This window comes from Halotalea alkalilenta DSM 17697 (assembly GCF_000621205.1).
Taxonomy (GTDB): domain Bacteria; phylum Pseudomonadota; class Gammaproteobacteria; order Pseudomonadales; family Halomonadaceae; genus Halotalea; species Halotalea alkalilenta.
On record NZ_KK211232.1, the window covers coordinates 112,280 to 169,402 of the forward strand.

General features: G+C 65.7%; 51 protein-coding genes and 6 tRNA genes (2 of these 57 only partly in view). 24 read left to right on the plus strand and 33 right to left on the minus strand.

The window, feature by feature from the left end:
• A protein-coding gene (locus Q376_RS0118145) for a TlyA family RNA methyltransferase (protein ID WP_052365508.1) crosses the window boundary here: on the plus strand, positions 1-450 show its 3' portion. Its footprint begins 354 nt before the window's first position; the window shows 450 of its 804 coding nt (coding positions 355-804); the start codon falls outside the window, past its left edge; it ends in the stop codon at positions 448-450.
• Here the strand turns inward: Q376_RS0118145 and mscK are convergent.
• Complete coding sequence (mscK, locus tag Q376_RS23420; RefSeq protein WP_052365521.1) at positions 438-3,785, minus strand: mechanosensitive channel MscK; 3,348 nt, start codon at positions 3,783-3,785, stop codon at positions 438-440. The two genes, Q376_RS0118145 and mscK, sit on opposite strands and share 13 nt — an antisense overlap.
• A 135-nt stretch (positions 3,786-3,920) precedes the next feature.
• A complete protein-coding gene (locus Q376_RS23425) occupies positions 3,921-4,784 on the minus strand; it encodes a cation diffusion facilitator family transporter (RefSeq protein ID WP_052365509.1) in 864 nt (287 codons plus the stop codon).
• Between the two features lie 39 nt (positions 4,785-4,823).
• Here Q376_RS23425 and Q376_RS25445 point away from each other — a divergent pair, with 39 nt between their 5' ends.
• From Q376_RS25445 to Q376_RS0118185, 6 genes are all read left to right on the plus strand, one after another.
• The gene (locus Q376_RS25445; protein WP_043448677.1) at positions 4,824-5,021 is read left to right on the plus strand and encodes a hypothetical protein; all 198 of its coding nucleotides are present in this window, start codon (positions 4,824-4,826) and stop codon (positions 5,019-5,021) included.
• An 86-nt stretch (positions 5,022-5,107) separates the two neighbouring features.
• Positions 5,108-5,584 (plus strand): Cd(II)/Pb(II)-responsive transcriptional regulator, encoded by a 477-nt coding sequence (gene cadR, locus Q376_RS0118165; protein ID WP_281173375.1) that lies wholly within the window; start codon positions 5,108-5,110, stop codon positions 5,582-5,584.
• Positions 5,585-5,764: 180 nt separating this feature from the next.
• The gene (locus tag Q376_RS25450; protein WP_052365510.1) at positions 5,765-7,591 is read left to right on the plus strand and encodes a phospholipase A; all 1,827 of its coding nucleotides are present in this window, start codon (positions 5,765-5,767) and stop codon (positions 7,589-7,591) included.
• Positions 7,592-7,722: 131 nt separating this feature from the next.
• A complete protein-coding gene (locus tag Q376_RS0118175; protein WP_043448680.1) occupies positions 7,723-8,085 on the plus strand; it encodes an ElaB/YgaM/YqjD family protein in 363 nt (120 codons plus the stop codon).
• A complete protein-coding gene (locus Q376_RS0118180) occupies positions 8,085-8,522 on the plus strand; it encodes a phage holin family protein (RefSeq protein ID WP_027351507.1) in 438 nt (145 codons plus the stop codon). The genes Q376_RS0118175 and Q376_RS0118180 overlap by 1 nt, the downstream gene beginning before the upstream one ends.
• Positions 8,519-8,809 carry a YqjK family protein gene (locus tag Q376_RS0118185; RefSeq protein WP_027351508.1) on the plus strand — a complete coding sequence of 97 codons (291 nt, stop codon included), beginning with the start codon at positions 8,519-8,521 and terminating at the stop codon, positions 8,807-8,809. Before Q376_RS0118180 ends, Q376_RS0118185 begins: the two co-directional genes overlap by 4 nt.
• A gap of 92 nt (positions 8,810-8,901) precedes the next feature.
• Here the strand turns inward: Q376_RS0118185 and Q376_RS0118190 are convergent, their stop codons facing one another.
• The 3 genes from Q376_RS0118190 to Q376_RS0118200 form a co-directional block, all read right to left on the minus strand.
• Complete coding sequence (locus tag Q376_RS0118190; RefSeq protein ID WP_027351509.1) at positions 8,902-10,110, minus strand: BaiN/RdsA family NAD(P)/FAD-dependent oxidoreductase; 1,209 nt, start codon at positions 10,108-10,110, stop codon at positions 8,902-8,904.
• Positions 10,111-10,196: 86 nt separating this feature from the next.
• Positions 10,197-11,168, minus strand: coding sequence for a phosphogluconate dehydrogenase (NAD(+)-dependent, decarboxylating) (gnd, locus tag Q376_RS0118195; RefSeq protein WP_027351510.1), 972 nt, complete (start codon positions 11,166-11,168; stop codon positions 10,197-10,199).
• 190 nt (positions 11,169-11,358) lie between these two features.
• A complete protein-coding gene (locus tag Q376_RS0118200; RefSeq protein ID WP_027351511.1) occupies positions 11,359-11,919 on the minus strand; it encodes a TMEM165/GDT1 family protein in 561 nt (186 codons plus the stop codon).
• 450 nt (positions 11,920-12,369) lie between these two features.
• Here Q376_RS0118200 and cysE point away from each other — a divergent pair, with 450 nt between their 5' ends.
• Positions 12,370-13,161, plus strand: a complete 792-nt coding sequence (gene cysE, locus Q376_RS0118205) for a serine O-acetyltransferase (RefSeq protein ID WP_211266715.1) — start codon at positions 12,370-12,372, stop codon at positions 13,159-13,161.
• A gap of 2 nt (positions 13,162-13,163) precedes the next feature.
• Here the strand turns inward: cysE and Q376_RS0118210 are convergent, their stop codons facing one another.
• Entirely contained in the window at positions 13,164-13,706 is a 543-nt protein-coding gene (locus Q376_RS0118210; protein WP_211266716.1) for a GNAT family N-acetyltransferase, read from the minus strand.
• 107 nt (positions 13,707-13,813) lie between these two features.
• Between Q376_RS0118210 and Q376_RS0118215 the strand changes: the two genes are divergently transcribed.
• A complete protein-coding gene (locus tag Q376_RS0118215; protein WP_027351514.1) occupies positions 13,814-14,704 on the plus strand; it encodes a LysR family transcriptional regulator in 891 nt (296 codons plus the stop codon).
• Positions 14,705-14,790: 86 nt separating this feature from the next.
• Here the strand turns inward: Q376_RS0118215 and Q376_RS0118220 are convergent.
• The 5 genes from Q376_RS0118220 to Q376_RS0118235 form a co-directional block, all read right to left on the minus strand.
• A tRNA-Ser gene (locus tag Q376_RS0118220) sits at positions 14,791-14,878 on the minus strand.
• A 74-nt stretch (positions 14,879-14,952) separates the two neighbouring features.
• Entirely contained in the window at positions 14,953-15,153 is a 201-nt protein-coding gene (locus Q376_RS25610) for an ATP-binding protein (RefSeq protein WP_342665988.1), read from the minus strand.
• Positions 15,068-16,312 (minus strand): sensor histidine kinase, encoded by a 1,245-nt coding sequence (locus Q376_RS23440; protein ID WP_211266717.1) that lies wholly within the window; start codon positions 16,310-16,312, stop codon positions 15,068-15,070. Before Q376_RS23440 ends, Q376_RS25610 begins: the two co-directional genes overlap by 86 nt.
• Positions 16,305-16,967, minus strand: a complete 663-nt coding sequence (locus Q376_RS0118230) for a response regulator transcription factor (RefSeq protein WP_027351515.1) — start codon at positions 16,965-16,967, stop codon at positions 16,305-16,307. The genes Q376_RS23440 and Q376_RS0118230 overlap by 8 nt, the downstream gene beginning before the upstream one ends.
• 39 nt (positions 16,968-17,006) lie before the next feature.
• Positions 17,007-17,327, minus strand: coding sequence for a PepSY domain-containing protein (locus Q376_RS0118235; protein ID WP_052365511.1), 321 nt, complete (start codon positions 17,325-17,327; stop codon positions 17,007-17,009).
• 182 nt (positions 17,328-17,509) lie between these two features.
• Between Q376_RS0118235 and Q376_RS0118240 the strand changes: the two genes are divergently transcribed.
• Entirely contained in the window at positions 17,510-17,983 is a 474-nt protein-coding gene (locus Q376_RS0118240) for a PepSY domain-containing protein (protein WP_027351517.1), read from the plus strand.
• Positions 17,984-18,040: 57 nt separating this feature from the next.
• On the opposite strand, the gene Q376_RS0118245 is transcribed toward Q376_RS0118240, so the two are convergent.
• The 6 genes from Q376_RS0118245 to Q376_RS23450 form a co-directional block, all read right to left on the minus strand.
• A complete protein-coding gene (locus tag Q376_RS0118245) occupies positions 18,041-18,598 on the minus strand; it encodes a nitroreductase family protein (RefSeq protein ID WP_027351518.1) in 558 nt (185 codons plus the stop codon).
• Positions 18,599-18,640: 42 nt separating this feature from the next.
• Complete coding sequence (gene queF / locus Q376_RS23445; RefSeq protein WP_052365512.1) at positions 18,641-19,495, minus strand: NADPH-dependent 7-cyano-7-deazaguanine reductase QueF; 855 nt, start codon at positions 19,493-19,495, stop codon at positions 18,641-18,643.
• Entirely contained in the window at positions 19,495-20,268 is a 774-nt protein-coding gene (locus Q376_RS0118255) for an ABC transporter permease (RefSeq protein ID WP_027351519.1), read from the minus strand. The genes queF and Q376_RS0118255 overlap by 1 nt, the downstream gene beginning before the upstream one ends.
• Entirely contained in the window at positions 20,269-21,213 is a 945-nt protein-coding gene (locus tag Q376_RS0118260; protein ID WP_027351520.1) for an ABC transporter ATP-binding protein, read from the minus strand.
• Positions 21,214-21,446: 233 nt separating this feature from the next.
• A tRNA-Glu gene (locus Q376_RS0118265) sits at positions 21,447-21,522 on the minus strand.
• 67 nt (positions 21,523-21,589) lie between these two features.
• The gene (locus tag Q376_RS23450) at positions 21,590-22,561 is read right to left on the minus strand and encodes a DMT family transporter (RefSeq protein ID WP_081803645.1); all 972 of its coding nucleotides are present in this window, start codon (positions 22,559-22,561) and stop codon (positions 21,590-21,592) included.
• Between the two features lie 163 nt (positions 22,562-22,724).
• On the opposite strand from Q376_RS23450, the gene Q376_RS0118275 reads away from it, so the two are divergent.
• From Q376_RS0118275 to Q376_RS23455, 3 genes are read left to right on the plus strand one after another with little or no spacing between them, the layout of a single operon-like run.
• A complete protein-coding gene (locus Q376_RS0118275; protein ID WP_027351521.1) occupies positions 22,725-23,162 on the plus strand; it encodes an Lrp/AsnC family transcriptional regulator in 438 nt (145 codons plus the stop codon).
• A gap of 21 nt (positions 23,163-23,183) precedes the next feature.
• Entirely contained in the window at positions 23,184-24,302 is a 1,119-nt protein-coding gene (locus Q376_RS0118280) for a metallophosphoesterase family protein (protein ID WP_027351522.1), read from the plus strand.
• Positions 24,299-26,965, plus strand: a complete 2,667-nt coding sequence (locus Q376_RS23455) for an AAA family ATPase (protein ID WP_052365513.1) — start codon at positions 24,299-24,301, stop codon at positions 26,963-26,965. Before Q376_RS0118280 ends, Q376_RS23455 begins: the two co-directional genes overlap by 4 nt.
• A 14-nt stretch (positions 26,966-26,979) precedes the next feature.
• Here Q376_RS23455 and Q376_RS0118290 read toward each other — a convergent pair whose 3' ends face one another.
• Genes Q376_RS0118290 through imuA form a run of 3 tightly spaced genes read right to left on the minus strand, consistent with a single transcriptional unit; the run spans position 26,980 to position 32,079 of the window.
• Positions 26,980-30,081: an error-prone DNA polymerase gene (locus tag Q376_RS0118290; protein ID WP_027351523.1), complete on the minus strand. Its 3,102-nt coding sequence runs from the start codon at positions 30,079-30,081 to the stop codon at positions 26,980-26,982.
• On the minus strand, positions 30,057-31,469 hold the full coding sequence (locus Q376_RS0118295) for a Y-family DNA polymerase (protein WP_027351524.1): 1,413 nt from the start codon (positions 31,467-31,469) through the stop codon (positions 30,057-30,059). Before Q376_RS0118295 ends, Q376_RS0118290 begins: the two co-directional genes overlap by 25 nt.
• 7 nt (positions 31,470-31,476) lie before the next feature.
• The gene (imuA, locus tag Q376_RS0118300) at positions 31,477-32,079 is read right to left on the minus strand and encodes a translesion DNA synthesis-associated protein ImuA (RefSeq protein WP_043448686.1); all 603 of its coding nucleotides are present in this window, start codon (positions 32,077-32,079) and stop codon (positions 31,477-31,479) included.
• Between the two features lie 316 nt (positions 32,080-32,395).
• Between imuA and Q376_RS0118305 the strand changes: the two genes are divergently transcribed.
• The gene (locus tag Q376_RS0118305; protein WP_027351526.1) at positions 32,396-32,740 is read left to right on the plus strand and encodes a hypothetical protein; all 345 of its coding nucleotides are present in this window, start codon (positions 32,396-32,398) and stop codon (positions 32,738-32,740) included.
• Positions 32,741-33,060: 320 nt separating this feature from the next.
• Complete coding sequence (gene blh / locus Q376_RS0118310) at positions 33,061-34,356, plus strand: bifunctional sulfur transferase/dioxygenase Blh (RefSeq protein ID WP_027351527.1); 1,296 nt, start codon at positions 33,061-33,063, stop codon at positions 34,354-34,356.
• A gap of 321 nt (positions 34,357-34,677) precedes the next feature.
• Here blh and Q376_RS24530 read toward each other — a convergent pair whose 3' ends face one another.
• Positions 34,678-34,776 (minus strand): type II toxin-antitoxin system YhaV family toxin, encoded by a 99-nt coding sequence (locus Q376_RS24530; protein ID WP_425402443.1) that lies wholly within the window; start codon positions 34,774-34,776, stop codon positions 34,678-34,680.
• A 163-nt stretch (positions 34,777-34,939) separates the two neighbouring features.
• Between Q376_RS24530 and Q376_RS0118315 the strand changes: the two genes are divergently transcribed.
• Together Q376_RS0118315 and Q376_RS23460 are read left to right on the plus strand one after the other, a co-directional pair.
• Positions 34,940-35,698, plus strand: coding sequence for a type IV toxin-antitoxin system AbiEi family antitoxin domain-containing protein (locus tag Q376_RS0118315; RefSeq protein WP_027351528.1), 759 nt, complete (start codon positions 34,940-34,942; stop codon positions 35,696-35,698).
• Positions 35,691-36,191, plus strand: coding sequence for a nucleotidyl transferase AbiEii/AbiGii toxin family protein (locus Q376_RS23460; protein ID WP_425402442.1), 501 nt, complete (start codon positions 35,691-35,693; stop codon positions 36,189-36,191). Before Q376_RS0118315 ends, Q376_RS23460 begins: the two co-directional genes overlap by 8 nt.
• 547 nt (positions 36,192-36,738) lie before the next feature.
• Here the strand turns inward: Q376_RS23460 and Q376_RS0118325 are convergent.
• The 4 genes from Q376_RS0118325 to Q376_RS0118340 form a co-directional block, all read right to left on the minus strand.
• A tRNA-Gly gene (locus Q376_RS0118325) sits at positions 36,739-36,814 on the minus strand.
• A 28-nt stretch (positions 36,815-36,842) separates the two neighbouring features.
• Positions 36,843-36,918 (minus strand) — tRNA-Glu (locus Q376_RS0118330).
• Positions 36,919-36,921: 3 nt separating this feature from the next.
• Positions 36,922-36,997, minus strand: a tRNA-Gly gene (locus Q376_RS0118335).
• Positions 36,998-37,031: 34 nt separating this feature from the next.
• Positions 37,032-37,107 (minus strand) — tRNA-Glu (locus Q376_RS0118340).
• A 345-nt stretch (positions 37,108-37,452) separates the two neighbouring features.
• On the opposite strand from Q376_RS0118340, the gene msrB reads away from it, so the two are divergent.
• Positions 37,453-37,860, plus strand: a complete 408-nt coding sequence (gene msrB, locus Q376_RS0118345; RefSeq protein ID WP_027351529.1) for a peptide-methionine (R)-S-oxide reductase MsrB — start codon at positions 37,453-37,455, stop codon at positions 37,858-37,860.
• A gap of 1 nt (position 37,861) precedes the next feature.
• Here msrB and Q376_RS23465 read toward each other — a convergent pair whose 3' ends face one another.
• Positions 37,862-39,142 (minus strand): acyltransferase family protein, encoded by a 1,281-nt coding sequence (locus Q376_RS23465; RefSeq protein WP_169739045.1) that lies wholly within the window; start codon positions 39,140-39,142, stop codon positions 37,862-37,864.
• 273 nt (positions 39,143-39,415) lie between these two features.
• Between Q376_RS23465 and ylqF the strand changes: the two genes are divergently transcribed.
• Positions 39,416-40,357, plus strand: a complete 942-nt coding sequence (ylqF, locus tag Q376_RS0118355; RefSeq protein WP_027351530.1) for a ribosome biogenesis GTPase YlqF — start codon at positions 39,416-39,418, stop codon at positions 40,355-40,357.
• 36 nt (positions 40,358-40,393) lie between these two features.
• On the opposite strand, the gene Q376_RS0118360 is transcribed toward ylqF, so the two are convergent.
• Positions 40,394-41,566 carry an anhydro-N-acetylmuramic acid kinase gene (locus tag Q376_RS0118360; protein ID WP_027351531.1) on the minus strand — a complete coding sequence of 391 codons (1,173 nt, stop codon included), beginning with the start codon at positions 41,564-41,566 and terminating at the stop codon, positions 40,394-40,396.
• A 179-nt stretch (positions 41,567-41,745) separates the two neighbouring features.
• Between Q376_RS0118360 and Q376_RS0118365 the strand changes: the two genes are divergently transcribed.
• Both Q376_RS0118365 and htpX read left to right on the plus strand, forming a co-directional pair.
• Positions 41,746-42,960, plus strand: coding sequence for a pyridoxal phosphate-dependent aminotransferase (locus tag Q376_RS0118365; protein WP_027351532.1), 1,215 nt, complete (start codon positions 41,746-41,748; stop codon positions 42,958-42,960).
• Between the two features lie 176 nt (positions 42,961-43,136).
• Positions 43,137-44,045 (plus strand): protease HtpX, encoded by a 909-nt coding sequence (gene htpX, locus Q376_RS0118370; RefSeq protein WP_027351533.1) that lies wholly within the window; start codon positions 43,137-43,139, stop codon positions 44,043-44,045.
• A 490-nt stretch (positions 44,046-44,535) separates the two neighbouring features.
• On the opposite strand, the gene Q376_RS0118380 is transcribed toward htpX, so the two are convergent.
• A complete protein-coding gene (locus tag Q376_RS0118380; RefSeq protein ID WP_027351534.1) occupies positions 44,536-45,909 on the minus strand; it encodes an FG-GAP repeat domain-containing protein in 1,374 nt (457 codons plus the stop codon).
• A gap of 168 nt (positions 45,910-46,077) precedes the next feature.
• On the opposite strand from Q376_RS0118380, the gene Q376_RS23470 reads away from it, so the two are divergent.
• On the plus strand, positions 46,078-46,989 hold the full coding sequence (locus tag Q376_RS23470) for a LysR family transcriptional regulator (RefSeq protein ID WP_211266719.1): 912 nt from the start codon (positions 46,078-46,080) through the stop codon (positions 46,987-46,989).
• Between the two features lie 82 nt (positions 46,990-47,071).
• Positions 47,072-47,353 carry a hypothetical protein gene (locus Q376_RS0118390; protein WP_027351535.1) on the plus strand — a complete coding sequence of 94 codons (282 nt, stop codon included), beginning with the start codon at positions 47,072-47,074 and terminating at the stop codon, positions 47,351-47,353.
• Positions 47,354-47,389: 36 nt separating this feature from the next.
• Here the strand turns inward: Q376_RS0118390 and rlmKL are convergent, their stop codons facing one another.
• Complete coding sequence (gene rlmKL, locus Q376_RS0118395; RefSeq protein WP_027351536.1) at positions 47,390-49,567, minus strand: bifunctional 23S rRNA (guanine(2069)-N(7))-methyltransferase RlmK/23S rRNA (guanine(2445)-N(2))-methyltransferase RlmL; 2,178 nt, start codon at positions 49,565-49,567, stop codon at positions 47,390-47,392.
• 371 nt (positions 49,568-49,938) lie between these two features.
• Here rlmKL and rmf point away from each other — a divergent pair, with 371 nt between their 5' ends.
• On the plus strand, positions 49,939-50,148 hold the full coding sequence (rmf, locus tag Q376_RS24535) for a ribosome modulation factor (RefSeq protein WP_081803651.1): 210 nt from the start codon (positions 49,939-49,941) through the stop codon (positions 50,146-50,148).
• Positions 50,149-50,397: 249 nt separating this feature from the next.
• On the opposite strand, the gene Q376_RS0118400 is transcribed toward rmf, so the two are convergent.
• The 4 genes from Q376_RS0118400 to Q376_RS0118415 all read right to left on the minus strand — a co-directional run.
• Positions 50,398-51,396 carry a quinone-dependent dihydroorotate dehydrogenase gene (locus Q376_RS0118400; RefSeq protein ID WP_027351537.1) on the minus strand — a complete coding sequence of 333 codons (999 nt, stop codon included), beginning with the start codon at positions 51,394-51,396 and terminating at the stop codon, positions 50,398-50,400.
• 67 nt (positions 51,397-51,463) lie between these two features.
• On the minus strand, positions 51,464-52,354 hold the full coding sequence (locus Q376_RS0118405) for an MOSC domain-containing protein (protein ID WP_043448692.1): 891 nt from the start codon (positions 52,352-52,354) through the stop codon (positions 51,464-51,466).
• 14 nt (positions 52,355-52,368) lie between these two features.
• On the minus strand, positions 52,369-53,484 hold the full coding sequence (gene trmA, locus Q376_RS0118410) for a tRNA (uridine(54)-C5)-methyltransferase TrmA (protein ID WP_027351539.1): 1,116 nt from the start codon (positions 53,482-53,484) through the stop codon (positions 52,369-52,371).
• Between the two features lie 137 nt (positions 53,485-53,621).
• Positions 53,622-57,123, minus strand: the 3' portion of a protein-coding gene (locus Q376_RS0118415) for an NAD-glutamate dehydrogenase (RefSeq protein WP_027351540.1). It continues 1,346 nt past the right edge of the window; 3,502 of the gene's 4,848 nt are visible here — the last part of the coding sequence; the start codon falls outside the window, past its right edge — the gene reads right to left on this strand; its stop codon occupies positions 53,622-53,624.

The following is a 57,123-nucleotide window of genomic DNA, read 5'->3' on the forward strand; positions in this document are numbered from 1 at the left end:
GTGATCGGCATCGAAGTCGGCCACGGCCAGCTCGACGAGACCCTGCGCCAGGACGCCCGGGTGGTCTGTCTCGAAGGCGTCAATGCCCGGGCACTGCCCGACGCACGGCTGCGCGAGCTCGCCCCCGAGGGCCTGGATGGCGCGATGATCGACGTCTCGTTCATCTCCCAGACGCTGATCCTGCCCGAGCTCGCCCGGCTGCTGCCGCCGAACGCCGGGCTCTACAGCCTGGTCAAGCCGCAGTTCGAGCTCTCCCCGGACGAGATCGATGGCCGTGGCCTGGTCCGCCACCCCCGCCACTACGCCGAGGTCGAGAGGCGGCTGCGCAAAGCGGCGGCCGATGCGGGCTTCGAAGTCCTGCACTGGGAGAAGAGCGTGATCCTCGGCGGCGACGGCAACCAGGAGTTCATGATGCTGGCGCGACGCCTCGGCCACGCTCAGGAGGGCTGAGCGCCTCCGGGCGAATCACCCTCGATACCGAGCCCCTTCAGCTTGCGCCCCTTGTCTCCATCACGCTCGCGATGGAGCCACACATCCATCTGCTGGAACGCCACACGCACGCCCTCACGCTTGAACGCCGCATCCACCGCCCGGTTGATCTGGTCGGTGACCCTCAGCCGGTCGCCGATATCGCTGACGAACACCCTCACCTCGAAGGTGAACGAACTATTGCCGTAGGCCATGCAGAATACCAGCGGCTCGGGGTCATCGAGCACCAGCGGATTGTCCCTGGCGATCTGCATCAGCATCTGGTGGACACGGTCGAGATCGGAGCCATGGGCGACGCCATAGGTCAGCACCACCCGGGTGATGTTGTCGGAAAGCGACCAGTTGATCAGCCGATCGGTGATAAAGGTCTTGTTCGGCACGATGATCTCCTTGCGGTCGAAGTCGATCACCGTGGTGGCACGCATCCGGATCCGACTCACCGTGCCATGCAGGTCGTTCAGCGTAATGGTGTCACCGATCCGGATCGGTCGTTCGAAGAGGATGATCAGACCGGAGATGAAGTTGGCGAAGATCTCCTGCAGACCGAACCCCAGCCCGACGCCAAGTGCCGCCACCAGCCACTGAAGCTTCGACCACGAGAGGCCGAGCGTGCCCAGCGCCACCACGATGCCGCAGCCGAGGATGATGTAGGAGAGCAGTGAGGAGATCGCATAGGCGCTTCCGGTCTTGAGCTCCAGCTTGGACAGCACCATCACTTCGAGCAACCCTGGCAGGTTACGCGCCATGGTGGTCATCAGCGCGATGGTGATCACCGCGATGAACAGGCTCGCCAGCGAAACGTGGGCAACGCTTTGGACTCCACCCTCGTTCTGCTCGACCTGCCAGACGTCGATGTTGTTGAGATAGGACAGCACCCCGAGCAGGTCGTGCCAGACCAGGTAGAGGAACGCGATGAAGACCAGGAACAGCACCATCTTCGACAGACGCAGCGACTGCTTGTTGACCTGGTCCATATCCAGCGGCGGCTCTTCCAATACCTCGCCGACCGCCTCCCCGCCCTGGGCCTGGATCAGCGCGCGCCGCCGCTCGACCGAGCGTCGATAGGCGAGCCGCCGCGCGGCGACCGCAAGCCCGCGCACCACCGTCGCCTCGACCAGCACCCAGAAACCGAAGACGTAGAGCGAGGTGATGAAGCGCGTGGTCAGGCGTACCGCCGTGTACTCGTAGCCATAGAGCACGAGGCCGCCGAGCACCAGCGGCACCAGCGCCATGGCAAGACCGAGGCCAAGACGTAACAGCTTGACCCCGAGATAGGGCACATGAGCGAGGATCAGCTTGAATAGCAGCACGCTCATCATCAGGTAGCCGAACAGCACGATCAGCAGCCCGACCGGCTGGTCGACCAGGTTGCTGTCGAAATGCTGGATCAGATAGATCACCAGCACCACCGGGACACTGGCCACTCCGAGCTGGCTGATCAATCGCCGCAGCCGGGCGACATAGGCCGCCGGCCAGTGGAAGTGGCGCATCGCCACGCCGTCGTCGATCAGGATCCGCCGGGCCCAGGCGAAGTATCCCCAGGCGAAGGCGGCGGTGAGCAGCGCACCGCCCAGTACCAGGCCTGAAGCGCTACCCGACAGCCGAAGCCCGGCGCCGGCCGAGGCGAGCAGCAGCGGCCCACGGATCGCCAGCACCAGGTTGAGCAATAGCGCGAGCGGCGTATGGCGCTGGGAGTCGCGCTTGATCCGCCCCACCTCGTCGTGCAGCTCGCGCAGCTGCTGGCGAATTCGCGTGCGGTAGAAACTCAGCGCCACCACCAGCGCGAGCATCGGCAGTATGCTGACGATCCACAGCGACGGCACGATGAACAGCGCCCGGAGCACCTGCCACCAGGCTGGATCAGCGACTTCGTGATACAGCGCCGAGGGCAGCTGCTTGAGCCAGTTGAGCCCGAGCGGCTGGCCGCTGGCGATCCAGAACAGCTGCTCGTCGATCGTCGCGCGTACCGAGGTGCCGATCTCGCTGAGCTGCTGCTGGTTGAGCTGGATGTCGATCGAAAGCGTCAGCAGGTTGCCATACTCCCGATCGAGCTGTTCGAGCAGTTCGCGCTGGGATTCGTAGAGCGAAAGCAAAGTATGCCGCACCGTCTCCCGGGTGGCGGGATCGAGGCTCGGAATCAGCGCATCGAGCCGGCCATCGACATAGCGCTCGACATCGCCAAGCGTTTCCCTGGCCTCGGCGAGATCGAACTGCCTGAGCCGCAGATCGGCGATTTCATCATTCAGCGCCGGGCGCTGCACCATCACCGGCAGCGACTCGCGCTGCTGGCGCAGGATGCGAGACAGCAGCACGCTGCCGCGCACGGCCTCGACCTGGTCATTGAGGTTCGATTGCACCTGCTGCACCGCATCGAGCTGGCTGCGCGTCTCGATCCCGTCGCGGATCAGCTCGTTGACCCGCTCGGTGATGTAAATCAGCGATTCGGACAGTTCACTGTTGCGCGCGGTGACCTCGCGCACCAGCGGGTTGTCGAGCTCGCTGGGCGAGGCGCCCTCGCGGGCCTCCTCGATCGCCCGCTGGGACTTTTCGCGCCGTTTCTGGGTAACCACGTTCTGGAGCAGCGCCAGCTCCGCCTGACGCGCCGCCACCTGCCGAGCGAGCAGCTCGCGATGGGCCTGGGCGAGATCGCGCAGCAGGGTGTTGTTGATCAGCTCGCGCCGGTTCAGCTCGACCTCGGCTTCGAGCGCCGCCACTTCGATCTCCAACTGCCGGCGCTCGATGTCGCCAAGCTGATCGCCTTCGTTGCGCAGCCGGGTACGCAGCTGCTGGATACGCCCCTGGGCCGAGCCGATCGACGCCTGGGCCCGCTCGGGCAGAGTCTGCGCCGCGGTGATCCGACGAGTGGCGTCGCCCTGCGCATCCTGCTCCTGCTTGAGTTCGTCGAGTGAGTCGATCAGGCGCTGTTCGAGCTGTTCGAGCGAGGCGCGCTCCAGCTGCGCCTGGGAGGGCAAGGCGCCGTCCTGGTCGAGCGCGCGCAGCGCCTGACGATAGCTGCTGAGCCTGCGCGGCGCGTCATCGATCTCACGGTCGAGCGCCTGCAGCTGGCGCCTGGCGACCTCGGCGCGGTCGAGCCCGGCCAGGCTCTCGCGCAGAAGCTGGATGTCGTTGGCGACCGACGGATCACTCGAGCCCGAGCTCTCCAACTGCTCGAGCTGCTGGGCGACGGACTCCCGGCTCGGCAGGTCCTGAGCCGGAGCCGGGAGCGCCACCGACAGCAGCGTGAGTAGGACGCAGACGACCAGGCGTGCTCGGATGACGGCGGGATTGAGGCGCATGTGCTGACGCTTCCGAAAGTCGATGTACTGGCTCATCACTGGCACTGCGCACCACCTGGACGGTTAGGATCGGTGGGCTGAGCGCCGCTGCGCGCAGTTTACACAGTCATCGACGTTTTGACCGCTCACGGCGTCTCAACGATGCCCTCCGAGCGTGGCATGGCAATCGCCGCTGGTCATGCAGTGCTCGCCCTCGACCTGCAGGGTGGCATGGCCGATGGAGAAGCGCTCGGCGAGCAAAGCGTACGCCTCGGCGAGCACCACATCGCGGTCGATCGACTGGTCGACCACCAGATGCGCGCTCAGCATCCTCTGCTGGCTCGAGAGTCCCCACATGTGCAGGTCATGGACTTCGTCCACCCCCTCGACCTGCTCGAGCGCCGTGCGTACCTCGCCCGACACCACGCCTTCCGGCGTGCCCTCGAGCAGCAGGTGGGTCGAGCGGCGCAGCACGCCCCAGGCCGCACGCAGGATCAGCACGCAGGCGAGCACCGAGAGGATCGGGTCGGCCACGGTCCAGCCGGTGAACATGATGATCACCGCAGCGAGAATCGCCGCCACCGAGCCGAGCAAATCGCCGAGCACGTGGAGCGAGGCGCCGCGCAGGTTGAGATTACCGTGGTCACCGCGATGCAGGACCAATAGCGAGAAGGCGTTGATCCCGAGACCGGCCACCGCCACCGCCAGCATCGGTCCGGCCATCACTTCGACCGGCGAGAACATCCTCTGCGCCGCCTCGTACAGGATCCAGCCGGCGATCACGAACAGGGTCAAACCGTTGACGAAGGCGGCGAGCACCTGGAAACGCTGGTAGCCAAAGCTGTGCCTGGCATCGGGCGCCCGCCTGCCGAGGCGGAAGGCCGCCAGCGCAAGCCCCAGCGAAAAGGCGTCGCTGAGCATGTGGAAGCCATCGGAAATCAGCGCCAGCGAGTTGGCGAAGAAACCGGTGGCGATCTCCACCACCATGAACGTGGCCGTCGCCACCAGCACGACGAGCACCCTCTTCTCGCTGTCGGCGTCGACCTTAGGTACGTGGTCATGGTCATGGTCATGGTCATGGTCATGGTCATGGTCATGGTCATGGTCATGGTCATGGTCATGGTCATGGTCATGGTCATGGTCATCATGAGAGTGATCGTGATCACCATGGGAGTGGTCGTGGCGATGCCCCTCCGGCTCCCGCGACGATCCATTCGGGCGGCGCTGGGCGCCTTGACGACATTCGTGAGACACTAGGTTTCCTCCAAATCCGCTCGATGGAGCGCATCCTGCACTCCTCGTCGATGGGATTGGACAGCCTATAACCGCTACAGGGTCAAGTCATGGACGATCGAAACGAGTCCGCGGCGAGACTGCGCATCGGCGCGCTGGCCAAGCGCGCCGGCTGCGCAGTGGAGACTATCCGCTTCTACGAACGCGAAGACCTGCTGCCGCCTCCCGCGCGCAGCGAAAGCAACTATCGCCTCTACAGCGCCTCTCACGAAGAGCGGCTGCGCTTCATCCGGCGCTGCCGCTCGCTCGACATGACCCTCGGCGAGATCCGCGCTCTGCTCGTGCTGCGCGACGCAGGGCCAGACCGCTGCAACGAAGTCGACCGGCTGGTCGAGGCGCACCTGCACCATGTCGAGGCGAGGATCAGAGAGCTCGAGGCACTGCGTCACCAGTTGGTCGACCTGCGCGGCCAGTGCAGCGGCGAGGGCAACGGCGAGGAGTGCGCGATCCTCAAGCGCCTCGAGGATCCGCGCAGCTTCGAAGACCTCCCCGAGGGGGCGACGCGTCACGTCAGCGGAACCCACTGAACAGCGTAACAGAGGATGAATCGGCCTTTGTCGATGGGTTGCGCACTGTCATCGCATGGATTGGCGCTTATAATCGCGCCACGCCGCGCTTAACCTCCGCGTCGGGCCAATGGTAGGCTCGGCAACCGGCCCTTTTCCCAGATGCGTTGCCGCTCGCACAGGACCGCAGGAACCATATCGATGGCGTCACCTCACCGTTACCCTGCCCTCTGGGCACTCGTCGGCGCCTGCGCGTCGCTCAATGCCTTCGCCCAGACCAGCGACGATGACGGCACGCTCGCCGTCAGCCAGGCACAGCAGACCGCCGAGCGGGCGAGATACTACGAATCCCTGGCCAACGACAATCCACTGGCGATCTCCACCTACCGGCTCAACTACATCCTGCCCTACACCTACGACTCCAACCTGCCGCGGATGAGAGACTACAGGGAGATAGGCAACGACAACCCCGAGCATACCGAACTCAAGTACCAGATCAGCCTCAAGGTCGCGCTCGCCGAGGACATCTTCGGCGACAACGGCGACCTGTTCCTCGGCTACACCCAGTATTCGCTGTGGCAGGCATACAACGATCGCGACTCGGCGCCGTTTCGCGAGACCAACTACGAGCCGGAGCTATTCCTGCGCTTCGACAACGACAGCGAGTGGATGGGCTGGACCAACACCTTCAACCGGATCGGCTACGTCCACCAGTCGAACGGTCGCGGCGAGCCGATCTCACGCAGCTGGAACCGGATCTACGCCGAGGCGATATTTCAACGTGGCCCGTGGGCGGTTTCGATCAGGCCCTGGTGGCGCATTCCCGAGTCGCGCAACGAAGACAACAACCCGGACATCGAGAACTACCTCGGCTACGGCGAACTGGCGCTGCTCTATACCACCGCTTCCGACCATGAGATCTCAGTGCTCGCACGCGGCAACCCCGGCAAGGGCAACTATGGCACCCAGCTCGACTACACCTTCCCGCTGTTCGGCAGGGTGCGCGGCTACTTCCAGTACTACAACGGCTACGGCGAGACGCTGATCGACTATGACCGTCGGGTCAACCGGGTCGGCCTCGGGGTCAGCTTCAATCCGTTCCTGCCCGGCGCCGCCGAGGAGCCCTACAATGGCTATCACGACGTCGCCGCGGCCGAAGCCGCCCAGCAGTACACCCAAGGCGCAGACGACACCGAGCAGCCTTCGAGCGTCCAGGAGGTAGTCGAACGGGAACGTCGCGCACGGGCCTATTTCGAGCGCCAAGCCCAGGACAACCCGCTGTCGCTCTCGACCTACAGGCGCAACTACGTGCTGCCGGTGGCCTACAACACCAGGCAGCCCGACCGCACCAACTTCGCCTCGCTCGACCCGGACGATCCACCGGACAACAACGAGATGAAGTTCCAGATCAGTATCAAGGCGAAGGTGTGGGACAACGTGTTCGGCGATAACGGCGATCTTTATCTCGCCTATACGCAACGTTCATGGTGGCAGGCCTACAACTCGGAAGCGTCGTCGCCATTTCGCGAGACCAACTACGAGCCGGAGCTGTTCTTGGTCTTCGACAACGATGCCTCCGCATACGGCTGGACCAATACCTATAACCGGATTGGCTTCAACCACCAATCGAACGGCCGTGCCGATCCGATCTCGCGCAGCTGGAACCGGGTGTTCGCCGAGGCCACCCTGGAACGCGGTCCGATGACGGTGAGCCTGATGCCGTGGTGGCGCGTCCCGGAGTCGGATGCGGACGACGACAACCCGGATATCGAGAAGTACGTCGGCTACGCCGATCTCACCTTTGGCTACACCCGAGGCGGGCACGAGTTCACCTGGCTCGCCCGCGGCAACCCCGGCAAGGGCAACTTCGGCAACCAGCTCGAGTACGCCTTCCCGCTGTGGAGCAAGGTGCACGGCTTCATCCAGTACTACGAAGGCTATGGCGAGAGCCTGATCGACTATGATCACTACGTGCGTCGCATCGGGATTGGCCTGAGCTTCAACAATGTCTTCCTCGGCACCCCCTGAGGAGCGCGAGCGAATCAGCCAATCGGCTGATTTGCACGTCGTTTTCCACAGTCGCCTAGCGAGCGCGGATTGAACACTGCCAATTCCCTGCTAAGCTGGAAACACCATTCGGAGTCATTGGAGGACGTGAGATGGCAGGTAAAAAGGACATCAAGATCGACGCGGACCGCACCAGGGAGCAGCTCGAGCAGGATTTGCGCGATCTTTCCGACACCGTCGAGAAGTTCCTCAAGTCGAGCGCCGAGGACACCAGCGAGCACATGACCCAGCTGCGCGCCGAAGCGGGTTCCACGCTCGAAGAGATCAAGCAGCGCCTGGCCAGCTACGGTGAGGATTTCAAGCATCGCCTGCAGGCAGGGGGCGATGAGCTGCGCGAGCGCAGCCGCGATGCGATCGACTGTGCCGACACCTATGTCCATGAGAATCCGTGGCGTGGCATCGGCATCGCGGCCGCCGCGGGCGTCTTCGTCGGGCTACTGCTCGGGCGTCGCTGATGGGCCAGGGACGCAGCGGCCCCGCCGCTGGACTGTTCAATGCAGGTCGTCGCCTGCTGGGCACCTTGCTGAGCGCTGGCGAAACCCGTCTGCGGCTGGTGATCGTCGAGCTCCAGGAGGAGCGCGATCGGTTCTTCTCGCTGCTGCTGATGGCCTTCACCGCGCTGCTGCTCGCGACCTTCGGCATCGGCATGCTGATGCTCTGGGTGGTGGTGTACTTCTGGGACACCCATCGACTGCTCGCGATCGGCGGTGCCGCCGGCATCCTGCTGCTGCTGGCGCTGCTGCTGGCGCTGAGAGTCAAGGCAGTGGCGAGCCAGCCCACCCTGCTGCGCTCCACCCTCGCCCGTCTGAGCGAGGACCGCGACAGCATCGAGGAGCACGTCGACGAGCATCGGGTCGGCCGGCAGATGGATGACGAGGGCGCCCGGCGATGAGCAAAGAGGCCAAGTCGCACAGCCCTGCCGAGCAGCGTCGCCGGATCGAACGGCGAATCGAGCTGGAGCGCCGAACGATCGCCGCCGCGGTGGACGAATGGCATGTCGCCACCGCGTCGATCGATCGCAGCGTCGAGAAACTGGCCCGGTTCAAGCGCCCGGCGATGATCATCGGCGGCTACTTCATGCTGCGGGTTTTCAAGCGCCCGGGCAGGCTGATGCGCCTCGCCAAGCGAGGGATCGGACTCTATGCCCTATCGCGCAACCTGCGTGGCCTGCTCAAGTAGCGACTTCGAGCGCCTGCCCCGCTCGAGCGCAATCGAGGCGCCCCATGTGGGCGCCTCGCTTCGTATCGGGCTTGCGATGCATTCGACGCGCCTCAGGCCGACTGCCCACAGGCCACGCCCGATGCCCAGGCCCACTGGAAATTGTAGCCACCGAGCTGGCCGGTGACATCGAGCACCTCTCCGATGAAGTAAAGCCCAGGCACGTCGCGTACGGCGCAATCCTTCGAGGAGAAGGCCTGGGTATCCACCCCGCCCATGGTCACCTCGGCGGTCCGCCAGCCTTCGGTGCCGGCGGGCTTGATCGAGAAGCGGCAGAGCTGGGTGGCCAGTGCCTCCAGTCGAGCGTTGGAGAGATCCGCAAGCGTCGTATCCGCCGCGACGCCCACGGCCTCGCAGGCCCACTGCGCGAGTGCGAGCGCGAGTCGCTTCGGCAACCGGTCGGACAGCCAACCGCCGAGGCTCCTGCGCGGCGTATCGATGCGTGCGCTAAAGAGCGAAGCCTTGGCGTCGCTCCCATCGAGCCAGTCGATCTCCAGCGCATCGCCGGGCAGCCAATGGCTCGAAGCCTGCAGCATCGCCGGACCTGAAAGCCCTCGATGGGTCACCAGCAGCGGCTCGCGATAGCTTGCGCCGTTACAGCGCGCAATCACCGGCGTCGCGATCCCGGCGAGCGGCTCGAAGCGCGACTTCCACTGCGACGTCAGCGTGAAAGGCACCAGTGCCGGGCGGGTCGGCAGCACCTCGAGACCGAACTGGCGCGCGACCTGGTAGCCGAAGCCGCTGGCCCCGAGGGTCGGAATCGAGAGCCCGCCGGTGGCGATCACCAGCGAGCCGCAGCGCACCCGGCCTCGCGAGGTGAGAAGCTCGAACCCTGGGTCGAGCGGTTCTATTCGCTCCACCGTAGTGGAGAGCCAGGTCTCGACCCCCGCCCACTCGCACTCGGTGAGCAGCATCTCGACGATCGGCTTGGCCGAATCGGCGCAGAACAGCTGCCCCGGCGCCTTCTCGACATGCTCGATGCCGTGACGCTCGACCAATTCGAGGAAATCGTACGGAGAGTAGCGCTTCATCGCCGAGATGCAAAAGCGCGGATTGGCGCCGAAGTAGTGGCGCGGCGCGGCGTCGAGATTGGTGAAATTGCAGCGGCCGCCGCCGGACATCAGGATCTTCTTGCCCGCGCGCTTGGCATGCTCGACCAGCAGCACCCTGCGACCGCGATAGCCGGCGACGTGCGCGCACATCATCCCCGCCGCTCCCGCACCGATGACCACTACGTCCCAGTCGCTGTAACCCTCGCCCATCGCTACTCCCAGCGTCGATCAGAATGCAAAGGACCCGCCTTACGGCGGGCCCGATCAGGGAGCATTCTCCCACAGCACGACAGGCTTCACACTTCGACGTGGCCGCCGAACTCCTTGCGCATCGCCGACAGGAGCTTCTCGCCGTAGGTATTGTCGGTGCGCGAGCGGAAGCGGGTATAGAGCGAAGCGGTCAGCACGTCGGCCGGTACCGATTCCTCGATCGCCGCATCGACCGTCCAGCGCCCCTCGCCCGAATCGCTGACCTTGCCGGAGAAGCTCTCAAGGTCGGCGTCCTTGGCCAGCGAGATCGAGATCAAGTCGAGCAGCCACGAGGAAACCACGCTGCCGCGACGCCATACCTCGGCGATGTCAGCGGTGTCGAGGTCATAGCGCTGGTTGGCCGGCAGGCTCTCTTGGTTGCGGTTGCGCAGGATGTCGAATCCCTCGGCATAGGCCTGCATCATTCCGTATTCGATACCGTTGTGGATCATCTTGACGAAATGACCGGCACCGACCGGCCCGCAGTAGAGATAGCCCTGTGCAACCCGTGGGTCGCGCTGCTCGCGCGCAGGCGTTTTCTCCACCTGCCCCTCGCCAGGCGCCAACGAGGCGAAGATCGGGTCGTGACGCTCGAACACCTCCCGATCGCCGCCGATCATCATGCAAAAACCACGATCCAGCCCCCAGACTCCTCCGGAGACGCCAACGTCGAGATAGCTGACGCCCTGCTCGGCGAGCGCCTCGCCGCGGCGAACGTCATCCTTGAAGTAGGCGTTGCCGCCATCGATCAGGGTGTCGCCAGCCTCGAGCAGCCCGCTCAATGCATCGATGGTGGCCTGGGTGATCTCGCCGGCCGGGAGCATCAGCCAGATCGAGCGCGGCGCAGGCAGCGCACGCACCAATCCTTCGAGCGAATCGACGCCTTCCGCCCCCTCGCTGGCAAGGACTTCGACCGCGGAGGCATTGGCATCGAACACCACGCACTGATGATCGTGCGCCAACAGCCGACGCGCGATATTGCCCCCCATCTTGCCAAGCCCGACGATTCCGATTCTCACAGCACGCCTCCTGAAGACTGTCAAAACCGCATCATGGCACCGTGTCGAATTCGACCACGCCGCAAGATGCAAAAATGAATAAAAACCATCCGCATCATTCCTAACGTATGTGCGTAAACTTAGCAACAACACAGGACGATAGACGGCTTACGATGCTCGCAGTTTAGACGAAAAACGCCTTCTACACCGTTCAGCGCCAAGCAGCGAACAGAGTGAACAGCCCGATCAGGATGAAAAGCGCACAGGAGGCGACGTGGAGCCCGCGCACCGGCAGGCGTTTGGCGAAACGCTCGCCGATCCAAAGCGCAGGCGCATTCGCCAGCAGCATGCCGAGGGTCGAACCCATGGTGACCAGCGCGACTTCGCCATAGCGCGCACCGAGCAGCACCGTGGCCAGCTGGGTCTTGTCGCCCAGCTCGGCGAGCGAGAACAGTACGAAAGCGGTGAAGAAGACGCCGGCGCGCAGCGCGCGAGCTTCTTCAGGCGTCTCGTCGGGGCGCAGCATCCAAAGGCCGATGGCGATGAAGGAGAAACCGGTGATCACCTGGATCAGCTCGGTATCGAGCCGGGTGGCGAAGAACTGCCCGACCCAGGCGGACAGCCCGTGATTGAGCGAAGCGGCGGCGAAGATGGCGAAGAAGATCGTCCAGGGACGACCGAATCTGATCACCAAGAGCAGCGCGAGGAACTGGGTCTTGTCGCCGAGTTCGGCAAGCGCGACCGCTCCGGTGGCAACCAACAGTGCTTCCAAGGGGTACATCTCCGGCCGACGAGGAAAAGGCGCTCGACGACGTCGCCGGCCAGCGCACGCCATCTGAACACCGAGTCTCGTCAGACCGCCCCCGGCGGTTGCCCTCGCCATGGCGCCAATACCCCCTCGTATCGCGAGTCGAGCGGCACCAATCATGTTGACGAAAGCCTCCTCGGTCCCGTTCGAACCTTGGAGCGACTACTCCCTCGAGCATCGACGCGCACCTTATCCGAACCTCGATACCGACTCAACAACCCCAGTTAAATCAACCAACTAAAAGAAACTACCAATGCAGGCAGAGTGTTCACCCCGGTTGAGTATCCAAACCGGGCTCACTATCTTCGGCAATGGATCTGCTTTCCCGCTGCACCAGGCGTGCCGGGGCACACGTAGGGCGACGCCTGCGGACGAGTCGATTAGAATGCCCTTTCCATGCCGAGGAACGCGCCAATGAATCCAGCCGCACTGTGGCAGCAGGCCCGTGACGAAGCGATGGCGATCAGCCATCAGGAGCCGGAGCTCACGCCCTTGATGCTCGGCGCGATCCTCGACCGGCCTTCGCTGGGCGCAGGCCTTGCGCACCGCCTGGGGCGTCGCCTCGCCCATCCCGATCTCGCCGCCGACCAGCTCACATCGCTGTTCGAGCAGCTGCTCGCCGGTCACGTCGAAATCGCCACGGGCATCGCGCTCGATCTCACCGCGATACTCGAACGCGACCCCTCGGTGCGCCAGGTCAGCGAGGCGCTGCTCTATCTGAAGGGATTCCACGCCCTGACCACCCACCGCTTCGCCCACGCGCTATGGCATGACGGCCGCCGGCAGATGGCGCGCTACCTGCAAAGCCGCAGCTCCGAGGTGTTCCAGACCGACATCCATCCCGCGGCAAGGATCGGCAACGGCGTATTCATCGACCATGCCACCGGAGTGGTGATCGGTGAGACCGCGGAGATCGGCGACGATGTCTCGTTGCTCCAAGGCGTCACCCTGGGCGGTACCGGCAAGCAAAGCGGTGATCGTCATCCCAAGGTGCGCCGCGGCGTGCTGATCGGCGCCGGTGCCAAGGTGCTCGGCAACATCGAGATCGGCGAGGGCGCACGGATCGGTGCGGGCTCGGTGGTGCTGGACCCGGTGCCGCCGCATACCACCGCGGTGGGCGTGCCGGCACGGGTCGTCGGCGCCGCCGGCTGCGCCGTCCCGGCGCAGCGGATGGACCACCGCCTCGACGGCTGCCACACCGGTTGAACTCAGCGCGGCGCGCTGTCACCCGCGCCCAGCGGGCGCTGCATCAGCACGGTATCGAGCCAGACGCCGTGCTTCCAGCCCACCGAGCGCAGCGTACCGACCCGCTCGAAGCCTACCTTCTCGTGCAGCCGGAGCGAGCCCAGGTTGGCGGAGTCACCGACCACTGCGATCAGCTGCCGACCGCCCCTCTCCTGCGCGTCCTCTATCAACCGGGTCATCAGCGCCTCCCCCACACCTCGTCCGCGCCAGCGCGCATCGACGTAGACTGAGCTTTCGAGCGTGGACGAATAGGCCGGACGCGCCCGATAGGCGCCCGCATAGGCGTAGCCGATCGTCTCCCCAGCGCATCGCGCAACCCAATAGGGATGGTTCGCCTCGGCGAGCGTGATCCAGCGCCGGCGCATCTCGGCCTCATCGGGCGGATCGAGTTCGAAACTCGCCCGCCCATAGCGCACGGCCTCGGCATAGATCGCAGTGATCGCGGCGATGTCCTCGGCCTCACAGGGATGCAAAGAAAATCCAGTGGATGGATCGATGGCAAGCACGATGGGCTCCTGGCGGTGAATCGATGGGCAAGCACAGGAGCAGGATGCTGCTTCTTCAACTCAAGAAGAAGGTTATCTTGGTTATGTCATCGATAAGGAAAACTTTGATGAACGGCCTCGACCTCAACCAGCTGCACACCTTCATCGACGTGATCGAGCTTGGCAGCTTCTCCGCCGCCGCGGAGCATCGCGGGATCAGCCAGCCGGCGGTGAGCGCCCAGGTCCGCCAGCTCGAGCACCGCCTCGGCGTGCGCCTGATCGATCGCTCGGGCCGCCGTGCCCAGGCAACCGCCGCCGGCCAGGAGCTGTTGATCCACGCTCGGCGGATCGCGCAGGAGGTCGCCAGTACGCTCGAGACCCTGCAGCCCCACCGCGAAGGCACCCAGGGCCGGATTCGACTCGGCACCGGGGCCACCGCCTGCATCCATTTGCTACCGCCGCTGCTCAAGCGGTTGAAGCAGCGGATGCCGGGACTCGACATCACCGTGCGCGCGGGCAACACCCAGGAGCTGCTCAAGCAGCTCGAGAGCAATAGCCTGGATCTGGCCCTGGTCACGCTTCCCGCCGCCGGGCGCAGCCTCGAGGTGATCGAGCTCTACCAGGACGAAATGGTCGCCGTGCTGCCGCTCAGCGAGGCCGACGGGCTCGAAGCGCTCGAGGCCACGCGATTCCTGAGCCAGCCGCTGATTCTCTACGAGAGCGCAGGCCATACTCGCCACCTGGTCGATCGCTGGTTCGCAGCCGCGGGAGAACGCCCGAAGCCGAGCATGGAGCTCGGCAGCGTCGAAGCGATCAAGCGTTTGGTGGGCGCGGGACTGGGCTGGGCGATCCTCCCCCGCCTGGCACTGCCGCCCGAGGGACGAGATGCAGAGATCGAGGGCCTCCCCCTCTCTCCACCGCTGGTGCGCTCGCTCGGGCTGGTGATGCGTCGGGACAAGCGTTCTAGCCGAGCGCTGTACGAGACCGTCGAGGCACTGCTTTCACTGCGCACCTCTTGAGCCGAGACGCGCCCGCGTTATCCGGAAACGAAAACCAGAAACGAAAAAAGGAACCGAGCTTGCGCTCGATTCCTCTTCGATATTCGTGGCGGAGAGGGAGGGATTCGAACCCTCGAAGCCTTGCGACTTACACACTTTCCAGGCGTGCTCCTTCGACCACTCGGACACCTCTCCTGCACTCGCTGCGTTTCAAGCTGCGACGAGAACGGCGCACACTCTATCCGTTGCTCCTCGGTTTTGCAAGCGATTCAATCAGCTACCGCAGGCGGTGCGTTTCGGGCAAGCGGCAGGACGACGCTGGCGCGCAGCCCACGGGGCTTGGCGTCGTCGAGGGTGAGGTTGCCCCCATAGAGCAGCACCAGCTCATCGACGATCGCAAGGCCGAGCCCCGAGCCGGGCCGGCGCTCGTCGAGCCGCGCACCGCGCGCCGCGCGCCGTGACTCGCCCACGTGCCTCGCCGCTCATCCCCGGCCCATCGTCTTCGACCTCGATCAGGCAGCGGCCTGCCTGTTCGCCCACCCGCAGCAGCACCCGTGCGCTCGCCCAGTGGACGGCATTCTCGAGCAGGTTGCCGACCACCTCCTGGAAGTCGTGGGCGTCCATGCGCACCTCGAGCCCCTCGCCCAGCTCGGCGTGCAGCTCGATACCACGGCGTTCGGCGATGCGCCGCAGGCCCTGTACGATCGGCGCCAGCGCGGTCGCCACGGTGGCGCGCTGGCCCAGGGTGGTGGCACCGGCCGCGGAGGCACGGGCCAAGTGATGGCGCACTGCGGCATCGATCCTCGAAAGCTCGTCGCCGATCGCGCGCCGCGCATCGGGCTCGAGCCGTTCGGCGTGCATGCCGAGCACGCTGATCGGCGTCTTCAGCGCATGGGCGAGGTTGCCCGCAGCGGCGCGGCCATGTTCGATCAGCCGTCGGTCACGGGCGAGCACCTCGTTCATCGCCCGAGCGACGCCGGCGAGCTCCGCCGGCGCCTGGTCGTCGAGCCTATCGCTGTCGCCACGCTCGACCGCCTCGAGTTCGCGCTGCAGTTCGCGCAGCGGCCTCAGCCCAAGCCGTACGAGCAGGTAGAGGCCGACCAGCAGCAGCAGGCCGAAACCAAGCAGGGCAAAGCCGATCATCCGCTTGAACCGACCGATGTCGGCTGCAAGGTCGCCGACCGAAGCAGCCACCGCGACGCGCAGGGGCCGCTCGATCCCCGCGATCCGAAGCTCGAGGCTGGCGACGCGCAGCCGCTCTCCCTGCGGGCCATCAAGCTCCCCATGCTGGTCGACATCCCCGAGGGCGAGCCGCTGGTCCCACAGCGAACGCGACACGCTCGACCCACCCTCGCCGTCGATCTGCCAGTACCAGCCCGAGTAGATTTGCTCGAAGCGGGGATCGTTCAAGCTCCGTCTCAGCCCGGGAGTCGATGCCCCCGGCAGGTATTCGACGTTGGCGGCGACCAAATCGAGGGTGGCGCCCAGATGATCGTCGAAGGCATCGCTCACCGCGCGCTGGAAACCGTAGGAGAGCAGCACACCGAGCAGCGGCAGCACCGCGAGGGTCAGCAGCAGCGAACCGATCAGCAACCGCGTCGAGAGCGCACGGGGCGCGCGCTCAGCCACCCTCGGTCAACCGGTAGCCCTGGCCGCGCACGGTCTCGATGCAACCGTGGCCGAGCTTGCGCCTCAGCCGGCTGATCTGGACATAGATCACGTTGGAATCCGGCGCTTGGTCGCGATCGTAGACGTGCTCGCTGAGTTCGCTACGCGAGACGATCCTCGGCGCGGCATGAAGCAGATAGGAGATCAGCCGCTGCTCCTGGGCGGAGAGCGCGATCGGCCTGCCGGTCAGGGTCAGGCTGCCGGTATGGGTGTCGAGACTGAGTTCGCCAAGACGCAGGACCGGGTGCGCATGGCCATGGCTGCGGCGTACCAGGGCACGCAAACGGAACAGTATCTCACCGGTCTCGAACGGCTTGGTGACGTAGTCGTCGGCCCCGGCGGAAAACCCCGCCGCTTTGTCCGACCAGCGATCTCGCGCGGTGAGCACCAGTACCGGCAACTCGATGCCCCGCCCCCGCCACTCGCCCAGCCAGCGGGTGCCGTCGCCATCGGGCAGGCCGAGATCCAGCACCACGGCGTCATAGGTCTCGGTGTCGATCAAATAGTCGGCACTGCGCCCATCGAACGACTGCTCGACCAGCACGCCCGCCTGCTTGAGCGACGCCGCCAGGGCATCGCTGAGCGCAATGTCATCCTCGACCAGCAGTATCTTCAAATCGCCCTCCTCGGCCGCTGCCCACCGTCCACAGCGGCGTCAACGCCGCCGCATCGCCTCGATGTCGACACCCTCGATGCCGATCAGCCTGCCGCTTTCGGCGTCGAACTCGAATTCGACCCGCTGGTTCAGCTCGCCAAGCATCTCGATCTCATAGACCAGCCGCCCATCTTCGCGATCGAGCTCGACCTCGATGACCCGACCGACGTAGTGACGATCGAGCCAATCGAGCAGCTCGGACAAGGGAACGACACGCCCCTCGCGTACGGCCTCGTGAAGCGGCTGCCAATCGTCGGCGTAGGCTGCGCCGCTCAGCGACAGCGCGAGCGCCAAAGCGCCGGCGCGCAGGACTCGGGACATGAAAGCTCGCCAGGGCGGTCGGTGGATGGAATCTATGTCTTCACTTTACCCGGGGAAAGATGAACGGCAAATGAACGGCGCGTTCAGGCCCCGGACAGTCGGGGTGGTTTAAAAAGGTGGCCACTGGGCGGCGAGGCTGCCGCTCTTTTCAAAGCAGAGTTTCCAGATACCAGGAGCCAGTCATGCAGATCAAACCTTTCCTCTATGCCCTCGTCATCCCCGCCACCCTCGGCGTCTCGAGCCTCGCCCAGGCCGATGGCGAGATCCCCTACGAGCGCCTCGGCGGCCTGCTCGACCAGGCCGAGGATTTCGGCTTCGTCGGTTTCGAGGAGATCAGCGTCGATGACCGCACCAAGCTCGAGATCGAAGGTTGGCGTGCAGACGGCTGGAAGCTCGAGCTCGACGTGATGATCGACGACGGGCGCCGGATCAAGGAGGCGATGCGCGAGGCGAGCGCACCTGCCTGGGCACTCACCCGTGAACGCCTCAACGCAGCGCTCGAGGCCGGACGCAGCGCGGGAGTCACCCACTTCTCCCAGCTCGAGGTCGACCGTGACGGCTACATCGAGGTCGAGGGCCGCGACGACGGCGGACGGGAGATCGAGGTGCGCCTGAACAGCGCGGACTTCTCGGTGATCCGCATCGAACGGGACTGAATCACGCAGGCCTCGCGGGATAACTCCGCGAGGCCGCCGCGAAGCCTACTTCGAAGCTCAGTCCCAGCGTTCGATGAAATCGGCAGGGTCGAGGACCGGCAGGCGCTTGTCATGCCCGGTCTTGTGACCGATGTAGAGGAAGCCGACCAGCTCGTCGATCGGGCTCAGGCCAAAGCCCTCGCGCACGATCGGGTGGTGGGCGAAGTCGCCGGTACGCCACATCGCGCCCAGTCCTTCGAGCTGGGCGGCGTAGAGCATCGCATGCGCCGCACAGCCGGCAGAGACCACCTGCTCGACCCGTGGCACCTTGGCGTTGTCCACGACCTTGGCGATCACCGCGATGATCAAGGGCGCGCGCAGCGCCTTCTGGCGGATCGAGTCCAGCTTTCCTTCCGAGACGTCGGGCTTGCGCGCACGTTCGGCGCGGGCACACAGCTCGCCGAGCCGCGCACGCCCCTCGCCCACGATCTCGACGAATCGCCAGGGGGTCAGCCCCTTATGGTCCGGTGCGCGCAGCGCGGCGCGGTAGAGCGTGTCGAGCTGGCTCGCCTCGGGAGCCGGGCCTTCGAGCTTGCCGTGGGAATTACGCTCGAGCAGCAGCGTCCTGGCATCCATCCTTCGTCTCCATGCTCGCAACAGGCATTCGCCCGCTGCAGGTTATTGGCGCGTCGTCCGGGCATCGAGCCAGGCGGGGTCGAGCGCATCGAGCGACGTGGCGCGACAGGGGTTGATATCGAGACCACCACGTCGCGTGTAGCGAGCCATCACCGCGAGCCGCTCCGGGCGTGCGCGCTCGAGCAGATCGAGGAAGATCCGCTCGACGCAGTGCTCGTGGAAATCCTGGTGGTTGCGATAGGACACCAGGTAGGCGAGCAAGGTCGCGGCGACCAGGCGAGGCCCGCGATAGCGCACGACCACGCTGCCCCAGTCGGGCTGGCCGGTGACCGGACAGTTGGACTTGAGCAGATGCGAATGGAGCGTCTCCTCGACCACTTCATCCTCCACGCAGCGCAGCAGCGCCGGATTCGGCGAATAGTCCTCGATCCCGACATCCAGCCCATCGATGCAGCTTCCCGGCAGACGCACGGTGGCCAGTACCGGGTCGTCGACGCCGAACAGCGCCACCTCGACCTGTGCCCCCGCGGCCTGGCTCAGGTCGCGGCGCAGCAGCGCCGCGACCTCTGCCTCATGGGCATGACGCATCTGATTGAAACCGTTGAGATACAGCTTCCACGACTTCGACTCGATCAGGTTGGGTGAGTTCGCCGGCACGGTGAAACGCGCAAGTCTCACCACCGGCTTGCCGCGCGGATCCAGCCAGGAGAGCTCGAAGGCCTGCCACTGGTCCAGCCCGACGAACGGCAGCGCCGCACCGGGAGCCAGGCCCAGCCCGGCGCGATTGGCGGCACGGGGGATGGGAAACAGAAGCCCCGCATCGTAGCGCTCGGGATAGCGCGATGCGTGACCGAGCGGGGCGTCATCGAGCCCTGGGTGTGTTGCATGATCGTTCATCAGTGACGAATCCCCTTGCCACGGTTGAGCATGCGCAGCGCCACGGCGAAGAACAGCACGTTGAACCCGACGATCGCCACCAGCGCCCAGCCCACCGCGATGTCGGAGACCCCGAGGATACCGAAGCGGAAGGTGTTGACCATATAGAGGATCGGGTTGAGCAGCGAGACGTGCTGCCAGAACTCGGGCAGGGTGTGGATCGAGTAGAACACCCCGCCGAGGTAGGTCAGCGGCGTGAGCACGAAGATCGGCACGATCGAGATATCGTCGAACTTGTTCGCCATCAGCGCATTGATGAAGCCGCCGATCGAGAACAGCGTCGCGGTGAGCACCACCACCAGGCAGGTGAGCAGCGGATGGACCACCTCGAGCCGAGTGAAGAACATCGACACCAGGGTGACGATCAGGCCGACCAGCAGGCCTCGAGCGGCACCGCCGGCGATGAAGCCGGTAAGGATGGTCCAGCCCTGCATCGGCGAGACGATCAGTTCCTCGACCGAGCGCTGGAACTTGTTGCCGAAGAACGACGAAGCGACGTTGGAGTAGCTGTTGGTGATCACCGACATCATGATCAGGCCCGGTACGATGTAGTCGATGTAGTCGAAGCCATCCATCTCGCCGACCCTCGAACCGATCAGGTTGCCGAAGATCAGGAAGTACATCGCCATGGTGATCGAGGGTGGCAACAGGGTCTGCGGCCAGATCCGCATGAAGCGACGAATCTCACGCACCACGATGGTCCATAGTGCGATCAAGGTCTGCTGTGCATTCACTTAGCGAATTCCTCCCTTACCACCCTGCTTGTCCTCGACCAGCGCGACGAACAGCTCTTCGAGCCGGTTGGCGCGGTTGCGCATCGACACCACCTCGATGCCTTGGGCGGTGAGCGCGGCGAAGGCGTCGTTGATTCGCTGGCCCCGGCTCACCGATAGGCTGAGCTGCGAAGGGTCGAGGCGCGCGACCGCGAAGCCTTCGATCTCAGGCACGCTTTCCAAGGGTGCAGCGAGATCGAGCACGAAAGTCTCGACGTCGAGCTGGCCGAGCAGTGCGCGCATGCTGGTGTTCTCGACGATTTCGCCGCGGTTGATGATCGCGATGTTGCGACAGAGGCTCTCGGCCTCCTCCAGATAGTGGGTGGTGAGGATGATCGTGGTCCCCTCCTCCCGATTGATCCGCTGCATGTATTCCCACATGCTGCGGCGCAGTTCGATGTCGACCCCGGCGGTCGGCTCGTCGAGGATCAAAAGCCGCGGCTGATGGATCAAGGCCCGCGCGATCATCAGCCGGCGCTTCATCCCTCCCGAGAGCATCCGCGCGGGCGTATCGCGCTTGTCGGCGAGCCCGAGGTCCTCGAGCAGCTGGCGCGCGCGCGGCTTGGCCCGCCTGAGCGGGATGCCGTAGTAGCCGGCCTGGGCGAGGACGATGTCCTCGACCTTCTCGAACTGATTGAAATTGAACTCCTGAGGCACCACGCCGAGAGCGTACTTGGCCTTGGAGAAGTCGCGATCGATGTCGATGCCGAAGATTTCCACCTTCCCCGCGGTCTTGTTGACCAGCGAGCAGATGATCCCCAGCGTGGTCGATTTGCCGGCCCCGTTGGGGCCCAGCAGGGCGAAGAAATCGCCATCGGCGACTTCGAGATCGATACCCTTGAGCGCTTGGTGATGATTGGCGTAGACCTTGGTCAGGCCACGGATCGAAAGGGCTGGAGCCGCCATCCACTACTCCTGTACTTGAAACCGACGCGTGAGCCGGTCGCGCGGCATCGACGACCAGACAGCGAGCACGTCAGTGGTATTCGCAGCGGCAGAGAACGCCGGAACGAGAAGGCGCAATATTCTAGCGCAAAAGGGCGGGTCGCACTGCCATGGGTTAGCGCCAGAAGGCGAAAAAGGCGCCTCTCGGCGCCTCTCGATTCGCTTCCCGAAGGCTGGCCGGGAAGTAAGGAAAGTGGCGTCCCATAGGGGGTTCGAACCCCTGTTACCGCCGTGAAAGGGCGGTGTCCTGGACCACTAGACGAATGGGACGCAGAAGGCGAAACCGGCTGTTCCCGGTGCGCCGCGCCGCTGGTTGCTTGACCCGCGACGCGGCGCATTATTCACGACTCGTTCCCGCTTGGCAAGCCCTGGCCGAAAGCTCGTCACCGCGGGCCTCAGTGGCCGAGCCAGCCAAGCCGAGCGCCGGTCGCACCGCCATGCGATCACGCAACAGGCCCACCATCGCCGCGCTGACCAGCACCATCACTACGCCGGCGCCTTGCACCAGCGTCAGCCGCTGGCCGAACACCAACCAGTCCATCCCAATTGCCGAAAGCGGGTAGACGAACGACAGCACGCCGACCAGCAAGGTGGGCAGCTTTTGGATCGCGCCATAGAGCAGCACGTACATGAACCCAGTGTGCACCACGCCGAGCAGGACCAAACACCACCAAGTGGTGAAGGTGAACGCAGGCAGCGCATCGATACCGGCGAACGGTGCCAGCAGCACTACACCGACGCCGAGCTGGACCAGGGTGATCAGCCCTGGCGGCACGCCATCGAGCCGCTTGACCACCAGCGCCGCGCCGGCGTAGAGCAGTGCGGCTACGAGCGCGAGCGCGATGCCGCTGGCGTAGCTGCCCTCGGCGTAGGCGATTTCGCCATGCCCTTCGGCCAGCAGCAAGGTTCCGGCGAAGGCGAGCAGTAGCCAACCGAGCCTGGCCGGCCGCGGACGCTCCTTGAACAGCAGCGCGCCGAGCGCGATCAGCATCAACGGCTGGGTGTTGTAGAGAGCGGTGGCGACGCCGATCGAGGCCCGCGAATAGGAAGCGAAGAGTGCCAGCCAGTTGCCGACGATCAGCAAGCCAGCGAGTGCACTCAGCGCCAGCACCCGCCGGCTCATCCACTCACCGCGCAGCCAGCCCATTGCCACGCAGACCGGCAGCAGCACCAGCGCACCGAACAGGCAGCGCCAGAACACCACCTCCTCGACCGCTCGCCCCGATACCAGCACCAGCGCGCCGGTGCTGCCAGATATCAGCATCGCCGCAATCATGCGCACCGCCCCACCGCGCAGGTGTCGCTCCATGGATACCTCCTCTCGAGCTCAGGATGTGGACGTCGATGGCTATACTCCGATGACTAAGAAGTTTGCTCTGGCGGGCGCATCGCATCCATGGAACATCCAAGCCCAAAGCGCTACCCTGGCTTTTTTATCAAGCCCGCTCACCGATTCTGGCTTAGAAAAGAAAATGCTCGACTCAATCGACCAGAAACTGCTCGCCACGCTGACCGAGGATGGCCGCAGCTCGCTCAAGTCGCTGGCGGCGATCTGCGGCCTCTCGCCACCGAGCGTCGCCGAGCGCCTGCGGCGGCTCGAGGAGCGCGGCATTCTCAGCGGCTACACCATCGACATCGAGCCCAGGGCGCTGGGCTATCAGTTCCAGGCGATCGTGCGGGTCCGCCCTCTACCGGGGCGGTTGCATGACGTCGAGCGCGAGATCCAGTCGATCGGAGAGATCACCGAATGCGACAAGGTGACCGGCGAGGACTGCTTCTACGCGCGGCTGCAGGTACGCTCGCTCGAACAGCTCGACGCGCTGCTCGACCGGCTGGCGAGACAGGCCGAGACGCACACCTCGATCGTCAAGACCAGCCCGGTGAAGCGCCGGCTGCCGCCGCTTGGCTGACCCCTTCCCCCGGAGCACGATGTGATCAGGCTGTTGCATACCGCCGACTGGCAGATCGGCAAGCCATTCGGCCAGTTCGAACCCGACGAGGCGGCGCTGCTCAGCGAGGCCCGCTTTCTCGCCGTCGAGCGCCTCGCCATGCTCGCCACCGAGCACCAGGTGGACGCGGTCCTGGTCGCAGGCGACGTGTTCGATGCCCAGACCGTCGCCGACAAGACCCTGCACCGACTGTTCAATGCCCTGGCGGGCTTTCCCGGCCCCTGGGTGATGATTCCCGGCAACCACGACGCGGCGCTGGCCGAGTCGGTGTGGCGCCGTGCCGAGCGGCTCGATGCGCTGCCGACCAACCTCCACCTCTGCCTGCGCCCGGAGCCGCTGCATCTCGAAGCGGCCAACCTCGTGGTGCTACCGGCGCCGCTGACCCAGCGCCACACCTACCAGGACCTCACCGACTGGTTCGACCTGGCCGCGACCCCCGAGGGAGCGCTGCGGATCGGCCTCGCCCATGGCAGCGTCGAGGGAATATTGATCGAGTCGATCGACTCGCCCAATCCGATCGCGCAGGACAGGGCCGACAAAGCGCGGCTCGACTACCTGGCGCTCGGCGACTGGCACGGCGCCAAGCGCATCGATGCGCGCAGCTGGTACGCCGGCACCCCTGAGCCCGACCGCTTCAAGGCCAACGACGCGGGACGCGCGCTCTTGGTCGAACTCGACGCGCCCGGCACCGAGCCTCGCGTCACCCAGCTCGAGACCGGACGCTACCGCTGGCGGCAGGAAACACGCACGCTGCGGGTGGCGAGCGACCTGGACGCCCTGCTCGAATGGCTGGCCGCGCTCGGCGGCGACGACGTCGTCGCGCTCATCCTCGAGGGCAGTCTCGATCTCGCCGCTCACCGGCGGCTCGAGACCGCGCTCGGCCAGGCCCGCGGCCGGGCGAGAAGCCTCAGGGTCGACACCCAGGCACTGCGGCTCGAGCCGACCGTCGAGGATCTCGATGCGCTCGCCGCCGACGGCTACGTCGGCGAAGTGATCGACGAACTGCGCGAGCAGCAAGGGGGCAGCGAAGGCGCCGTCGCACGAGATGCGCTGGCGCTGCTGGCTGGTCTGCTCGATGAGCGCAAGGAGAAGCGCCCATGAGGCTTTCGAAGCTGCGCGTCGAGCAGTTCAAGCGGTTTCGCTCCGGGGTGGAGCTCGATCATTTAGATCCCGGGCTCAATCTGTTCACCGGCCCCAACGAGGCCGGCAAGAGCACCCTGGTGGCGGCAATCCGAGCCGCGTTCTTCGAGCGTCATCGTTCGAGCAACGTCGATGAGCTGCGCCCCTGGGGCGAGAGCGGCGTCGCCCCCACGGTGATGCTCGAGTTCGAACTCGACGGCCGCTTTCACCGGCTGACCAAGAGTTTCCTTGCCCGCAAGCGCTGCGAGCTGCTGATCGACGGCGAGCGCTTCGAGGGCGACGACGCCGAGGAGCGGATCAAGGACCTGCTCGGCTTCCAGCAGCCCAGCCGTGGCGCGAGCAAGGCCGAGCACTGGGGCATTCCCGGGCTGCTATGGATTCGCCAGGGCGATGCCCAGGAGATCCGCCCCGCCGTCGAGCACGCCACCGATCAGCTGCGCAGTGCACTCGAACGCTCGCTCGGCGAGGTCGCGGCGAGCGGTGGGGACGAGCTGATCTCGCGGGTCGAGGCGCTGCGCTTGGAGCTGCTCACCGCGGCCACCGGCAAGCCGCGCGGAGAGTTCGAACGCGCGCTCAAGCAGCGCGACACGCTCTCCACGCAGCTCGACGAGCTCGACGAGCAAATCAGCCGCTACCGCCAACGCGTCGATGAGCTCGCCCGCTTGCGCGCCGAGCACCAACGCGACCAGCGCGAGGCGCCGTCCCGCGCGCTGCGCGAGCGGCTCGAAGCGGCCGAGGACCAGCTCAGGCAGGCACACGAGCGCCAGCGTCGCTTGGCCGACGAGCGCCTGCGCGCGGAGCAGATCGAGGCGCGCATCAGGCTCCTGCGCGAGCGGCTCGAGAGCTTCACCGCCCAGCGGCTGGCGGTCGACGAACGCCGCCAGGCGCTGACGTTGAGCACCCAGGCATTGGCTAGCGCCAACGCCGAGCTCGCCGCCTGGCGAGGCCGGCTCGAGCAGGTCGATCGAGCGCGTCGGCACAGTCGCGACCGGCTGCGCCAGGCGCGCCAGCAGGCCAGTCGCGCACAGCTGGCGCAGCGAATCGAGCGCCTCGACGACGAGCTCGACCAGCGCCAGCGTCGGCTCGTCCAGGTCGAGAGCGCGGGCCAGCGGGCGCGCAAGCTCGCCGAGCTGCGCGGCACCAGCGCGATCGAGGCATCGGAAGTGGAGGCGCTGCGCGCCGAGCAGGCGCGGCTGCGCGAGCTCGAGATCGAACGCCGCGCCGCCGCCACCCTGCTCGACTTCAGCCTCGATGAGCAGCAGCGCATCGAGCTCGATGGCGAGCCGCTCGAAGGCCAGGGCGAACGCCGGCTGCTCGGCCCCGCAACGCTGCGCTTGCCGGGTCTCGGCACGCTCAGGATCACCCCTGGAGGCGCGAACCTTTCCTCCCTCGGTGCACGCCATCGCGAACTCTCGGAGCTTCATGCCGAGCGGCTGGCGAGGCTCGGCGTGGACTCGCTCCACCGCGCCGAAGCGCGGCTGGTCGAGCAGCGCGAGCTCGACTCCGAGGCGCGCGCCCTCGAAGCGACGCTGGCTGCCCTCGCGCCGGCGGGGGTGGAGGCGCTGCGTGAGGAGTGCGCCGCGCGCAGGCAGGAGCGCGAGACGCTGATCCGCACGCTTGCCGAACTGACCACCGAGGCGCGGGAGCCGGCGCTCGACATCGCCGCCGTCGAAGCCGAAGACGAGCGGCTCGACGGCGAGCTGCGCGAGGTCGACCAAGCGCTGCGCCAGGCGCAGCTACGCGCGAGCCGGGCCCAGGTACAGTGCGACGTCGACGAGCGCGAGCTGGCCACTGCGCAGGCGGCGCTCGAGGCACCGGAGCGGACCGCGCGGCTCGATGCCGGCCACCGCGAGGAGACCGAGACCAATGCCGAGCTCGCCACCCAGCTCGCCCGGATCGAGGCGCTCGAGCGCAAACTCGAGGCTGACCAGCCCGAGATCCTCGCCCAGGACGTCGAACGGCTGAAGCGCAGCGTCCAGCAGCAGGAACGACGCTTCGCCGAGCGCCGCGAGGCGATGACGCGGCTCGAGGTCGAGCTCGAGAGCCTCGGCGCCCAAGGTCTCGAGGAGCGCCGCGCGGAGCTCGCCCGCGACCTTGCCCAGCTGACACGCCGCTGCGATGAGTTGGAGCGTCGAGCCCGCGCGCTGGACCTGCTGCTCGAGCGGCTGCGCGACAAGCGCCAGCGGCTCACCCAGCGGCTCCAGGCGCCGCTCGTGCATCATCTCGAACGCTACCTGCGCCTGCTGCTGCCCGAGGCCCGGCTCGAGCTCGACGAGGGCCTGGCCCCAGTCAGCCTGACCCGCCCCGGCGCGCACGGCGTCGAGCATGGAGATTTCGACCAGCTGAGCTTCGGCGCCCGTGAGCAGATGGGCGTGATCAGCCGTCTCGCCTACGCCGACCTGCTCAAGGAGGCCGGACGACCGACGCTCTTGATCCTCGACGATGCGCTGGTACACGCCGACGAATCCAGGCTCGCGCAGATGAAGCGGGTGCTGTTCGACGCGGCGACCCGCCATCAGCTGCTGATCTTCAGCTGCCATCCCGAGGCCTGGGCGGATTTGGGCGTCGCTGAGCGACGGATCCCCGATCTCGTCCACGCGGGTCAGGACGCGCCCACGCGCTAGGGCGTGTTGACACCCTATTGAAAGTCGCGGCTGCGCACGTCGAGCCCATCGAGCAGCGCGCTGATATCGTGCAGGTGATGGGCGATCAGGTGGCGCACGCCCTCCTTGCTTTCCAGCCGCCCGCTCACCCTCAGCAGCCGCGACTCGACCAGCGCCAGGCGCTGGCGCTCGGCGAGCGCTCGCCAGACCACCACGTTGACCATGCCGAACTCGTCTTCGAGGGTGACGAAGATCACCCCGCTGGCGGTGCCCGGCCGCTGGCGGCCGACCACCAGCCCAGCGACGCTGACGCCACGCCCCTGCTCGAGCCCGGCCAGTGCGCGGGAGTCGACGCAGCGGCGCAGTTCGGCGCGCCCGCGCAGCAGCCGCAGCGGATGCGGCCCCAGGGTGGTGCCCAGGGTGGCATAGTCGGTGAGCAGGTCCTCGCCGGTGTTGGTCAGCGGTAGCGGGACCGCTTGCTCCTCGGTGGCAGGGAGCGAGGCGAACAGCGGACGCTGCGCTTCGATACCCGCCACGGCCCAGCGTGCCCGATGGCGGTTGCCCGCCAGCGCACGCAGGGCCCCCGCGTCGGCGAGCAGCGCAAGCGCGCGGGGTTCGAGCCGGGCACGGCGGGCCAGCTCCGCTACGTCGTTGAACGCTCCCTCTGCCCGGGCCGCTTCGATCCGCCCGGCCTGCACCTGGCGAAAGCCGCGCACCATCCGAAGCCCCAGCCGGATTCCCCATGCACCGTCACGACCCGATTCGAGCGAGCAGTCCCAAGCGCTGTAGCGAACGTCCACCGGCAGGACCCTGATGCCGTGGCGGCGAGCGTCCTGCAGTACCTGGTCGGGAGAGTAGAAACCCATCGGCCAGCTATTGACCAGCGCACAGGCATAGGCCGCCGGATAGTGGCACTTGAGCCAGCAGCTGGCGTAGGTCAGCAGCGCGAAGCTGGCGGCGTGGGATTCGGGAAAGCCGTAGCTGCCGAAGCCCTTGATCTGCTCGAAGATCCGTTCGGCGAAGCCGGCATCGTAGCCGCGCTCGAGCATGCCCTGGGTCAACCGCTCGCGATGGTGCTCGAGCCCGCCATGGCGCTTCCACGCCGCCATCGAGCGACGCAGCTGATCGGCCTCGCCCGCGCTGTAGCCCGCGGCGGTGATCGCAAGCTCCATCACCTGCTCCTGGAACAGCGGCACGCCGAGGGTGCGCTTGAATACCCGCTCCAGTCCCTCGGAGGGGTAGCTCACCGGCTCCTCGCCCCGCCTGCGCTTGAGGTAGGGATGCACCATGTCGCCCTGGATCGGCCCCGGGCGCACGATCGCGACCTGGATCACCAGGTCGTAGAACGTCTTCGGCCTGAGCCGGGGCAGCATCGCCATCTGCGCCCGCGACTCGATCTGGAACACGCCGAGGGTGTCGGCGTTCTGGATCATCCGGTAGGTCGGCCCGTCCTCGGCAGGCACCGACGCCAGGGTCAGCTGTCGCCCGTAGTGGCGTTCGATCAGTGCGAAACAGCGCCTCAGCGCGCTGAGCATGCCGAGCGAGAGGATATCGACCTTGAGCAGCCCGACCAGGTCGAGGTCATCCTTGTCCCACTGGATCACCGTGCGCTCGGCCATCGCCGCGTTCTCCACCGGCACCAGGGTGTCGAGCGGCGCCTCGGAGATCACGAAGCCGCCCGGATGCTGGGAGAGATGGCGAGGAAAGCCGACCAGCTCACGGGACAGCGCCAGCACCCGCTTGAGTACCGGGCTCGCCGGATCGAAGCCGCCCTCGACCAGCCGCTCGGCCGAGGGCAGCCGATCGCTCCAGCTGTCGCAGCAGTCGGCCAGCGCATTGACCTGGTCCGGCGGCAGGCCAAGCGCCTTGGCGACGTCACGAATCGCGCCGGCGGCGTGGTAGCTGCTGACCACGGCGGTGATCGCGGCGCGATGGCGGCCATAGCGTCGGAAGACGTACTGGATCACCTCCTCGCGCCGCTCGTGCTCGAAGTCGACGTCGATATCGGGCGGCTCGTTGCGCTCCTTGGAGATGAAGCGCTCGAACAGCAGGTTGATCCGCGTCGGATCCAGTTCGGTGATCCCGAGCGCGAAGCACACCGCCGAATTGGCCGCCGAACCGCGCCCTTGGCAGAGGATGCCTTGGCCGCGCGCGTAGGCGACGATGTCGTGGACGGTGAGGAAGTAGCTTTCGAACCCGAGCTCATGGATCAGCGCCAGTTCGCGCTCGATCAGCGCCTTGACCTCGGTGGAAGCCCCCTCGGGCCAGCGTTCGAGCATCCCCTTCTCGACCAGCTCGCGCAGCCAGCTGGCCGGCGTGTGCTCCCTGGGCACCAGCTCATGGGGATAGCGGTAGCGCAGCTGGCCGAGATCGAAGCCGCAGCGCCCGGCGATCGCCAGGCTCTCCGCCAGCGCCTTCGGCGGATACAGCTCGGCCAGCGCGTCCCGCGGACGCAGGTGGCGCTCGCCATTGGCGAACAGTCGATGGCCCGCCTCGGCCACCGTGGTGTGGTGACGGATCGCGGCCATGGTGTCCTGCAGCGCACGCCGCCCGCGGGCGTGCATGTGCACGTCGCCACAGGCCACCACCGGGATCAAGAGCCGCCGGGCCAGTCCGAGCAGCCGCTCGCAGCGCGCGGCGTCGTCCGGCCCGCGATGCAGCTCGAGCGCGAGCCACAGCCGCCCGGGAAACAGCTCGCCCAGCCGGCGGCCCGGCGTGGCGTCGTCTTCGTCATCGGGCACCCAGAGTGCGATCAGCCCATCGCAGCCCTCCTCGCGCAGATCATCCTCGAGCAGCTGATAGCGGCCCTTCTCCGCCCGCCCGCGCGCACGGGTGATCAGCCGGCAGAGCCGCTGGTAGCCGGCCAGGTCCTCGACCAGCAGTACCAGCTTGGGCCCTTGATAGATGCGAAACTCGGCACCGACGATCAGCGCCACCTGGTGCTGCCTGGCCGCCTGCCAGGCGCGCACGATGCCGGCCAGGGTCGCTTCGTCGGTGATCGCCAGCGCCCGGTAGCCGAGCCGGCGCGCGCGCGCGAACAGCTCGTCCGCGTTCGAGGCGCCGCGCTGGAAGCTGAAATTGGACAAGCAGTGCAGCTCGGCGTAGTCGGGGCTCATCCGAACCACCCCTGCAGCCAGTAGTGGCCATCTCCCCCCACTTCACGATAGACCCAGGCACGCTGCCCCTGGCGAGTCTCGATCAGGTAGTAATCGCGACGCACGTCGCCGCCATCCCACCAGCCCGACTCGATCCGCTCGGGACCGGCGAGGATGCCCGCCACTTCGGCGTCTAACGGTATCGGCCGCGCCAGCAGCCAGCCCGGGCGCGGCCGGGTGTCATCCACCTGGGCCGAGGCCAGGAACGCCGGCTGCCAGGCGCATTCGGGACGATGGTCCCCCACAGTGCCGAGACCATGCACCGCATGGTCGCCAAGCCGTGCGCGCAGGCGCTCCCTCAACTGCTCCCAGGGCTGGGACTGCTGGGGACGGGCCTCGAACAACTCGCGTCGCTCCGGTGCGAAAGGCGGCAGCTCGCGCGCGACCAGCCGCACCGCGCGTACCGGCGCGCCGACCCGGGTACGCTCGAGCCGGCCCCGGGCGAGCTCGAACAGCAGCCCAGGGTCGCGCTCGGCACCGAGCAGCCCGACCGGGACCTGGCTCGGCGTCCCCTTGACATGCTCGAGCTCGAGAGTGAAGCGCTGCACCCCACTGTCACGACCGGCGAGGAAGGCGGAGAGGTCGCCGATCAAGCGCCTGAGCGGAAACAGCAGCGCCTGGTGGGAGGAGACTTCGAAGTTGAGCTCGAGACGCAGGTCGAACTCGTCCGGCGGCAGGTAGCTCTCGAGCGCCAGCGGCCATTCGCCCAGGAGTTCGCCGAGATGACGTATCACCTCGGGGGCGAAACGCCGGGTCAAGGTCGCCCGGGGCAGCGCCAGCACCTGGCCCAAATGACGCAGCCCCATCCTCGAGAGCGCCTCGACCGCATCGCGGGGCAGTCCGGCGCGCTCGACCGGCAGCGCGCCGAGCACGTCTTTGAGTGCCTTCTGACTCGTCACGGCGAGGCCATCGTGGGCATTGCCCAGCACTCGCGCGGCGGCGGGGTTGGGTGCGACGTTGATCCGGTGAGTGAAACCCAGCGCAGCGAGCGCTTCGCGCAGCCGCGCCTCGAAGCGCGGCCAGGGGCCGAACAGCGCCAGGCTGCTCGCGATCTCGACCAGCAGCGCGCACGGATAGTGCAGACTGACCTGGGAGCTGTAGCGATAGGCCCAGGCAGCGAGCAGCCGCTGCCAGCGCTCGGCATCCCGTGGATCATAGGCGTGGATGGTAAAATCGCGGCTCAGCGCCTGCGCCGCGGTCAACGACTGGCCCGGGCGCAGGCCCAGCGCCCGCGCCGCTGGGTTGACCGCATGCAGCACGCGACGCTGCGACGCCCCGGTGACCAGCGCCAAGGGAGCCGCGGGATCAGGATGGCGGCGCAGCACGCCATCCAGCGCAAGCCTCGGCAGCAGGATGCAAGCCCAGCGCATCGTCGCCTCACCCCGCCCGCGCGAATGCGATCGGCGTGGATGGCGCCAGCCCGCCACGGCACTTGAGTACCCTGATCCGCCCCTGCTCGAGCACCAAGCGCAGCGCCGCGGGCGATGGATTGGCCAGCGCCGCCAGCGGACGGTGAACGAATGCCAGGGTCTGGCCGCTCTCGGCAGCGACCTGTAGCCGGCGCAGCGCCCGATCGTCCGCTATTCTCGGCCAGCACAGCACCGCACCGCAGCTCCCCGAGCGCAGGCACTGCTCCGCCGCCCACAGCGCATCGCGCTCATCCGCCGCGATCAGCGCCAGACGCTCCAGCGCCACACCGGCCCGAGCCCAGGCGTGTGGATAGGGCAGGCAGGGCGGCGCCACCAGCACCACCCGCTCCCCCGCCTGGCTCAGGCGCGCGAGCGCCGGCCACAGCAGCGCGAGCTCACCGATGCCCTGCCCGGCCAGGAGGATCTCGGTCACCGCCGCCTCGGGCCAACCTCCACTCGGCAGGGCCGCGTCCAGCGCATCGTGTCCACTCGGGCAGCCCGTCGGCGGTCGGTTCGTCTCGCGGCCGCGCCAGATCCTGCGTTCATCGAGCAGGGCTTCCAATCCGCTCATCGATGCCCTCTCGCTTTGCAACGCCAGACGAGATGGCACCCCCGAGCGGATCGGCCAGGAAGAGCAGAAGCTTCTCGGATGGGCAGTAGTCGGTTCATGGGCGCAGTTGTACCCCATGGGCAAAATACTGTCCATACGTACAGTTAAAATTCACAGCCAGCGACTTTCCTGCTCCCGCCCCGCACCGCCGAGCGAGGCATCTTTCCACACGACGAACCGGCTTCTTTAACGCCAGGTTAATAACCTAGCGTTTTCCTATCCTTTTGATTCTCATCACGTATAGTGCCGGCATCAAAAAGCTCGGAGAGATGAATCGATGTCGCCCAAGTCCACCTTCAAGCTGGGTCTATGGCCATTTTTGATCCTCAACGCCGTGGTCGCGATCGCCGTGGTGGCGACCCATGACACCTACCAGGCATTCGTTCAGCAGGTCTGGCTCTGGCTGGCGCTCACCCCGGTCTTCTGCATTGCGCTGACCGCCAGGCTTCGCGACATCGGCCTGCCGGGCAGCTGGTCATGGTCACTGCTGTCCACCCTGTTGATGCTCTGTTTCCTGGTCGAGCAGCCGTTCGCCGGTGCGATGGGGCTGTTCATGTGGTGCTTCGCCGCCATGACCCCGGGCGAGGCCTTCGAGATGCAGCCAGCAGCCAGCGAGCACTGAACCGGCGGCACGCCGGACGCTTGGGCATCGATGCCAAGCGAGATGAAGACCCTCTGCTCGACCCCCGCCCTACTTGAGGACAGCCCCGGTGCGATCCAGCGCCATCGGGGGCTGTCCCCATGATTCGCCCAAGCCCCCGCCCCAAGCCCTCCTCGCCAAGCTCTTGCATCTGCGTGATCCTGCCGGCTCAGGCGCGCGCACCGGCGTGATCGATCGTTCCGTCGGCCCCTGAGCCAAACGCCAGAGGAGCGCAGGACGCTGCTCTTTTCTTGGTTATATACTTATTCCTTATTCACCTCTCTCATCCGAGGTCCTACCGCATGCGCGTCACCAGGATCAACGAGCGGCTCTCGATCGCCCCCCAGCCGAATTCGACCGATATCGCCCAATGGGCCGATCAAGGCTTCACCCTGTTGATCAATGCTCGCCCAGATGACGAAGAAGCGAGCCAGCCCGGCCACGCTTGCGAACGGCACACGGCCGAGCGCACGGGGATGGCCTATGCGTTCATTCCGGTCACCGGGACCACGATCACCAAGGCGGACATCCGGGCCTTCCAGGCGGCGCTGTCCGAGGCCAGCGGGCCGGCGGTGGCGCATTGCAAGACCGGCGCCCGGGCGCTGATGCTCTTCGCGCTCGGAGAAGCGCTCGATGGCCGGATGGAAGAGGACGAGGTGGTCGGCTTCGGCCAGCGACATGGCATCGACCTTAGCGCCGCGCGTCGCTGGCTCGAGCGCGAGCGCTCGAGCCGCCCGCGTGTCGAGGGCTTCTTCGACCCGCGCACCTTTTCGATCCAGTACCTGGTGATCGACCCGGATACGCGGGCATGCGCGGTCATCGACCCGGTGCTCGACTTCGACGAGAAATCCGGTGCTACCTCGACCCGCAGCGCCGATGGACTGCTCGAGTTCATCGCTGGTGAAGATCTCAAGCTCCAGTGGATCCTCGATACCCATCCCCATGCCGATCACTTCTCCGCCGCCCACTACCTGCGCAGCCGCACCGGTGCGCCGACCGCGATCGGCGAGCGGGTAATCGAGGTACAGAAGCTATGGAAGGAGATCTACCACTGGCCGGCACTCGCGACCGACGGCTCGCAGTGGGACCGGCTGTTCGCCGATGGCGAGCGGTTCATGATCGGCAACCTGGAGGCCGAGGTGCTGTTCTCCCCCGGGCACACGCTTGCATCGATCACCTATCTGGTCGGAGACGCCGCCTTCATCCACGACACCCTGTTCATGCCCGATAGCGGCAGCGCGCGGGCGGACTTTCCTGGCGGCGACGCACGCAGGCTGTGGCGATCGATCCAGCGCATTCTCGCCCTGCCCGACCAGACCCGGCTGTTCACCGGCCACGACTACCAGCCCGAGGGGCGCGCACCGCGCTGGGAAAGCAGCGTTGCCGAGCAAAAGCGTGCCAACGCCCATCTCGTCGGCATCGACGAACAGGACTACGTGGCGCTGCGCCAAGCGCGCGACCATACGCTACCGATGCCGAAGCTGATTCTTCACGCACTGCAGGTCAACATTCGCGGCGGGCGACTGCCCGAGCCTGAGTCGAACGGCAAACGCTATCTCAAGATCCCCCTCGACGCGCTCGGCGACGCGCCCTGGTAGCCTCCCTGGGCGCTGGCGAGCGCTCGGCCAGCGACACCCTGTTCGGCACGCACGAAAAAAGGGACCGGAGGCCCTTTTCTCTTGATATCCACTCGATGAAAGCGGGACATCGAATTCTGGAGCGGGAAACGAACTCCAGGACGAAGCCATAACCCATTGATTAAAAATTAAATACTCTCACCCAGAGTGACTGAATGGACTAGATTGTGGACTAACTGTTTCACAACGTCAGCGTCGGCTACCCGTCTTCATCCATTAGCTTCCGCTGACATCCATGTACTGTGCAAAGCCCCATTAGTCGTCATCGCTGAGGCAGATGTTTCACATGAAGTTGCTCGATGATTCATCGTTGACCCAAGCATGGACGATGATCTTTACCTTCGAGTCGTACCGGAAGAATAGGTGGAATTGCCTTCCAATCTTGGCCCGTCGTCAGTGGCACGGTGGGCCTATCTTGGCTGCGTTTTTCAACCAGGCGGGTTAGGATTAGATTTAAGCGTGAAATTCCACTATGGGGTGAATTTCAGAGAAAAATCTATCAACTCCAGTGGTGTCTGATTAGATTTGGACGTATATTTCATACATGAGTGAACATTCACGACATCAGATAATCAAGCGCCTGCAGGCGGAACTTCCTCGGGGAGCGCCGTTCGATCTCGCCATGCTGGAAACCTTCGGCGTGTCGCCCAAACTGGCCGCCCGCTACGCCGAGAGCGGCTGGTTGGTGCGCCTGGGACACGGCGTCTATGCCTATCCCAACGACAATTTTGACGCCAGTGGTGCGCTGCGGCTCCTGCAAGAGCGGGTCGCCGGGCTGCACGTTGGCGGCAAAAGCGCCCTGGCGCTGCAAGGGGTTCGGCACAACCTGGCTCCCAAGGAAACCTTGGTGCTCTGGGGCGAGGCCCGCTTTGCGTTGCCTGCCTGGTTCACCACGCGCTTTCCAGCGCGCTACGTCAACGCCAGGCTGTTCGAATGGCCCGACGATGACCTCGCCAGTAAGACCCTGCACACACCACCCGGACAGCTCGCTGGGCTGCGGGTGGCAGTGCCCGAGCGCGCAGTGCTGGAACTGCTCTACGACACCGGCTCGCGGGAAAGCCTCGAGGAATCCCGCAACCTGTTCGACGGCCTGCGCTCACCGCGCAAGGACGTGCTTGGACGGCTGCTGGCCTGCTGCACCAGCGTCAAGACCGTGCGTCTGTTCCTGACCTGGGCGCGGGAAACCGGCGTCATCGACGTGGATGAGTTGCTGGCGCAATACTCGGTACGCTCCGGCAGCGCCAAGCGCTGGATGAGTCGGCTGGATGATGGAACCCTGTTAAGCCTGAACCCTCATGGATAAACACTACGCTGATACCGTCCGCCTATTGCTGAACATCGCGCCCAACGTGTTCGACAACGACATCTTTGCCATGAAGGGTGGCACGGCCATCAATTTGTTCCTGCAGGACATGCCTCGCCTATCCGTGGATATAGATGTGGTGTACCGCCCCTGGCAGACACCACGCGACCAGGCATTACAGGCAATCAACCAGGAACTGGCCGCCATCGCGCAGCGCGTCGAACGCCTTGGCGTACAGACACGGCTGATCCGTAGCAAAGACCTTGGCGACACCAAGCTGATCGCCGAGAACGAGGCCAGCCAGGTCAAGGTCGAGGTCGAGGTCGAGGTCAATGTCGTGTTCCGTGGCACGGTGCTGCCCATCGAGCGCAGGCCGTTGAGTGCCCGCACGCCGGCCAGTTGCCCGCGTTGCGCTGGAAGCTCGCCAACCTGGCAACCTTCCAGAAACGCCGTCCACGAGACTTTGCCGCACAGGCTGATGCGCTTGATGTAGGGCTATTTTTTGGGCGATGAGCAGAGCCCACCACCGCCCTGGATCGGAAAGGCAGAAATTGCAGACTGGCTCAGAAGACCTAGACGCGCCACAGTTCTCGTGCTCTGGAGCTTTCGGACATTGGCAACCGACTATGCAATGTCAGCCAGTTATCAACGATGATCAGATCTCCGATCTCTCCAATCATGAGCAATTATGTAGCAGCTGTCATAGATCAGCTTGTTGATTCCGGCAGTCAGCTCATCGCTGTCGGACTGTGCATAGGGGTGACCAACAGCTTTTGCCTGTTGTGTCGCAGAATCTGGGAGCCCCATGATGTCTCCAGAAGAAGGCCCGGATTGAAACATCTATGCGGATCGATTGCGCGAGAGCCTGTCCATCCGCCGCGAATGCAGCTCAAGAAATGGACTCAAAAATGGCCTTAAATCGCGTGGCTGTAGGCGGACGCCAGTAGACGATGCTGGACGAAAAGAAGGCCGAAAAACAAAGTTTTCGGCCTTCTTTCAATCATCTATGGAAATTGGTGGATGTCCATGGACGAAAATCTTGGAGCGGGAAACGAGGCTCGAACTCGCGACCTCCACCTTGGCAAGGTGGCGCTCTACCAACTGAGCTATTCCCGCGTAACAGTGCCGCCAAGCGAAGAAGAAGTGGCGTCCCATAGGGGGTTCGAACCCCTGTTACCGCCGTGAAAGGGCGGTGTCCTAGACCACTAGACGAATGGGACGCATGGAGCGGGAAACGAGGCTCGAACTCGCGACCTCCACCTTGGCAAGGTGGCGCTCTACCAACTGAGCTATTCCCGCCTGTACTTCGCACCCTGAAGACATCGAAATCAAGTGGCGTCCCGTAAGGGGTTCGAACCCTTGTTACCGCCGTGAAAGGGCGGTGTCCTAGGCCACTAGACGAACGGGACGTTGCTGCCGTCTCGGTGTCTCGATCAGGTGGCGCGCATGTTACCCATCACCCCTGGGAGTGTCAATAGCGTATTGATATCCGCCCATTTTCTTCGACACGCACTCGATCTCCAGGCTTCAATTCGAGCCCAAGCAGGCGCGCGGGATCCATCGGCTGCGCTACCTGCCTTGCAGCGACGGCTGGTCGCTGACGATGCGGGAGATACGATATGGCGGGTACGCGTGCAGTGGCGCTTTTTAATCGCGGCCCACGCCCCCATCTCTCAGCGAGATGCCCTCACCCGGTGAGGGCATCGAGCGCCCTGGCAAGGCGCTGACCGACCGCGACCGATGAGGAGAGAGAGATGAGCGATCAGGAAAAAGTCACCAAGAGCGCCGCCGAATGGCGCGAGACGCTTACCCCCGAGCAGTACCGGGTGACGCGCGAGGCAGGCACCGAACCACCGTTCAGCGGCGACTATGAAGTCGCCCCGGTGATCGGCACCTTCCACTGCGTGTGCTGCGACGCGCCGCTTTTTCGCAACGACGACAAATTCGCCTCGCACTGCGGCTGGCCAAGCTTCGATCGGCCGCTTGCCGATGCAGCGGTCGAAGAGCACATCGACACCAGCCACGGCATGCGCCGTATCGAAGTCACCTGCCGACGCTGCGATGCCCACCTCGGCCACGTATTCCCCGACGGCCCGCAGGACACCACCGGACTTCGCTACTGCATCAACTCGGTGGCGCTGAAGTTCCGCGCGGACGAATGACTCACGCCGTGGAGCTGCGCTGCGCCTCGCGCTTTGGCTGTCGTTGCCAGGCGCGCGGCAGCCGCGCCTCCAGCCAGCCTCGCGTCGGCGCCACCACCCACCGCTGGACGGACAGCGCCAGCGCGACGATCGCGAGCAGATGGAAGGGCATGCTCCATATCGGCAGCTCGCGCAGACCGATGACTTCGATATCGAGCTGCATGATCGCCGCGCCCTGCTCGATCGACCAGCGAGTCGCCCGGGCGAAGGGGCCGATCAGCGGCGTATGCAGCACGAAGATGCACAACGCCGCCTCACCGAGCCGCTGGGCGAGGCGCTTGCTCTTTTCGCCGCGCGGCGCTCGCAGCGCGCTGGCACCGAGCAGCAGCAGCGCCTGGAAGGGCAGCAGCAGGCCATTGTGGACCAGATAGTAGAAGCTGGTGCCATCCAGGGTGAGCAGCCACGCGCCGAGGGGAACACCGCACAGCGCCAGGGTGATCAGCGCGTGCCGGTGCCGAATCAGTGCATCACGTAACCACGCCTCGCGATGCGCCCGGTAGAGCAGGACGCCAACGAGGAACTCAGGCAGCCTGAACAGCGGATTGCGGTGCAACATCCCCACGGTGACGTGATCGAACGCTTGGCTCAGGGTCGCGAGCAGCGGTCCGAGCATGTAAAGGCCCCAGATCGCCAGCAAAGCCAAGCCCCAGCGGCGTAACCCCATCAGCCGGGGGGCTACCGAGGGGAAGCAGAGATAGAAGAAGAACAGCGCCGAAATCGACCATGAAGCGCCGTTCAGCCACAGGAATCTCGGCTCCCACGCCTGGAGCAGGAAAAGCTGAAGGCCGATGTGCTCGATCGCCGAGACCCAGGGCAACCGCGCGCCGAACAGCTCACGCAGCTGCGCATCGGGCGCCACATAGGGATGGGAGTTGTAATAGACGTAGACTCCCTCCGGCACGATCGGGTACTGGAAGAGCAGCAGGCTCAAGGAGAGCAGCAGCGTGATCAGGTGGATCGGATAGAGATTGCACAGCCGCCTGGCGACGAAGGCCGGCGCACTGCCCTTCAAGCGGCCAGCGCCATCGAGCGCGACGTGGGCGAGCAGGAAGCCGGAAAGCATGAAGAAGGTGCTGGTGGCGAAGAACCCCATGCCGATGATCTTGCGTGCGACCAGCGGCAGATCCCCATAGAGCCCACCGAAATGGTAGACCACCATGGCCAGCGCCATCAGGAAGCGCAGCCACTCCAAGCCGTAGAATCGCTCGCGACCGGAAGCGGAACTTGGTATCGATGTATTCACTCTGCCTCCTGTTCGACGCAGCTACCCGCCCGGAGCCGCCCCTCTGGAGCACCTGCCCGTCGCGAAAGGCGCGAATTGTAGTCGAAGCAGAATCGATTGCACGGTGTAAATTAAGTCTACCTTACATATCGTCCAGGATATCGCCAGGGCCATTGGTCCTATCCCCCCGCCATACTGGCGAATGGCCAAGTCCCGCCACTGCCCACCGGCGGTGGCCCGGCGCTGGCCCAGCGAATAGAATGCGCACTCATACGCAGGCACAGGTAATACGCGATGCTCGGTTGGTTTCCCGGACACATGAACAAGGCGCGCCGCCAGATCAAGGAAGCGCTGCCGGCGATAGACGTGGTGATCGAGGTACTCGATGCCCGCCTGCCCTACTCGAGCGCCAATCCGATGCTCGCCGAACTGACCCGGCACAAGCCGGTGCTCAAGATCCTCTCCCGCGCGGATCTCGCCGACCCCAGGCTCACCGAGGCGTGGTGTGCCCATTTCGACGCTCAGCCGAACACCCAGGCGCTGGCGATGGTCACCAGCGACCAGCGTGCGCTGAAGAAAATCCCTGCGCTGTGCCGCGACCTCGCGGGCCAGGTCAGGGCCGATCGCGACGTACGGGTGATGGTGATGGGCATTCCCAATGTCGGTAAATCGACGCTGATCAACAACCTCGCCGGGCGCAAGATCGCCAAGGTCGGCAACGAGCCGGCGGTGACCAAGCGCCAGCAGATCGTGCGTCTCGACAATGGCATCGCGCTGACCGATACCCCCGGCGTGCTGTGGCCGAAGATCGAAGACCAGGCCAGCGGCTATCGGCTGGCGGCCAGCGGCGCGATCCGCGATACCGCGCTCGACTACCTCGACGTGGCGACGATCACCGCCGCCGAGCTGGCCCGGCGCTACCCCGAGGCGCTCAAGGCCCGCTACAAGCTGACCGAGCTGCCGGCCTACGTCGCCCCTGTAGAAGTCGGCGAGATCGAGGCCGACGGTCCGCGCAAGATCGACCTGCAGGCGCTGGCCGGTTTCGACGGCCAAGCGATCATCGCCGAGATCGCGCGCAAGCGCGGCGGTCTCAAGAGCGGCGGCGTGCTCGACCTCCACCGCGGCGCCGAGGTGCTGCTCCATGAGCTGCGCGACGGCAAGCTCGGCAGGCTGAGCCTGGAGAGCCCCGAGGACATCCCCGCGCCGGGCGGGCCGGACGAAGAAAAGACCGGCTGAGCCGAGGCGCCCGCCTCTCGCACCCGATACCCAGGTTCAGCCGACGATCTCGAGGCTCAGCGGCTGGCTCGGGCACGCCGGCGCAGGCAGTTTCAGTGCTTGCGCACCCGGAGTGATCGCGCCGAGCACCCGTGCCCCGCGGGCCCCCGTGCAGCTCGCCACCGTACCGGGCAGCCCATGCCAGGTAAGAAAGCCGAGCAGCGCGAAGGCGTAGGCTTCCTTGGCCGCCGAAGGCAGCCCCAGCGCGTCGGCGCTGATCACCCGGACGCCGCGGAGCGCGCGCTCGAGCATCCTCATCAGCAGCGGATTGCGTGTCCCACCGCCGGACACCACCAGTTCGGTGACGCCCAGCCCCCGCGCCGCGCCGGCGACGCTCTCGGCACTCAGCGCGGTCAGCGTCGCCAGCGCGTCCTCCGGGGCGATTTGCGGTCGTCGCGCCAGCGCCCGTTGCAGATAGGCGAGGTTGAAGAGCTCCTTGCCGGTGGTCTTCGGCGCCGGTCGAAGATAGTAGGGCTCGGCCAGGAGCTCACTGAGCCAAGCCTCGTCGATCCTGCCCCGGGCCGCCCAGCCACCGTCACGATCGAAATGCTCGCGGTCCGCGCTGAACAAGCGCACCGCGGCGTCGATCAGCGCATTGGCCGGGCCGCTGTCGAAGGCCAGCGGTTCACCGCCCTCCGGTACCAGGGTCAGATTGGCGATCCCACCTAGATTGAGCGCCGCGGGCCGCCCCGGCCGGCCGCGCAGCCACATCGCGTCGATCGCGCTGACCAGCGGCGCGCCCTGCCCGCCGGCGGCGACGTCGCGCGGGCGGAAGTCGGCGACCACCGGCTTGCCGGTGCGCTCGGCGATCCAGGCCGGCTGGCCGATTTGCAGCGTACCCTCGACCTGCCCCGCCTCGACCCAGTGAAAGACCGTCTGGCCGTGGGAGGCGATCAGCTCCGCGCTCCCGCCGCAGAGGCCACGATCGGCCTCTAGGGCAAGCTCGGCGAACGCCTGGCCGATCTCGGTATCGAGCCGGCAGAGCGTAGCAAGGTCGGTGGCCGCCGGCGGCAGCGCCCGTGCGAGCCTCGTGGCCACGGCCTGCGGGTAAGGACGGCTGAGCATGCCCAGCGGACGCAGGCGCAGGCGGTGGTCGATCAGGGTGATCTCGGCGCAAGCCGCGTCGATGGCATCGAAGGAAGTGCCGGACATCATGCCGATGACGTTCATCGCGACTCCAAGGTATCAGTGGGCGCCCGCAGGAGCAGGCCCTGCCATGATGCCAGCTCGATCCACCATCGCAAGGCGTGGCGCGTCCAGCCAGCGAAGGAGTATGCTGGTGCGCTGTTGCGCCCGCCGCCGTCCTCAACCTCACCATTGCCGTCAGCAGGGTTTCCGATTTCCAAGCCATGAATGCCCCGATCCGCAAGTCCCACAAGCTCGACCACGTCTGTTACGACATCCGCGGTCCCGTGCTGGAACACGCCAAGCGACTGGAAGACGAAGGCCAGCGCATCCTCAAGCTCAACATCGGCAACCCTGCCCCGTTCGGTTTCGAAGCGCCGGAGGAGATCCTCCAGGACGTGATGCGCAACCTGCCCACCGCCCAAGGCTACTGCGACTCGAAGGGGCTCTACTCGGCGCGCAAGGCGATCATGCAGGAGAGCCAGCGCAAGGGCATCAAGGGCGTCGGCATCGAGGACGTCTACATCGGCAACGGCGTCTCCGAGCTGATCATGATGGTGATGCAGGCGCTGCTCGACGACGGCGACGAAGTGCTGCTGCCGGCCCCGGACTACCCGCTGTGGACCGCCGCCACCCACCTCGCCGGCGGGCGCGCGGTGCACTATCTGTGCGACGAGCAGCAGGACTGGCAGCCGGACCTCGAAGACATCCGCGCCAAGATCAGCTCCCGCACCAAGGCGCTGGTGATCATCAATCCGAACAACCCGACCGGCGCGCTCTACTCGGCCGAGACGCTGCGCGGGATTCTCGCCCTCGCCCGCGAGCACGGGCTGATCGTGTTCTCCGATGAGATCTACGACAAGATCCTCTATGACGACGCGGAGCACGTTTCTACCGCCGCGCTCGCCGAAGACATCCTGATCCTGACCATGAACGGGCTGTCGAAGAACTATCGCTGCGCGGGCTTCCGCGCCGGCTGGATGGTGATCTCAGGCGAGCGCCGCCACGCCGAGGACTTCCTCCAGGGCATCAACATGCTCGCCTCGATGCGGCTATGCGCCAACGTCCCCTCCCAGCATGCGATCCAGACCGCGCTCGGCGGCTATCAGTCGATCAACGACCTGGTGCTGCCCGGCGGGCGGCTGCGCGCCCAGCGCGATGTCGCCTGGGAGAAGCTCAACGCGATTCCCGGCGTCAGCTGCGTCAAGCCGAAGGGAGCGCTCTACATGTTCCCGCGCCTGGACCCTGAGATCTACGCGATCGAGGACGACCAGAAGCTGGTGCTCGAACTGCTGCTGGAGGAGAAGATCCTGCTGGTCCAGGGCACTGCATTCAACTGGCCGACCCCAGACCACCTGCGTATCGTCACCCTGCCCCACTGCGAGCAGCTGACTGAGGCGATCGATCGACTCGCCCGCTTTCTCGCCCGCAGGCGCTGACGTCCGGGGACCGGGCATGAACCAGCGCTTAAGGGCATCTTGAATATTCCCCTCGGCCCCCTTATCTAGGGCTCAGGTTCGCGCCGTTTCGACCTTGGTCGAACGGTTCCCCCATCCGCGACGAGCCCCATCCGCTCGGACGGCGCAGTGAAAACAACCTTGGAGACAGCCTCGCCATGATGAGGATCGCCCTCTTTCTCGCTACCAACCTGGCGGTCGTACTGGTCGCGAGCATCACCCTGAGACTGCTTGGCGTCGACGCCTATCTCTACCAGGCGACCGGCGCCGATCCGATGAGCCTGCTGATCGTCTGCTTCGTGTTCGGCATGGTCGGCTCGATCATCTCGCTGTTCATGTCGAAGACCATGGCCAAGATGAGCACCGGCACCCAGATCATCGAGCAGCCGCGCAATTCGCAGGAGCAGTGGCTGCTCGACACCGTCGCCGAGCTCGCCCGCGACGCGGGGATCAAGATGCCCGACGTCGGGATCTTCCCCGCCCAGCAGTCCAACGCCTTCGCCACCGGCTGGAACCGCAACGATGCACTGGTCGCGGTGTCCGCCGGGCTGATGCAGCAGATGCGCCCGGAGGAAGTCCGCGCGGTGCTGGCCCACGAGATCGGCCACGTCGCCAACGGCGACATGGTCACCCTGACCCTGATCCAGGGCGTGGTGAACACCTTCGTGATGTTCTTCGCCCGGATCGTCGCCCAAGCGATCAACGCCTTCCTGAGCCGCGGCAGCGATAACGGCAACGCGCTCGGTTTCATGGGCTACTTCGTCGTCGTTACCGTGCTCGAGATCGTCTTCGGCATTCTCGCCAGCATGATCGTCGCCTGGTTCTCGCGCTGGCGCGAATACCGCGCCGATGCCGCCGGTGCACGACTCGCCGGCAGCGGTGCGATGATCAATGCGCTCTCCCGGCTCAAGGCGGAAACCCAGCTTCCCGACCAGATGCCGGCATCGATGACCGCGATGGCGATCACCCAGGGCCAGACCCGACAGCTGCTGCAGAAGCTGTTCGCCAGCCACCCGCCGCTGGACGACCGCATCCGCGCGCTGAAGGAAGCCGCCTACCGTCAGTGAACCTCGCATCATCACTGTCGACGTGATGCAGTCCACTCGCCAAAGAAAGCGCGGCCCCCGAGGGCCGCGCCAGATTAATGACAAACCCCTTTTGACCCAGCGACGCTCTCGATCCTGGCGAGTCGAGAACCGTTTGGGTCCTAACGCACCTCTTGCTCGCTTAGATGCGAGGGGCGGTCCCCTCGCGCTCCCCCTGAAAGGGGACGCGCCGCCACGAGATCGCGAAATCCTGGCCGATCAATCGCTTGCCCTCGGGTCGGCGCGCATGGACATCCCTGTCCGGGCGCGCCTTTTGCGACATCCATGTCGCAAACCCCGGTGCAATCGATTGCCGGCCAGCGCGCTCTCGGAGGCGGCTGGAAGCCATCGTGGCATCTTCAAATACTTTGTCAGCAGTCTGGCGCGGCCCTCGGGGCCGCGCTTCTGTTAGGCAATGAGGTGAGAATTCATCCACTTGGTCATGGCCGTTTCGGTGGCTCGCGCTGAATCATTAGCGAGCACTAGGCTCCAGCGTAGGCAGCGGCGGCAGCGAGGCTTGGTACGCCTCGATATCGCTGAGCAGCAGCCTGGCCTGGGTACCCCATCCGCCGACCAGGACATCGTCCTTGCCGTCGCCGTCGAGATCGCCTTTGCCCATGCTCCAGCTACGGCCGACCGTCACGCCGGGCACCACGGACGAGGTCACATCGGTGAAATTCCCCTCGCCGTCGTTCTGCCATGCCCGGAGCTGCTGCGGTACGAAGCCAGGCACCTGTATCGCGCCGACCAGCAGGTCCGGCGCGCCATCGCCATTGAAGTCGACCACGGTGCCCGCCCAGCTGGAGAAGGTGTGGGAAGGCAGACGGCTCTCGGTCTCGTCGCGGAAGCGGCCGTTGCCGTCGTTGATCAAAAGCCGGGTCTGCGGATCCTTGATCCAACCGAAGTTGTTGCTGGTGATGTTGAAGAAAACGATGTCCTGGTGACCATCACCATTCGCATCGAAGACGTGCACCTCCCGAGTCTCCATCGGCACGCGCAGATCGAGCCTGTCGGATTCATCGGTGAAGCGACCGGTTCCGTCGTTGATCAATAGCCGGTTCGGAAACGCCGGGCTGGCAAGCACGATGTCGAGATGACCGTCGCCATTCACATCCGCGAGTGCGACACCCTCCGTCTGGTCGTTGGCCAACGGCAGATTCGTCTGCGTGGCATCGATGAAGTGCCCGGGCCGCTCGGGATCATTGAGGAACAGCAGGTTCCTGGCGGAAAGGATCGGCGCATCCGGCGTATGGCCGGTCTCGCCGGTGCTGCCGATGAAGATGTCCGGAAGGCCATCGCCGTTCAGGTCACCGGTCGCCACAGCATTGCCCTGACTGGTGGCCGGCAGACGGTCGCTCGCGTCGATGAAGCCGCCCTTGCCATCGCCGAGGAACAGCTGGTGAACCTCATCGGATTCGGCCACGAAGACCACGTCCATATTGCCGTCGCCATCGAAATCCGCCGCGCGGACATGTTCGCTGTCGTGAATCTCCTTGCCGAACGCATCCGGCACATAGGTAAGCTTGCCGGTGCCGTCGTTGAGGTACAGGCGATTGACGCCGTACTCGACGGAGATCACCACATCCAGGTCGCCGTCGTGATCGACGTCCAAAAAGACCGAATCGGTGGCATGCAGGCTCGGGGCGATCGGTACGTTGGGAGCGGTCGCGTCGACGAAAGCAGAAGAAGGCGCCTCAGGAATCAGCACGAATGCGTCGGTTGCGGGGTCTCGAACCGAGCCGTCGGCGCTGGTGGTGGCGTTGGTGGCGGCGCACCCCGTGATTGTGGTCGCCAGCATCATGACGAATGATGACGTCGCAACTCGGTACTTCGCTGGTTTTTCCATATCCGGGCCCCATGAAACTTGTGTGTGACCTTGGACCTTAGCGGAGGAATGGTCATGTACATAGAGGCGCAGCGAACTTGAACCCATGACGATACGTCATCAATAATCGCGCGAGAGATCCGCTCGAACGCAGCAAGCAGCCAAGGAATCCCGGTGATGCAAGATGAGTTGGGCGCACTCGCCGCCTTCGTGGCGGTGGCTGAGGCGAAGAGCTTCACCCGTGCAGCCGGCAAGCTGGGCGCCTCCCAGTCAGCGCTGAGCCACAAGATCAGGCGGCTGGAGGGGCGCCTCGGCGTTAAGCTACTGACAAGAACCACGCGCAGCGTGGCGCCCACCGAGGCCGGAGGCAAGCTGCTCAAGACGCTGGTGCCTGCCCTCGAGGGCATCAGAGAGGAGCTGGCATCGCTCACCGACGATGCCGATGTACCGTCCGGGACCATTCGCATCACGACGGCGGATCACGCAGCGGAAACCCTGGCCTGGCCGGTGCTCAAGCGCGTGCTGCGACATCATCCGAATATCGCCGTCGAACTCGATGTCGAGAATGGATTCGTGGATATCGTCGCCGAAGGCTACAACGCTGGCATAAGGCTCGGCGCGAACGTGGCGAAGGACATGATCGCCGTGCCGATAGGCCCGCCGCAGAGGGTGGTGGTGGTCGGCTCTCCGGCATACCTGGCCGAGCGATCGGAACCCGTGGTTCCCGCGGATCTCGCCGCGCATCGCTGCATCAATCGCAGGCTGCCGACATTGGGCGGCTCTCCGGCGTGGGAATTCGCGAAGAACGGGCGCCAGGTCAAGGTGCGAACGTCGGGCCAACTCTCGACCAACCGCCCCGAATTGATCGTGGATGCCGCCGTCGAGGGATTCGGCCTGGCCCTGCTGCTCGAATCGCAGGCTCTTTCGCTGGTCGAGACCGGCGCGCTGGTCCGCGTGTTGGAGGACTGGTGTCCCTCGCTGCCCGGCTACCACCTCTACTATCCCGTGAGCCGCCAAGTCACGCCAGCCTTTCAAATCGTGATCGATGCGTTGAGATACGAGCCATCGCGCATGCAGGCTCCCGGCAGCTCGAACGGATGAAAGACCTCCGCCGCCTCTTTCTCGACGGGACGGTTTGGTTTGTAATGCCCCGTCGAGGAGCCACATGGGCAGGAGAAATACATTGATCATTCGCTGGGAAAGCGAACATGACTATGTCCTGGTGCATCTGCACCAGGACATGTTCGGCGATTGGATCGTCAGCCGCGCCTGGGGCCAGATCGGTACCCAGTTCGGCGGGCTCAAGCACATGCTCGCCGAGGACCGCGCCCAGGCCCAGACCTGGATCGACGACATCGCCCACATCCAGGCGTCGCGCGGACTGCGCAAGGTGCTCGAAGCGAGCGACGACAGCCGGGAAGGCCGTGAGGAGATCCGCCAGCTGTCGCTGCTCGACGGTTGCTGAACCGGCCGCTCGACCGACGCCATCGGCACCGCGCGGCTACTGCCGCAGGCGGATCAGGTAGGCGTGATGGATCTCAGGGCGGCGCTGGAAGTCGGGGTCGAGGGTCGCACGACTGATCTCTTCGACCTCGAAGCGCTGCTCGAGCCCCGGATCGAGCACGAAGCGTCGCTGGTTGTTGGAGAACAGCAGCGTGCCGCTCGGCGCCAAGCGCGCCATCGCCGCCTCCACCAGGCGCGGATGATCGCGCTGCACATCGAGGGTAGCGCTCATCTTCTTCGAGTTCGAGAAGGTCGGCGGATCGAGGAAGATCAGGTCGAAGTAGCCGCGCTCACGCCCGAGCCACTCGATGCAGTCGGCACGCTCGAGCCGGTGCCGGCGAAGGTCGAGCTTATTGAGGCGGAAATTGTCCTGCGCCCACTCGAGGTAGGTGTTCGACATATCGACGCTGACGCTCTCACGTGCGCCCCCGAGCGCCGCATGCACGGTGGCCGAGGCGGTGTAGCAGAACAGATTCAGGAAGCGCTTGCCCGCGACCATCTCCCTCAGCCGCCTGCGCACCGGGCGATGATCGAGGAACAGACCGGTATCGAGATAGTCGCGCAGGTTGACCCACAGCTTGGCGCCCTCCTCCTCGACCTGCAGGCGCTCCTTGGAGTCGCTCTGGCGCTGATACTGCGCCTTGCCGCTCTGGCGCTGGCGACGCTTGAGATAGATCCGGTCAGACGCGACGCCCAAGACCTCGGGCAGTATGCCGAGCGCCTCCATCAGCCGGCGCTCGGCGTGGCTCGGATCGATCGAGCGCGGCGGGGCGTACTCCTGCACATGCACCCGCCCGGCGTAGATGTCGATCGCCAGCGCGTACTCCGGCATGTCGGCGTCGTACAGCCGATAGCAGCTCACACCGCTGCGCTTGAGCCACTTGGCCAGCCGCTTGCGGTTCTTCTCCAGCCGGTTGGCGAACATTCTCGCGCCTTCGCTCGGCCCGCGCGGCTCATCCTCGCCTTCGGCATTCGACCTGCGCCGTTCGTCCCCGCCCGCGTATACGTCGATCAGCAGCAGCTTGCACTCGAGCTGGCCGTTGCGCAGCGCATACTGCTTGTGGGCCTTGAGCCCGGTACGATGCCCAAGCTCGGGATTGCCGGTGAAAAGCGCCAGCCGCCAGCCGGGGAACTGGCTGCGCATCCGTTCACCGATCGCCGCATAGAGCGGGATCAACGCAGGGATATCGCCGATCCGTTCGCCATAGGGCGGGTTGGTGATCACCAGCCCCTGGGCCTCGCCGGCGGGGGCTTCGAGCCGCGCGACATCGCCGCGCGCGAGCGTAAGCCAAGCGTCTACCCCGGCGCGACGGGCGTTGGCGCCGGCCGCCTCGATCGCCAGGGCGTCGGCGTCCTGGCCGATGAACGAACTGCGCAGCCGCACGCGGCCCTGGCTGGCACGCTGCTGGGCCTCCTCGAGCACCTGGCGCCAGACAGCATCATCGTGGCCCAGCCAACCATGGAAGCCGAAGCGCGCGCGCTTGAGGTTGGGGGCCATGTCGGCAGCGATCAATGCGCCTTCGATCAAGAGCGTCCCCGAACCGCACAGCGGGTCGATCAGCATCTCGCCACGCGCCGCGCGCTCGGGCCAGCCGGCGCGAATCAGCAAGGCGGCGGCGAGGTTCTCCTTCAGCGGCGCCTTGCCGCCCTCGCGTCGGTAGCCGCGCAGGTGCAGGCTGTCGCCGGATAGATCGATCCCGAGCGTCAGCCGGCCGCGATGCAGGTGAGCGTAGATCCGAAGGCTAGGCTGCTCGAGATCGACCGCTGGACGCGGCGCGCCGCTGGCGACCATCCGCTCGACCACCGCGTCCTTGATCGTCTGGGCGCCGAACCGGGTATGCCGGATGCCTTCCGAATGGCCGTGGAAGTCGACCCTGAGCGTGCCGCCCGGGGCGAGATGCGCTGCCCAATCGATCCCACGGGCGACGTCGAGCAGCGTCTCGGCGCTCTCCACCCCTTCGACCTGGCACAGCCTCAGGATCACCCGGTTGGCCAGACGCGACCACAGGCATGCGCGATAGAGGGCGGCGAGATCCGCCTCGCCACCGACACCGGCGACGGTGGTCGAACCCACCTCCATGCCAAGGGCACCGAGTTCGTCGGAAAGCAGTTGCTCCAGGCCTCGCGGACAGGTGGCGAGGAATGGATAAGTGGTGGAGCTGGTCGAAGAAATCATGATGCCTGCCAGGCGACTTTTCATCGTCGCATAAGGTATGTCGAAAGAATCGTGCGTTGTGGCCCTGAGTCTAAAATGGCGGTCGACACAGGGCGACGAATGTCATAGAACTGTCAATGTAGCGCTGCGAGACCGAGCCGGGATCACCGCGATGGTGACCAGGCCCCGGAGCGGTAAACCAGGACGACGCATGTCGCCCTTATCGTCAAGCCTTTGAACTCAGGAGTTCGTAGCAGGATTTTTCGAAGGACTTCACCCATCGACGGCATTCGCCGCCGGTGTTTGCTGACTCCAGCGCGCTCCAGGCCGCCTTCGTCGCGATGACGCGGCGCTCGGATCGCTCTTCCCATCAAGCAGACATGAGGTTTCCGATGAAAAGACAAAAGCGCGACCCTTCACAGCAGGCCTTTCTTCGCGGTTACAAAGCAGGCGTTTCCGGCCGGTCACGCGACCTTTGCCGCAGTCGTGACGTCAATCTTCGTGAATCCTGGATGAGCGGATGGCGCGAAGGCCGTCAGGACCAGTGGTCCGGCATGATAGGCGTTTCAGGCATCCATAAGAATCCCATGGTGCTCGCCTGAGCCGAGCGTTTCGCGCATTTCCTTCGTTCGTTTCATCGCGCCGATGCATCCCGCCCCGATCATCGATGCCTTTACCCGGCGAAGCGCAGTATTCACCGCAACATCATAGATTCGAAGCGGCGACCGGCGAGTCGCCCACGCTCGTGAAAGGCTTTCTCACGAAGGCCGCGACGGTGTCCGACCGAGACACCCGCTGTAAAGCCCTAGTGGCAACCAAATCGAGGCCCGCTCCTGGCGGGCCTCGCCTCGTCAGGCCAACGCCTGGGCGCATGCCTTGACCAGGCCGGGTCCGCGATAGATCAGCCCCGAGTAGAGCTGGACCAGGTCTGCGCCGATCCGGCGCTTCTCCAGCGCCCCCGCCGCATCGAACACGCCGCCGACACCGATGATCGGCATCTGCGGCAACCGCTCCCGCAGCCGCCTGATCACGCGGTTCGCCCCCGCCTCCACAGGCCGGCCCGAGAGCCCGCCCGCCTCGTCACCATGCGTCACGCCCTCCACCGCGGCCCGATCCAGCGTGGTATTGGTGGCGATCACCGCATCGATCTGATTGTTGGCGAGACAGGCGGCGACCAGATCGACCTCCTCGTCGCTCATGTCGGGGGCGATCTTCACCGCCAGCGGCAGCGCCCGCTCGCGGCCGCGGTCGAGCACCGCGCTCTCCTGCTTCAGCGCCGAGAGCAATCCATCGAGCTGCGCGCCGAACTGCAGGCTGCGCAGCCCCGGGGTATTCGGCGAAGAGATATTGACGGTGACGTAATGGGCATCGGCATGGACCTTGCGCAAGCAGACGAGATAGTCGTCGACCGCGCGCTCCACCGGGGTGGTCAGGTTCTTGCCGATGTTGATCCCGATCACTCCATCGAAGCGGCTCTTGCGAACCTGCGCCACCAGATGATCGACGCCGGCATTGTTGAATCCCATCCGGTTGATGATCGCCTCGCGGCTCGGCAGGCGAAACAGCCTCGGCCGGGGATTGCCCTCCTGGGCCAGCGGCGTGACGGTGCCGACCTCGACGAAACCGAAGCCCAACGCGCCAAGCGCGTCCAGGTGGTCGGCGTTCTTGTCCAACCCGGCGGCGAGACCGACCCGGTTGGGGAAGCGCAGGCCCATCAGGGTGACCGGCGACTCGACCCGGTGCGAGCGCAGCAACCCCGCGCGATGGGCCTGGTCGAGCCCCTGGAGCGTCACCTTATGGGCGGTCTCGGGATCGAGGCGAAAGAGCAGCGAGCGGGCGAGCGCATACATGGGAGGCATTCCAGAAATGAAGACGGGCAAGGGGCGGCGGGCAGTATAGCGGCTGACGCCGCGGCCGTCAGCGCGAACGCAGCCTGTCGCCGACCCGCAGCTTGCCGCCGCTGCCGCTCAATACCACGGCATTGACGCCGAAATAGGCCCGCCCGCCGCTGCCGTCGAACGGCGACAGCGTCATCAGCGTGGCCAGCGGTTCGGCGCGATCCGGGATCTCTCCACTGATTTGGTCGACCTTGACCACCGGGCAGCGCTCGCAGGGCTTGCAGGCCCACAGGCGGATCTTCCCGCCCAGCTGGGCGAACTCCTCCACGCGGTGCTCGGCGAAGGCCGGCAGGCCCTCGATCACCAGGTTGGGCCGAAAGCGAGTCATCTCCACCGTCCGCGCGCCGCGCTCGAGCAGCGCCTGGTTGAGCGCATCGAGGCTCACTCGCGAGGCAATCAAAAGCGGATAGCCATCGGCGAAACCGGTGTGACTGATCACCTCGCTGCGCCCCATCTGCTCGAAGCGCTGCTCGCCGACACGACGCAGCAGCGCCTGCTCCACTCGGGCATCGCGGGCGAAGCGCAAAAGCCGCAGCGGCGTCTTCCACTGCCCTTCGAACACTCGCTCGAGCCAGGCGGAGACCTCCTCGCCTTCATCGATGCCGAAACAGGGGTCACCATGGACCTTGGTTTCCACCAGCGGCCCCTGGGGCGGGGTCAGCGGCAGATGGATCTGACGACCGCAGGGCGCGAGCAGGCACAGCTCGTGCTCGGTGAGCTGGACACGAATGGCGGCCATCGCCGGCAGCCGGCGCTGGGTCATGAAGCGCCCCTCGGCGTCGACCATCATCCAGCGGCGATCCCAGGCCAGCCCTTCGCTGGTGAGCCCGGCTTCGTCGAGATCGATGCCGGCGAACCCCTTGACCGGATAGATCCAGAGCTCGGCCAGCCTGGCAGCCGTTCTCGCCATCGTTTTCTCCATCTTCAGCGGCGTCTTTGCAGCAGTACGCCACACTCGCAATGATGGGTATAGGGGAACTGGTCGAACAATGCGAAGCGCTCGATGCGATGGGTCGTACACAGCCGCTCGAGATTGGCCTCGAGCGTCTCGGGATTGCACGAGATATAGACGATCGAGTCGAACCGCGCGACCTGGGCGCAGCTTTCATCATCGAGCCCGGCGCGCGGCGGATCGACCAGCACGGTGGAGAAGTCGTAGTCATCGAGGCCCAGCGCCTCGGCGCGGCGACCGCGCCTGGCCCCGGAGAGCGCAGTGGAGAACTCCTCGCTCGACATCCGCGCGATCACCGCATTGTCGATGCCATTGTCGGCGAGGTTGTGCTGCGCCGCGGCCACCGAAGTGCGCGAGATCTCGGTACCGAGCACGCGGCGGAAGTTGTCCGCCAGCGCGATGGTGAAGTGGCCATTGCCGCAGTAGAACTCGACCAGATCCCGCTTGGCCTCGCCCTCGGCGGGCCGGGTCACCTCGCGCGCCCAGCCGAGCATGCACTCGGCGATCCTGGCGTTGGGCTGGGTGAAGCTGTTCTCGATCTGGCGATAGGAGAATCGATTGCCGGCGACCTCGAGGTACTCGGTGACGTACTCCTCGGAGATCACCAGGCGCTGCTTGCGCGAACGGCCGATGATCCTCGCCTCGAGCGTCTCCTCGAGCGCCCTCGCCTCGCGCTCCCAAGCCTCATCGAGCGCCCGGTGGTAGATCAGCGTGACCAACGCCTCGCCCTCGAGGGTGGTGAGGAACTCGACCTGGAAGATCCGCCGGCGCAGGGTCTCACTCGCAAGCAAAGCTTCGCGCAGCCTGGGCATCAGCGCATTGATCTTGGCGCTGGCGACGTCGAAGCGCTCGAGCCGGATCACCTCGCGACGCTTGGGATCCTCAGGATCGACGTCGAACATCGCGTAGAACAGGTCGTCGTCCTGGTGCCAGATCCTGAACTCGGCGCGCATCCGATAGTGGGAGGCTGGCGAGGCGAAAAGCTCCAGCGCAGGCGGCTCGAAGCGCGCGAACTGCGCGGTGATGCGCTGTCGCTTGGCCTCGAGCTGCTGAGGATAGAGGGCGGGATCGACGACTGGAACGCTCAAGCGAAACCTCATGCACGACGGTGGCAAAGACATGGAAGCGAAAAAGAAAATATGCCCCAGCGCCGATCGAGCAGCGCTGGGGCGTCAAGTCTAACCGATTATCCCAGCGATCCGTTGCCGCCGGATCGCACCTGGGTTCAGCGCGCGTCGACCGTTTCGCCCAGCTCGGCCAGCTCGCGCACTGCTACGGCGAACAGCGCGTAGCTGATTTTCGAGCCGGCGCGCACTTCATCGAGCAGCTGGTGCCAGCGTGCAAGCTTGCCCTCGCGCCGCTCGAGCCAGACATCGAGGCGCTCGACGATGGTCGGCGGCAGGTCGTCGAGCCCCTGCACGGTGACGGTCAAGGCCAGCTGCTGGCGATCGAGATCGTCGCGCAGCGCCTCGCGGGCCAGTGCCTCCCAGCCGTCGCCGACCGGCAGCTGGTCGACCTGCTCGGTCAGCCACGGCAGCTCGAGGCGCTCGCCGATCGCATAGTAGGCCTCGGCGACGCGCTCGATCTCGTCGCCGCTGCGTCGCGCCGCCTCGATGATCCCGAGGCCAGCGTAGAGGTGATGCAGCGAGACCACGCGGGCGGCCAGCGCTTCGGGCACACCGGCGGCGCGGTAGTGTTCGAAGCGGGCCTGCCAAGCCTCGGCCTCCTTGCCGCTCAAGCGCTCGCGCACTTCTTCGCTGAGCCGCGCGAGGCGCGAGGAGAAGTGGTCGATCGTCTCGGCCACGCCAAGCGCCGAGCGGCTGCGCAGGAACCAGCGGGTGGCGCGCTGACCGAGGCGCATCAGCGCCCCCATCATGTCGTACTGGACCTGGCTCTCGACCTTGGCGTCCAGCGCCTCAATCTCGCGCCACAGCCGGTCGAGCTCGAAACTGTCGCGGGCGATCACGTAGGCGCGCACTACGCTGGCCTGGTCGAGACCGCTGCCGTCGAGCAACCGGCGCACGAAGGTGATGCCCATCCGATCGACCAGATCGTTGGCGATCTGGGTCGCGACGATCTCGTGCTTGAGTCCATGCTGGTAGAGCTCGTCTTGGAAACGCTCGACCAATCGCGGCGGGAAGGCGCGCTCGACGTGGCGCTGGATGTACACCTCGTCGGGGATGTCGGAACCCGCGAGCTGGGTCTTGAGATCGCTCTTGGCGTACGAGATCAGCACCGAGAGCTCGGGATGGGTGAGACCGAGCCCCGCCTCGCCCCGTTCCTGGAGCGCCTGGTCACTCGGCAGCGCCTCGAGCTCACGGTCGAGCACCCCGCCGTCCTCTAGGGCCTTGATGAAGCGCCGGTAGCTGCCGATGCTTTCACGCGAGTGGATAGCGGCGAGGGACAGCGCCTGGGTCTGGGTGTAGTTGTCGCGCAGCACGAGGTCCGCGACCTCGTCGGTCATCTCGGCCAGGAACTGGTTGCGCTGCTTGGCGGTCATGTCGCCACGCGCGGTGATGCCATCGAGCAGGATCTTGATATTGACCTCGTGGTCGGAGCAGTTGACCCCGCCGGCGTTGTCGATGAAGTCGGTGTTGAGCCGCACCCCATGCATCGCCGCCTCGCGCCGCCCACGCTGGGTGATGCCGAGATTGCCGCCCTCGCCCACCACTCTGGCGCGAAGCGCGCAGCCATCGATGCGAAGCTGGTCGTTGGCCTTGTCGCCCACCTCGGCGTGGGTTTCATCGCTCGCCTTGACGTAGGTGCCGATGCCGCCGTTCCAGAACAGATCGACCTCGGAGGCGAGCAGCGCCTGGATCAGCTCATTCGGCGACAGCCGCTCGGCGACGATACCGAAGCGGGACTTCATCTCGGGGCTGATCGCGATCGACTTGGCATCGCGGGAGAACACCCCGCCGCCCGCGGAAATCAGCTTCGGATCGTATTCGTCCCAGCCGAGCCGGGCGTCGAACATCCGCTGGCGCTCAGCGAAGCCGCTGGCCGCGTCGGGCTCGGGATCGATGAAGATATGGCGATGGTTGAACGCCGCGACCAGCCGGATCTGCTCGGAGAGCAGCATGCCGTTGCCGAACACGTCTCCGGCCATGTCACCGACGCCGAGCACGGTGAACGGCTGGGTCTGGGTATCCAGGCCGATTTCACGAAAGTGACGCTTGACCGACTCCCAGGCGCCGCGCGCGGTGATCCCCATGCCCTTGTGGTCGTAACCATACCGCCCGCCCGAGGCGAAGGCGTCGCCGAGCCAGAAGCCGTACTCCGCGGAGAGCGCGTTGGCGATGTCTGAGAAAGTCGCGGTGCCCTTGTCGGCGGCGACCACTAGGTAAGGGTCGTCGTCATCGAAACGGACCACGTCGCGCGGCGGCACGACCTGCTTGTCGACCACGTTGTCGGTGATGTCGAGCATGCCGCGAATCAGCGTGCGGTAGCACTCGATCCCTTCGTTCTGGATCACTTCCCGGCTGGCGTTGACCGGCAGGCGCTTGCAGACGAAGCCCCCCTTGGCACCGGTCGGCACGATCACCGCATTCTTCACCTGCTGCGCCTTGACCAGCCCGAGCACTTCGGTGCGGAAATCCTCGAAGCGGTCCGACCAGCGCAAGCCCCCTCGAGCGACCCGGCCTGCGCGCAGGTGCAGCCCCTCCATCCGCGGCGAGTAGACGAATATCTCGTAGAGCGGCCGTGGCTTGGGCATTTCGGGAATCCGCCGCGGCTCGAGCTTGAACGAGATGTAGTCCTTGGGTTCGCCCTCGGCATCGGGCTGGAAGAAGTTGGTACGCAGGGTAGCGTCGAACAGGTCCAGGTAGCGGCGCAGCAGCCGGTCATCGTTGAGGCTGACCACCTGCTCGAGCTGCGCGTCGATTTCGGCGCGAAGCGCCGCCTGCGCGGCATCGTCGAGCCGATGCTCGGGGTCGAAACGGCCCTTGAACAGCGCGATCAGGCCGCGGGTAATCAACGGATAGCTGGTCAGGGTGCTGGCGATGTAGGGCTGCGACAGGCTGAAGCGAATCTGGTGCAGGTAGCGGGCGTAGGCGCGCAGCAGCGCGACCTCGCGCCAGTCGAGCTCGGCGGCGAGCACCAGGCGGTTGAAGGTGTCGCTCTCGGCGCTCCCGCTCCAGATCCGGGTCAACGCATCGAGGAAGTTCTCGCGCAGGGTGTGGAAATCCACCGCCGGCACCACCGCGTCGTCGAGTTCGAGCTCGAAGTCGTTGATCCAGAAGCGCTCGTCCTCGCGATCGACGGTGTACGGGCGCTCGCTGATCACCCTGAGGCCCATGTTCTCGAGCATCGGCACCACGTCCGAGAGCGGGATCGGCCGGCGGCGATGGTAGAACTTGAGCCGTACGCTCTCGTGCCTGCCCTCGGGCAGGCGATAGAGGCTGAAGGCGACCGGCTGCTGCCCGAGCTCGGACAGCCGGTCGACGTCGTAGACCGCCGCGCGCGGGCCGAAGTCGGCGCGATAGGCCGCCGGGAAGGCATCGCGGTAGAGCGACATCAGCGCATTCGCGCGCTCCTCGCCGTGGCGCTCGACCAGTGCCGAATGAAGCTCTTCACGCCAGCCGCGCGCCAGCTCGGCGATGTGGCGCTCTAGCTCGCGGACATCGAAGACCGGCGGCTCGTCGTGGTTGAAACGCAGGATCAATTGGATCCGCGCCAGCACCGATTCGGACAGATAGGGCGTGAAGTCGCCGAAGCTGGCATCCAGCGAC

Coding starts and splice junctions, on each gene's coding strand:
- Q376_RS23450 (WP_081803645.1), bottom strand. CDS start 22,561: ATGGAGCGACACCTGCGCGGTGGGGCGGTGCGCATGATTGCGGCGATG.
- Q376_RS0118240 (WP_027351517.1), top strand. CDS start 17,510: ATGCAGATCAAACCTTTCCTCTATGCCCTCGTCATCCCCGCCACCCTC.
- cadR (WP_281173375.1), top strand. CDS start 5,108: ATGGACGATCGAAACGAGTCCGCGGCGAGACTGCGCATCGGCGCGCTG.
- Q376_RS0118315 (WP_027351528.1), top strand. CDS start 34,940: ATGAGTGAACATTCACGACATCAGATAATCAAGCGCCTGCAGGCGGAA.
- queF (WP_052365512.1), bottom strand. CDS start 19,495: ATGAACGATCATGCAACACACCCAGGGCTCGATGACGCCCCGCTCGGT.
- Q376_RS0118180 (WP_027351507.1), top strand. CDS start 8,085: ATGGGCCAGGGACGCAGCGGCCCCGCCGCTGGACTGTTCAATGCAGGT.
- Q376_RS0118245 (WP_027351518.1), bottom strand. CDS start 18,598: ATGGATGCCAGGACGCTGCTGCTCGAGCGTAATTCCCACGGCAAGCTC.
- rlmKL (WP_027351536.1), bottom strand. CDS start 49,567: ATGATTTCTTCGACCAGCTCCACCACTTATCCATTCCTCGCCACCTGT.
- ylqF (WP_027351530.1), top strand. CDS start 39,416: ATGCTCGGTTGGTTTCCCGGACACATGAACAAGGCGCGCCGCCAGATC.
- Q376_RS0118185 (WP_027351508.1), top strand. CDS start 8,519: ATGAGCAAAGAGGCCAAGTCGCACAGCCCTGCCGAGCAGCGTCGCCGG.
- htpX (WP_027351533.1), top strand. CDS start 43,137: ATGATGAGGATCGCCCTCTTTCTCGCTACCAACCTGGCGGTCGTACTG.
- Q376_RS23460 (WP_425402442.1), top strand. CDS start 35,691: ATGGATAAACACTACGCTGATACCGTCCGCCTATTGCTGAACATCGCG.
- mscK (WP_052365521.1), bottom strand. CDS start 3,785: ATGCGCCTCAATCCCGCCGTCATCCGAGCACGCCTGGTCGTCTGCGTC.
- Q376_RS0118260 (WP_027351520.1), bottom strand. CDS start 21,213: ATGGCGGCTCCAGCCCTTTCGATCCGTGGCCTGACCAAGGTCTACGCC.
- blh (WP_027351527.1), top strand. CDS start 33,061: ATGCGCGTCACCAGGATCAACGAGCGGCTCTCGATCGCCCCCCAGCCG.
- Q376_RS0118365 (WP_027351532.1), top strand. CDS start 41,746: ATGAATGCCCCGATCCGCAAGTCCCACAAGCTCGACCACGTCTGTTAC.
- Q376_RS0118235 (WP_052365511.1), bottom strand. CDS start 17,327: ATGTCCCGAGTCCTGCGCGCCGGCGCTTTGGCGCTCGCGCTGTCGCTG.
- Q376_RS0118305 (WP_027351526.1), top strand. CDS start 32,396: ATGTCGCCCAAGTCCACCTTCAAGCTGGGTCTATGGCCATTTTTGATC.
- cysE (WP_211266715.1), top strand. CDS start 12,370: ATGAATCCAGCCGCACTGTGGCAGCAGGCCCGTGACGAAGCGATGGCG.
- Q376_RS25445 (WP_043448677.1), top strand. CDS start 4,824: ATGGTCATGGTCATGGTCATGGTCATGGTCATGGTCATGGTCATGGTC.
- Q376_RS0118360 (WP_027351531.1), bottom strand. CDS start 41,566: ATGAACGTCATCGGCATGATGTCCGGCACTTCCTTCGATGCCATCGAC.
- Q376_RS0118380 (WP_027351534.1), bottom strand. CDS start 45,909: ATGGAAAAACCAGCGAAGTACCGAGTTGCGACGTCATCATTCGTCATG.
- Q376_RS0118295 (WP_027351524.1), bottom strand. CDS start 31,469: ATGCGCTGGGCTTGCATCCTGCTGCCGAGGCTTGCGCTGGATGGCGTG.
- Q376_RS0118190 (WP_027351509.1), bottom strand. CDS start 10,110: ATGGGCGAGGGTTACAGCGACTGGGACGTAGTGGTCATCGGTGCGGGA.
- rmf (WP_081803651.1), top strand. CDS start 49,939: ATGAAAAGACAAAAGCGCGACCCTTCACAGCAGGCCTTTCTTCGCGGT.
- Q376_RS23455 (WP_052365513.1), top strand. CDS start 24,299: ATGAGGCTTTCGAAGCTGCGCGTCGAGCAGTTCAAGCGGTTTCGCTCC.
- msrB (WP_027351529.1), top strand. CDS start 37,453: ATGAGCGATCAGGAAAAAGTCACCAAGAGCGCCGCCGAATGGCGCGAG.
- Q376_RS0118400 (WP_027351537.1), bottom strand. CDS start 51,396: ATGTATGCGCTCGCCCGCTCGCTGCTCTTTCGCCTCGATCCCGAGACC.
- Q376_RS0118275 (WP_027351521.1), top strand. CDS start 22,725: ATGCTCGACTCAATCGACCAGAAACTGCTCGCCACGCTGACCGAGGAT.
- Q376_RS0118215 (WP_027351514.1), top strand. CDS start 13,814: ATGAACGGCCTCGACCTCAACCAGCTGCACACCTTCATCGACGTGATC.
- Q376_RS0118405 (WP_043448692.1), bottom strand. CDS start 52,354: ATGGCGAGAACGGCTGCCAGGCTGGCCGAGCTCTGGATCTATCCGGTC.
- Q376_RS25450 (WP_052365510.1), top strand. CDS start 5,765: ATGGCGTCACCTCACCGTTACCCTGCCCTCTGGGCACTCGTCGGCGCC.
- imuA (WP_043448686.1), bottom strand. CDS start 32,079: ATGAGCGGATTGGAAGCCCTGCTCGATGAACGCAGGATCTGGCGCGGC.
- Q376_RS0118175 (WP_043448680.1), top strand. CDS start 7,723: ATGGCAGGTAAAAAGGACATCAAGATCGACGCGGACCGCACCAGGGAG.